At 56.7% G+C, this 57,671-nt stretch carries 47 protein-coding genes (1 of these 47 running past the window's edge); 29 read left to right on the plus strand and 18 right to left on the minus strand.

Annotation, left to right across the window (positions count from 1 at the left end; genetic code table 11):
- Positions 1-252: 252 nt before the first annotated feature.
- The 3 genes from U5A58_RS34100 to U5A58_RS34105 form a co-directional block, all read right to left on the minus strand.
- On the minus strand, positions 253-1,683 hold the full coding sequence (locus tag U5A58_RS34100) for an APC family permease (RefSeq protein ID WP_321915925.1): 1,431 nt from the start codon (positions 1,681-1,683) through the stop codon (positions 253-255).
- Between the two features lie 63 nt (positions 1,684-1,746).
- Positions 1,747-2,412, minus strand: coding sequence for a TetR/AcrR family transcriptional regulator (locus U5A58_RS40900; RefSeq protein ID WP_408602553.1), 666 nt, complete (start codon positions 2,410-2,412; stop codon positions 1,747-1,749).
- Between the two features lie 65 nt (positions 2,413-2,477).
- Positions 2,478-3,836, minus strand: coding sequence for an aspartate aminotransferase family protein (locus U5A58_RS34105; RefSeq protein WP_321915926.1), 1,359 nt, complete (start codon positions 3,834-3,836; stop codon positions 2,478-2,480).
- Positions 3,837-4,485: 649 nt separating this feature from the next.
- Here U5A58_RS34105 and U5A58_RS34110 point away from each other — a divergent pair.
- On the plus strand, positions 4,486-4,719 hold the full coding sequence (locus U5A58_RS34110) for a helix-turn-helix domain-containing protein (protein WP_321915927.1): 234 nt from the start codon (positions 4,486-4,488) through the stop codon (positions 4,717-4,719).
- A gap of 124 nt (positions 4,720-4,843) precedes the next feature.
- Here U5A58_RS34110 and U5A58_RS34115 read toward each other — a convergent pair whose 3' ends face one another.
- The 5 genes from U5A58_RS34115 to U5A58_RS34135 form a co-directional block, all read right to left on the minus strand.
- Positions 4,844-5,611: an OmpW/AlkL family protein gene (locus tag U5A58_RS34115; RefSeq protein WP_321847144.1), complete on the minus strand. Its 768-nt coding sequence runs from the start codon at positions 5,609-5,611 to the stop codon at positions 4,844-4,846.
- A 526-nt stretch (positions 5,612-6,137) separates the two neighbouring features.
- On the minus strand, positions 6,138-7,169 hold the full coding sequence (locus U5A58_RS34120; protein WP_321915928.1) for a helix-turn-helix domain-containing protein: 1,032 nt from the start codon (positions 7,167-7,169) through the stop codon (positions 6,138-6,140).
- Positions 7,170-7,375: 206 nt separating this feature from the next.
- Positions 7,376-7,786, minus strand: a complete 411-nt coding sequence (locus U5A58_RS34125) for an ester cyclase (protein WP_321847146.1) — start codon at positions 7,784-7,786, stop codon at positions 7,376-7,378.
- Between the two features lie 43 nt (positions 7,787-7,829).
- A complete protein-coding gene (locus U5A58_RS34130) occupies positions 7,830-8,600 on the minus strand; it encodes an MBL fold metallo-hydrolase (protein WP_321847147.1) in 771 nt (256 codons plus the stop codon).
- A gap of 88 nt (positions 8,601-8,688) precedes the next feature.
- Positions 8,689-9,267 carry a TetR/AcrR family transcriptional regulator gene (locus U5A58_RS34135; protein WP_321915929.1) on the minus strand — a complete coding sequence of 193 codons (579 nt, stop codon included), beginning with the start codon at positions 9,265-9,267 and terminating at the stop codon, positions 8,689-8,691.
- Positions 9,268-10,159: 892 nt separating this feature from the next.
- Here U5A58_RS34135 and U5A58_RS34140 point away from each other — a divergent pair.
- The 13 genes from U5A58_RS34140 to U5A58_RS34200 all read left to right on the plus strand — a co-directional run bounded on the left by U5A58_RS34140 (position 10,160) and on the right by U5A58_RS34200 (position 26,021).
- The gene (locus U5A58_RS34140; RefSeq protein WP_321915930.1) at positions 10,160-11,092 is read left to right on the plus strand and encodes a cupin domain-containing protein; all 933 of its coding nucleotides are present in this window, start codon (positions 10,160-10,162) and stop codon (positions 11,090-11,092) included.
- 50 nt (positions 11,093-11,142) lie between these two features.
- Positions 11,143-12,723, plus strand: coding sequence for a sigma-54 interaction domain-containing protein (locus tag U5A58_RS34145; RefSeq protein WP_321915931.1), 1,581 nt, complete (start codon positions 11,143-11,145; stop codon positions 12,721-12,723).
- Between the two features lie 215 nt (positions 12,724-12,938).
- Entirely contained in the window at positions 12,939-13,478 is a 540-nt protein-coding gene (locus U5A58_RS34150; protein ID WP_321915932.1) for an OsmC family protein, read from the plus strand.
- Positions 13,479-13,522: 44 nt separating this feature from the next.
- Positions 13,523-14,662, plus strand: a complete 1,140-nt coding sequence (locus tag U5A58_RS34155) for an acyl-CoA dehydrogenase family protein (protein ID WP_321915933.1) — start codon at positions 13,523-13,525, stop codon at positions 14,660-14,662.
- Positions 14,659-16,014: an FAD-dependent oxidoreductase gene (locus U5A58_RS34160; RefSeq protein ID WP_321915934.1), complete on the plus strand. Its 1,356-nt coding sequence runs from the start codon at positions 14,659-14,661 to the stop codon at positions 16,012-16,014. Before U5A58_RS34155 ends, U5A58_RS34160 begins: the two co-directional genes overlap by 4 nt.
- 59 nt (positions 16,015-16,073) lie before the next feature.
- Positions 16,074-17,468 carry a CmpA/NrtA family ABC transporter substrate-binding protein gene (locus U5A58_RS34165; protein ID WP_321915935.1) on the plus strand — a complete coding sequence of 465 codons (1,395 nt, stop codon included), beginning with the start codon at positions 16,074-16,076 and terminating at the stop codon, positions 17,466-17,468.
- Positions 17,469-17,483: 15 nt separating this feature from the next.
- Positions 17,484-18,353 (plus strand): nitrate ABC transporter permease, encoded by an 870-nt coding sequence (gene ntrB, locus U5A58_RS34170; RefSeq protein ID WP_321915936.1) that lies wholly within the window; start codon positions 17,484-17,486, stop codon positions 18,351-18,353.
- Positions 18,343-19,272 carry an ABC transporter ATP-binding protein gene (locus tag U5A58_RS34175; protein WP_321915937.1) on the plus strand — a complete coding sequence of 310 codons (930 nt, stop codon included), beginning with the start codon at positions 18,343-18,345 and terminating at the stop codon, positions 19,270-19,272. The genes ntrB and U5A58_RS34175 overlap by 11 nt, the downstream gene beginning before the upstream one ends.
- Positions 19,273-19,307: 35 nt before the next feature.
- Positions 19,308-19,757: a cyanase gene (cynS, locus tag U5A58_RS34180; RefSeq protein WP_321890082.1), complete on the plus strand. Its 450-nt coding sequence runs from the start codon at positions 19,308-19,310 to the stop codon at positions 19,755-19,757.
- 19 nt (positions 19,758-19,776) lie between these two features.
- A complete protein-coding gene (locus tag U5A58_RS34185) occupies positions 19,777-20,574 on the plus strand; it encodes a sulfite exporter TauE/SafE family protein (protein WP_321915938.1) in 798 nt (265 codons plus the stop codon).
- Positions 20,575-20,586: 12 nt separating this feature from the next.
- On the plus strand, positions 20,587-21,450 hold the full coding sequence (locus U5A58_RS34190; protein WP_321915939.1) for an MBL fold metallo-hydrolase: 864 nt from the start codon (positions 20,587-20,589) through the stop codon (positions 21,448-21,450).
- Positions 21,451-21,507: 57 nt separating this feature from the next.
- A complete protein-coding gene (locus U5A58_RS34195; protein WP_321890079.1) occupies positions 21,508-23,064 on the plus strand; it encodes a methyl-accepting chemotaxis protein in 1,557 nt (518 codons plus the stop codon).
- 998 nt (positions 23,065-24,062) lie between these two features.
- On the plus strand, positions 24,063-26,021 hold the full coding sequence (locus U5A58_RS34200; RefSeq protein ID WP_321915940.1) for a sigma-54-dependent Fis family transcriptional regulator: 1,959 nt from the start codon (positions 24,063-24,065) through the stop codon (positions 26,019-26,021).
- A gap of 536 nt (positions 26,022-26,557) precedes the next feature.
- Here the strand turns inward: U5A58_RS34200 and U5A58_RS34205 are convergent.
- The 7 genes from U5A58_RS34205 to U5A58_RS34235 all read right to left on the minus strand — a co-directional run bounded on the left by U5A58_RS34205 (position 26,558) and on the right by U5A58_RS34235 (position 35,515).
- Entirely contained in the window at positions 26,558-27,706 is a 1,149-nt protein-coding gene (locus U5A58_RS34205; RefSeq protein ID WP_321915941.1) for a methyl-accepting chemotaxis protein, read from the minus strand.
- Between the two features lie 256 nt (positions 27,707-27,962).
- Positions 27,963-29,267 (minus strand): OpgC domain-containing protein, encoded by a 1,305-nt coding sequence (locus U5A58_RS34210; protein ID WP_321915942.1) that lies wholly within the window; start codon positions 29,265-29,267, stop codon positions 27,963-27,965.
- 361 nt (positions 29,268-29,628) lie between these two features.
- A complete protein-coding gene (locus U5A58_RS34215) occupies positions 29,629-30,774 on the minus strand; it encodes a porin (RefSeq protein WP_321916001.1) in 1,146 nt (381 codons plus the stop codon).
- Between the two features lie 313 nt (positions 30,775-31,087).
- The gene (locus U5A58_RS34220; RefSeq protein ID WP_321915943.1) at positions 31,088-32,404 is read right to left on the minus strand and encodes an NAD(P)/FAD-dependent oxidoreductase; all 1,317 of its coding nucleotides are present in this window, start codon (positions 32,402-32,404) and stop codon (positions 31,088-31,090) included.
- Positions 32,401-33,108, minus strand: a complete 708-nt coding sequence (locus tag U5A58_RS34225) for a S8 family serine peptidase (protein WP_321915944.1) — start codon at positions 33,106-33,108, stop codon at positions 32,401-32,403. The genes U5A58_RS34220 and U5A58_RS34225 overlap by 4 nt, the downstream gene beginning before the upstream one ends.
- Positions 33,098-34,828: an ABC transporter ATP-binding protein gene (locus tag U5A58_RS34230; RefSeq protein ID WP_321915945.1), complete on the minus strand. Its 1,731-nt coding sequence runs from the start codon at positions 34,826-34,828 to the stop codon at positions 33,098-33,100. The genes U5A58_RS34225 and U5A58_RS34230 overlap by 11 nt, the downstream gene beginning before the upstream one ends.
- 375 nt (positions 34,829-35,203) lie before the next feature.
- Positions 35,204-35,515, minus strand: coding sequence for a high-potential iron-sulfur protein (locus tag U5A58_RS34235; RefSeq protein ID WP_321916002.1), 312 nt, complete (start codon positions 35,513-35,515; stop codon positions 35,204-35,206).
- A gap of 706 nt (positions 35,516-36,221) precedes the next feature.
- Between U5A58_RS34235 and peaA the strand changes: the two genes are divergently transcribed.
- The 15 genes from peaA to U5A58_RS34310 all read left to right on the plus strand — a co-directional run bounded on the left by peaA (position 36,222) and on the right by U5A58_RS34310 (position 54,380).
- Positions 36,222-37,820, plus strand: coding sequence for a quinohemoprotein amine dehydrogenase subunit alpha (gene peaA / locus U5A58_RS34240; protein WP_321915946.1), 1,599 nt, complete (start codon positions 36,222-36,224; stop codon positions 37,818-37,820).
- A gap of 99 nt (positions 37,821-37,919) precedes the next feature.
- A complete protein-coding gene (gene peaB, locus U5A58_RS34245) occupies positions 37,920-39,347 on the plus strand; it encodes a quinohemoprotein amine dehydrogenase maturation protein (RefSeq protein ID WP_321915947.1) in 1,428 nt (475 codons plus the stop codon).
- 1 nt (position 39,348) lies between these two features.
- A complete protein-coding gene (qhpC, locus tag U5A58_RS34250; RefSeq protein WP_321889423.1) occupies positions 39,349-39,672 on the plus strand; it encodes a quinohemoprotein amine dehydrogenase subunit gamma in 324 nt (107 codons plus the stop codon).
- Between the two features lie 27 nt (positions 39,673-39,699).
- The gene (gene peaD / locus U5A58_RS34255; RefSeq protein ID WP_321915948.1) at positions 39,700-40,818 is read left to right on the plus strand and encodes a quinohemoprotein amine dehydrogenase subunit beta; all 1,119 of its coding nucleotides are present in this window, start codon (positions 39,700-39,702) and stop codon (positions 40,816-40,818) included.
- Positions 40,819-41,301: 483 nt separating this feature from the next.
- Positions 41,302-42,495, plus strand: a complete 1,194-nt coding sequence (gene ccsB / locus U5A58_RS34260; protein WP_321915949.1) for a c-type cytochrome biogenesis protein CcsB — start codon at positions 41,302-41,304, stop codon at positions 42,493-42,495.
- Positions 42,496-43,085: 590 nt separating this feature from the next.
- Positions 43,086-44,492, plus strand: coding sequence for a cytochrome ubiquinol oxidase subunit I (locus tag U5A58_RS34265; protein ID WP_321915950.1), 1,407 nt, complete (start codon positions 43,086-43,088; stop codon positions 44,490-44,492).
- 4 nt (positions 44,493-44,496) lie between these two features.
- Positions 44,497-45,717 carry a hypothetical protein gene (locus tag U5A58_RS34270; RefSeq protein WP_321949244.1) on the plus strand — a complete coding sequence of 407 codons (1,221 nt, stop codon included), beginning with the start codon at positions 44,497-44,499 and terminating at the stop codon, positions 45,715-45,717.
- 30 nt (positions 45,718-45,747) lie between these two features.
- Positions 45,748-46,080, plus strand: a complete 333-nt coding sequence (locus tag U5A58_RS34275; protein ID WP_321915952.1) for a cytochrome c — start codon at positions 45,748-45,750, stop codon at positions 46,078-46,080.
- Between the two features lie 324 nt (positions 46,081-46,404).
- Complete coding sequence (gene catA / locus U5A58_RS34280; RefSeq protein WP_321915953.1) at positions 46,405-47,340, plus strand: catechol 1,2-dioxygenase; 936 nt, start codon at positions 46,405-46,407, stop codon at positions 47,338-47,340.
- A gap of 116 nt (positions 47,341-47,456) precedes the next feature.
- Positions 47,457-48,815 carry a Rieske 2Fe-2S domain-containing protein gene (locus U5A58_RS34285; RefSeq protein ID WP_321915954.1) on the plus strand — a complete coding sequence of 453 codons (1,359 nt, stop codon included), beginning with the start codon at positions 47,457-47,459 and terminating at the stop codon, positions 48,813-48,815.
- Positions 48,812-49,300, plus strand: a complete 489-nt coding sequence (gene benB, locus U5A58_RS34290) for a benzoate 1,2-dioxygenase small subunit (RefSeq protein WP_321915955.1) — start codon at positions 48,812-48,814, stop codon at positions 49,298-49,300. Before U5A58_RS34285 ends, benB begins: the two co-directional genes overlap by 4 nt.
- 63 nt (positions 49,301-49,363) lie before the next feature.
- Entirely contained in the window at positions 49,364-50,386 is a 1,023-nt protein-coding gene (gene benC, locus U5A58_RS34295; RefSeq protein WP_321915956.1) for a benzoate 1,2-dioxygenase electron transfer component BenC, read from the plus strand.
- Positions 50,383-51,159, plus strand: coding sequence for a benzoate diol dehydrogenase BenD (gene benD / locus U5A58_RS34300; protein WP_321915957.1), 777 nt, complete (start codon positions 50,383-50,385; stop codon positions 51,157-51,159). The genes benC and benD overlap by 4 nt, the downstream gene beginning before the upstream one ends.
- 693 nt (positions 51,160-51,852) lie before the next feature.
- Positions 51,853-53,301, plus strand: a complete 1,449-nt coding sequence (locus tag U5A58_RS34305; protein WP_321930687.1) for a sugar porter family MFS transporter — start codon at positions 51,853-51,855, stop codon at positions 53,299-53,301.
- Positions 53,298-54,380 (plus strand): LacI family DNA-binding transcriptional regulator, encoded by a 1,083-nt coding sequence (locus U5A58_RS34310; RefSeq protein ID WP_321915959.1) that lies wholly within the window; start codon positions 53,298-53,300, stop codon positions 54,378-54,380. Before U5A58_RS34305 ends, U5A58_RS34310 begins: the two co-directional genes overlap by 4 nt.
- A 52-nt stretch (positions 54,381-54,432) precedes the next feature.
- On the opposite strand, the gene iolB is transcribed toward U5A58_RS34310, so the two are convergent.
- The 3 genes in view from iolB to U5A58_RS34325 are tightly spaced (at most 55 nt apart) and all read right to left on the minus strand, a layout consistent with a single transcriptional unit that may run on beyond the window.
- Positions 54,433-55,230 (minus strand): 5-deoxy-glucuronate isomerase, encoded by a 798-nt coding sequence (gene iolB / locus U5A58_RS34315; protein ID WP_321915960.1) that lies wholly within the window; start codon positions 55,228-55,230, stop codon positions 54,433-54,435.
- Entirely contained in the window at positions 55,227-57,191 is a 1,965-nt protein-coding gene (locus tag U5A58_RS34320) for a bifunctional 5-dehydro-2-deoxygluconokinase/5-dehydro-2-deoxyphosphogluconate aldolase (protein ID WP_321915961.1), read from the minus strand. Before U5A58_RS34320 ends, iolB begins: the two co-directional genes overlap by 4 nt.
- A gap of 55 nt (positions 57,192-57,246) precedes the next feature.
- A protein-coding gene (locus U5A58_RS34325) for a sugar phosphate isomerase/epimerase family protein (RefSeq protein WP_321915962.1) crosses the window boundary here: on the minus strand, positions 57,247-57,671 show its 3' end. It continues 439 nt past the right edge of the window; the window shows 425 of its 864 coding nt (coding positions 440-864); its start codon lies off the right edge, out of view; the stop codon is at positions 57,247-57,249.

A 57,671-nucleotide genomic window follows, 5' to 3' on the forward strand; every position in this document is an offset into this window, starting at 1 on the left:
CAGTGCAGAGAGTGGAAGTGCAGCGATGAGTCTAATTTTCATCGAAATCTCCAATGCTAATTCGTAGTGCTAATATTTATTATAGAAAGCTCGAAAAAAGCGATACAAAATAGTATTACTGCGTCAGTGAACCAAATGATGTGGTGCAGTGTTGTGGACAAATCGCTCCTTGCGCATCAGATCGAACTTGTGAGCAAGGAGCAGGGTGTCCTCGTGACGAAGTGAGCGTTACCCAAATTCTGCGCATATCACTTATGAGGCGTTCTTTTCGGATCTACCTCTTCCTGTGATGCACCCGTACGCAAAAATCAGGATGAATACGAGTGGCATGGAGTTGATAATGGTCGAGCTGGATCCGGAGAGTACGTCGTAGTTGGAAAGGGTCAGGAAGAATGCTGAGCAGATTCCGATGAAGCCGATGAGGGGCAAGATAAAGGTAGTAAAGATGCGAGGATCTTTGCGTCGACGGAAGTAGAAGACCGTAGCGAAAGCCACGATACCTTGCAGGACGATGATGCCCGTTGTGCCCAGCGCAATGGTTGGCGCGAACGCGGTTACATAGTCAACGCGTGAGATGATTAACGCCAGCGTTACTACTGCTACAAACACACTGACCGCGATGCTTGCAGTTGCGGGTGACCCGGCCTTGGCGCTTGCGACACCGAAGCGGCGAGGCAAGATGCGCGCGTCTCCCAGCGTAAAGACGTAGCGCGTTGCAGCATTGTGGAGACTCAGAAAGGCGGCGAACGAGCTAGTCGCGATCATTAAGGAGATGATTTTTTCGGCAATCGGTCCAAGATTTTTTCCGAAGCTGTCAAGGAAAAGGCTCTGCTGAATATTGACGTCCGTCAGGCCTTTCTGTGCGATTGCAGCGACATGGTCAATCCCAATGTCACCGATGAACGCCCAGAAGGTAATGAAATAGAAGAGACCAACGAGGCCCACTGCGATGATAGTTGCTCGCGGGATCGCAGTCTTTGGATTCTTCGCCTCTGCGGAGTAAAGTGCTGCGGATTCGACACCGACAAACGCACTAAGCGCAAACATCACAGAAATTCCAAAACCAGGGGAAAATACCGTGGACGGCGAAACTGCTTCAACCGGAAAGGAATTTATTCCTTTATGAGCAACGATTGCAATAATCAATATTGAAAGAGCGCCAAATTCACAAATAATAAGAGGAACTACTACCTTGGCCGCGACATCAATATTCCTGATACCAAAGGCGGCAACTGCGATCATGGACATAATTATCCACGCCTGAGCGCCAATATGTATGCCGAATGACTGGGCGGAAAGGTCCACAAAATACCCGGTTAAAGTCGCGAGCGCCGCAGTCATCATTAGATATGATGCTAGGGACACGCAGGCGGTTCCCATGCCGACTCGATGCCCGAAGACAACGGTGGTGTAGCGATAAAATGCTCCATTGCCAGGTATCTCTGCCGCAAGAGCAGAATATCCCACTGCGAAGCAGAAGAGAAACAGTCCAGTTAGCAAAAAGGCGCCTGGAAGACCCGCCCCATTGCCGAAAATCACCGCGACGGGACCAACCGCTACAGTTGCACCAAGCGGGGCGGCCGCCGAGATTGTGAGTAGTGCCACCGCGCCAGTACCTAGCGTTCCGAACAGAGATGAGTCCTCGGGTGAACTTGTACCCGAAAGTGCCGACAGCTCTTCCATATTAGTACTCCAAATTGAATCGTCGCAGGAATGTGATTGATTTGTTGAGGCAAACGGCGTGTGCTACCTGCGTGGCATCATGTCAGGTAGGATGTTTTTTAAGTATGCGTTTCTTGCGTCTGAAGCTCGTTGTCTGGCCAGCTCAGATATTTCTCCATGACGATGAAGATGTAGGGTCCATATAGAATCGCTAATGGATATCGACTCCGATACTCTGTCGCAAAGATCGCTTACCTCAGGAACTACGAAATGACTTCTTAGTGCCTCGAGAAGGTAGTTTGCAGCGATTCGATTGTTGTCTATGTCTAGCCTGCGTATCTCAGGCGTGTAACCTAAGCCAAGAAGAACTTTCCGCATGGCCGGTCTCGTTCGGTAGAGCATCAAGACGCGATCAAAATAGGCGTCAAGCAATGTCTCCCATCGAACGAAAATCGTTGCACTTCCCACTGCGCAAACTTCCGTGATTTGCTGAAGGTACCGTTCCGCCAAGGCCACGAACACCAATGAAACGTCGGGAAAGAAGTGGTACACGCTGGGCGGTGCGGTGTTCAGGCTGTAGGCGATATCGTAGATACTTATGTCGCCAGGTTCGCGGAACTCCAGGAAGCTCTCCGTTACTTGGAGTATCTGTTCGAACTTCTTGCGTCCGCGCTCTTGAACAGGCCGCCGGATCGCCGAGCCTTGACGTCGCCAATCGGTATGTCGGGATGTAAGTTTCGGGGTGTCCATGGTCAAGAGCGGCTGAGACTGATGGGGCTGCCTAACCGAACGGTGCCAGCAGCCACGGCAAGTGCTTACACTTTTGCCTCTGCTACGGTGAGAGCGTATGTAGCGTCCAAGGACGACTCCAGAATCGCCATGCACGCGTTGAGCTCGTCAACCGTCGTAATAAGAGGGAAGATCATTCCCAGGACCGGGCCGATCGCCCTTGCAATGAAGCCTCGATTGCGTGCTTCTTGACTCACTGCCTCGCAGAAGGCAGTTTGTTCCTCTTCGGTGTGGCCAAGCGAGAAATCGAGAGCCGCAATGACACCGACCGAACGTGCTTCGCCTACGGCAGGATGACGAGAGAACTTCTGCATCCATGAGTTCAGTGCGGGATGGAGGTCCTTTGTCACATGTTCGAGCAGCTTCTGCTTCTCGATGACATCAATGTTCGCCAGAGCAACAGCGGCTCCCACGGGGTGGCCGCTATTTGTGAAGCCATGAACAAACATCTCATCTGCGGCTGTCAGAACATCGGCGACCTTGGCGCCGAGCCCGACTGCGGAAAGCGGGAAGTACGCCGATGTAATGCCTTTTGCCACGACCAGGATATCGGGCTGGAACCCGTAATGCTGGTAGGCGAACATCGAGCCGGTTTTCCCGAAGCCAGTGATTACCTCGTCAGAAACGAGGAGAATGTCGTGGCGTTTGCAGATCTCGGCAACCTGCTTCAGATAACTTGCGGTCGGCATGATGATACCGCCGGCTCCCTGGATAGGTTCAACGAAAAATGCGGCAACATTTTCAGCACCGAGTTCAAGGATCTTGCGCTCAAGCGACGCCGCAGCTTCGGCCCCTTGTTCTTCCGCCGTTTTGCCATTTCCGTAGCGATACCAGTACGGGGCATCAACGTGGTGAACAACACCGCTGATGGGCAAATCAAATTGCTCGTGATAGTGGTGAATGCCAGAGAGAACAGTTGTCAGGACGGTGTTGCCGTGATATGCATAGTTTCGAGCCAGCAGGATCTTACGCGTCGGCTGGTTGCGCAGCTTCCAGTAGTAGTAGATGATCTTGATGGCAGATTCGTTTGCGTCGGATCCTGTCGATGCAAAGAAGAAGGTGTCGAAGTCTCCATTGGTAAGCTCGGAGAGCTTCTTGGAGAGGAGGGCTGCGTCAGGATTCCCTTGACCCCAGAAGCTATGGCAGAATGAAAGACGCTTCATCGCCGAGTAGGCCGCAGCGGCAACTTCTTCGTTTCCGTAGCCGATAGCTGCGCAACCAAGCCCAGCGAAACCGTCGAAGAGCTCGCGCCCATCAATCGTCAAGCGAATACCCTCGCCCTTTGTCACGAGCGAAGGCCCGTCGCGTCTCAGCTCCGTCGGGCTGGTAACGGGATGGTAGTGATGTTGAATGTCCGCCGTGCGGGCATTGTTGCTCGAATCCATGTCGTGTCCTGTTGGTCTGGTAGTGTGCAACCCAGCACGTCCTCGTGCTGTGCGTGGAAGTTGATAGGCAGTTAGATATCGCTAAGTCAACGTCTCCGTGTTTAACTAGTCTGATATGGGGGCAATCTGACGATTTGAATTGTTAGCGTCCGACTCAGCCATGACCCACTAACCCTGATAGCTTGGAACTTGTTATATTTACCAATGCAACCGGCAACGAGATTTCTCTCACGCGCGGTATATGTTCTTGGTAGACACTCGCGCGCGCTTCTGTGGTGTGCGGCCTTGACGTCTCCCAAGGAAAATTCAATTTCGAAGTCGTTAGGATTCGAGAAGAATATATATTTGTACAAATAGTAGTTGCACCTATCTTCACGAAAAACCCACGCCAATAAATGATCGTTATAGATGGATTGAATAACACCGCGAACGCCTCATCAGCCGGGCATCGGACGCGAATCTAGGTGTTTTCCAGTACGCTGCACTCCTAGCCAGCAGCCCCCGGGGGAGCCCTGGCTGGCAACTTCCGCAAAAAGGCCTCATGCTCGCCCGCAACCGCTTTCGATATCATCTTCCGCGAGAAGTAGTGCGCTCAAGGCGTGCTTTTTTGAGGTTTTCGCGACCTCTCGCAAGTTCCGTCGGATTGAGGTTGGCGAAAGACTTCGTCATTGGGCGGGTGCGCAGTTCGTCTGATATACCCGTTGAACATTCCGGTGATAGCTGCGATGAGCAGAGCGCACTCCAGTACCTGCATCAGCGGCGGCTGCTCGAGGCGAAGCGGAATCTCGTATATACGATGACGACAGTGGCACAGATTTTTGACCTGCTTGGCTTTTCCGAAATCGCGTACTTTTCGCGTTTTTTCCCCCTCTGGAAGGTGTGAACTCCAGGGAGTTCCGCCGACAGCAAGCAGATTGTCAATGAGGCACTTATTGAAGTGCGCCGCGGTATCCGCGGCGCATCCTCGCGAGTTATTGGCACTCACTGAAAGCATTTCCATTCCGGCCTCAGAAGCGATAGCCAATCCCGACGAAAACTGCGATAGGGTCACCTGTGATCTTGCTTGAGTTTGTCAGGGTTGTTTGACCGGACTGAGATACAGCATTAAAGTGTGCATGCGTTACAAGCGGAAGATAGGTCGCGGACGCAGTCATATACCAGCGATCGGAGATCTGATATGACGCACCAAGGGAGAAAACTGGATTCCACGAATTGCTCAGCGACCCTTCGGCATGCCCACCCGGGCCGCCAAACTGGGTCAGCACGCCAGCAATGTTCGGGTTCAACTGGACTGCGGAAAACCAGGTGTAGTTCACGCCTGCACCGATGAAGGGGCGAAACCGGTTGTTAGCGGCACCGAAGAAATACTTGGCAAGAAGAATCGGTGCCCATGCTCGGGCCGTTGCGAAAGGGTGTAGGTCACCCATTTGAAGTGCCGGACCGCCCGAACCCAAAGGAGTTACGTTGCCTTGCGCGTATAAATTCAGTTTTGGCGGCACGCCCAGAATCGCTTCGAGGGCGATGTTATCCGTCACGAAATAGGAAAGCGTTAGCTCGGGGGTGACGACATTGTGTACTTGCGCATCTGTTCCTGCTGACGTGAAGGTTCCAAACGGCGACTGACTTTGAAGTTCCGTAGCACGTGATCTTCCGAAGTCAATCCACGCCGGACCTAGCGACGCGACAAAGCTCCCCACGCTTTGCGAGAATGCCATCGGCGAGGCCGACATTGCGAGCACCATTGCCGGGATGCTCATATTGAAACGCTTTAGCATACTTGTCTCCGATACCCATCGATTGATTCAAACTATTTGGCAGTTGTGGGTCTTTTGATTCTTCTGTCTACATTGTCGAATGCCCCAGATATTTCGAAAAGCGCAGCCAATATTCGAGAGAGCATGTGGACGTGACTATGATTTTCGTCACACCGAATGCAGTGTCGACGACCAATTTCGTGCTGTCTTGTCTGGAAGGGACCAGATTGTTGATGTTTCGTGCCATGCTGGCGGCTAAATCTGGTCTGCTCACTTGCGGAAAGAGAGTGCTCAGTGGCACTCAATTGAAGCGTTCGATATCTTGGCGGCTTATCGTAAATCGCTTGCTCGGTGACGCAACTCAAATTCACTACGGCTCTTCAAGCGACTTTTGCGTAATAGTAGAATCGAGGCGGGCGCATCGCGCGTTGTCCGCAGCATGCCCATATCACAGTGCAAGACCGCGAACCAGTCAACCGATCTTTAGCAATCAAGATCGCGAGCTGAAACGCGCCGCCCAAAGTCCGGCGGCTAGCCTTTCGAGTGTTCACCCTAGTTCGCGCGATTGAATGTTGATCTTATTTGCTATTGACTCTGCGCATGTAATTGAGTTGTCGCCAGTATTCAATCCTAACGTCCGGTACTCGCGTGCCGACATTCCGAAGTGATGTCGAAAGAGTCTGCTGAAGTGAGCAGCGTTGTTGAAACCCCAACTCATGGCGATGTCGGTGATTGATCGATGATGCCAAGCTGGTTGGGCAAGCCAATTCGCACAGCCATCGAGACGCTTATGGAGGATAAAATCGCTGATAGATTTGTCGCTATTAGCAAATATGCGATACAAATAGCGTTGCGATATACCGAGCGCGGCTGCGACTTGGGATGGGCGCAGAGCCGGGTCGCGAAGATTCTCGGAGATGAAGACGTGAGCGCGGCGCAAATGCATTTCCCGAACGTCCGACACGAGTACTGGAGACGTGTTGAAATATTCGGACAGTGCTGCCGAAATGAGATCAGCGGTAGTGCCGCAAAGGTGTTCGATAACTGTTGGGGAGCGTCGAATGTGGCCGAACTCACGATAGATGGTACTGACGTGTTCGACTGCGATGCGCCCGAGACCGCTCTGTGCAGGCACCCGAATGGCAGTATGTCTGCGATCGCAAGGCCCGCGAGACGACAAAAGTGCGCGACGGAAGCGCACTGTGTATTGCTGGCCGGAGAAGTTCCATATGAACGGACGGGAGGCGTCATATATCACCATGTCATTCGGACCGAGCTGGGCAGTGCGGCCATCTTGGAGAATCGTACTGATTCCGCTCAATTGCACGGACAAGAGAACGTGCTCCCCATCCTTGCCTTCCGAAAGACCTTGGCGATGATTTGCTACATGGTCGGTCGCCTGGAGGTGTGAAATGCAGAACGGACCATCATCTATCATGTCAACCCGTGCTTCAAAATGCTGCCGTTGCACATTCTCAGCTGACATTGACATTGGTGCGCAATAGTCCGTGATCCACCTTTCCCATGCGGCAAGACGATCACTGGGCGCGAACTCGGATGTCGTAAATGAACGCCTCATGGTTTGTGTGCCTCATTCGTCGGATTTCGTAGCTATCCGTATTCTTGAAGAGATTTCTGGCATGGCCCACTCGGTTGCGTCTTGAATACCACCCGGGCGGGAAGTGGTGCGCGAGCACCCCTCCCGACGCAGGCTTATCCTGCGCCTGACTGCCCCCCGGAGACAAGTCAGGGGGCACTACACTCGGCTATCTTTAACGACGTGGATTAGACCTGTGCGCCCAGTTGTCGACGAATGTCGAATCGATCAAAGTGTGCCCGTTTCTCGATGATTTTGCCGTCGGCAACTTTCAGGAGCATCATCAGCGAGAAGTGCACCGTCTTGCCAGTAGGTTCCACACCTTCGATCGGTCCGGATTGTTTGCCCTCGAACGTCAAATAGGCGGCGACTTGGTCACCTTCGGCAAGCAACGCCTCAATCGGAAACCGGAAACCCTTGAAGGCGTCGAAGTTCTTCTTCTCCGACTGGACGAAGCCGTCCGTACCGTAGATTGGCGTATCAACCTGCGTGTAGAACACAAAGTTCGGATGACAGAGTTCAGCGGCGGCGACATAGTCTTCCCGCTGGAGTGCGGCGTAGAATTTACGGACAAGGTCCTTGTTCGCTTCAACAGACATGATATTGATCCTTCTAAATAATTTGAGGAGTTTTGTCCGCGGTTTAGAGGACGCAAACCTCGCCGTCTTCCGGGACGAGCAGGTAGTTGACCATGCCTTTCTCTGCCGAGAATTCGCGCAGTTCCTTGCGTGTCAACAGAGCATGGTTGACTGCTTCCATGTGAGTCGCAATCAGAGTGGCGTGCGGCGCTGCCTGATGGACCTTATAGACATCCTCCTTACCCATGATGATCGAACCGAGACCGGGGACTTGGGCATCGCCGCTATTTAGGATGATGGCATCGGGCTGATAGGTTTCTACGCAGCTTTCGACATATTTATTCCACACCGTGTCGCCGGCCAGATACAGCGTTTTTTCTGACGGATGCTTGAAAACGACGCCACTCACCTGACCCAGTAGATCACCAATGGCGTGAATTGCTTCGTCCGACCCGTGTTGACCGGGAGTCTTGATGAGCGTCAGCCCGTTGAATGACGAGTCTTCCGTCAGCAAGCGAACATCTGAAAACCCTGATGCTTTCACAATCTCAGCATCTTCTTCATGCTGGACGAAGATCGGCATGTTCTTCGGGATCAAGGATTTGGCGCCGTCGTCCCAGTGATCCAGATGCGTGTGGGTAACGATGATGGCGTCCACGTCGAGAATCTGCTCGACGGAGATGGGCAACTCCACCGTTGGCCAAAAGAGATGGCTGTTCGCAGTGCCTTCGAATCCGGGGTAAGTGCCTTTCGGGGAGAGTACGGGATCGACCAGGAACCGCGTGTTGGCGAATTCCACGATGACGGTTGCATTGCGGATTTGCTGGATCTTCATGAGGACCTCCTTGTGCGTGGAGAAATTGTTACGGAACGATCGTTACATAACAAAGGAAAAAAATGCATGCATAAAAGCATGCACATCTTCAATCGAGATTCGAGAACAACAGCCTTAAAGCATCGTTCAGCCGCTCGTTATCGTAACCAGCGCGGACCATTACCTGAAGCCCTGGGAATGCCACGACGAGCAGCTGAGCAATGTCTCGCGCGGGCTTTGAGGACCTCACCGAGCCATCTCTTTTACCGCGCTCTATCGCACGTCTCAGCGCGTGCTCAATATGCTGAAAATCGTCCTGCACGCGCTGCCGGACCTCAGGGTCGTGCGGAGCCATCTCAACCGCTTGATTGATGCTCATGCATCCATTCGAAAACTGCGGCGAGTGGGCGTCCGTGACGATCATGCGAAAAAACGTCTCGATGGAGTGGCGTGCCGGTCCATGCTCAAGAATGTTGCGCATGTCGCGAACGCGGTCGTTTCGGTACGCATCGAATGCCGCCAGAAAGAGCTCGTGTTTTCCGCCAAATGCTCCATAGAGGCTGCTTTTTCCGAGGCCGGTCGCCTCTACCAAATCAACGACTGAAGTGCTCTCATAGCCCTTATGCCAGAAAACCCCCATCGCTTTGTGCAAAACTTCTGCGGCATCGAACTCCCGTGGCCGCGCCATAAACTACCCTCGCTTCAATTGCGGTTACGTCTCGCAGTAGGTGCTATTATGGAACATCCGTTACGGAATGTCAATCAGACTGACCGGAGTCCTCGTCGGGAGAGTTTGTGCTGTTCTGACGCCAAACGGGCTGGCGTTCGGGGGTCTTTAACGTCCCTCGTTGGGAACACACGGGGGTGTGCCGTTTCGCGTTTGCGGCAGGTATGGGCGCCCTGCCATCGTGAGCCGCCCCGAATGAAAGGCCGGTCGCATATCCGCCGCAGATGCGAATGTGGTACAGGATCAGTTGCGCTTGGGAGGACGGTGCTGGAAGGCGTGTGTGGGAGGAGGTCGAAGCGGACCGGTGTCGAAGCATCGACTGAGCGCTCACTGGTGCGACCGTCCACTCGTGGGCCTTCAGGACTCAAAGAGTCAGGAAGTGGGAGGAAGACCGGTAGCGCGTCGCTCCCGAGTTGAGCGTTGCTCCACTCAAAAGGTTGCAACCTGCACCCATGCCGACGCAATCCTGAAGTGTGCTTGTTGCGTCACGCCGTTCTATTCAGGAAGCGTACTGGAATTCGCGAGGTGATGCATGTTGGGGGGGGTCTCAGATCTTCCCCCTGGCTACAAACATCGCCGACATCATTTCCATGGAGCGGTCAGCCAGACCGCCTGCATTCTCGCAGCGAGCGAGTCTGTGGGCCGCCTACACGGCCGGGTGAAATACGACACCATTTGCTGTGGGGGGGGGCACGCATGTTCAGACTGCCAATGGCCTAAAGCACGTTGTCTGGTCTGTCAGATAGATGCTGTGCTGGCATACAAATTGCTTAATCTTGCCCGATCGCGCGCCGCAGGTGCTGCAGTGCGCTGCGCGGGGAGTCTAGCCCTAAATACTGGACATGTCGGCCGGGTGTCCCAAAGCTTTGGTGATCAAATGAGATTTTTAGCTCATCTCTTGGATGTGATGCATGTGCGCGGTGTGTGCGAATTGCGTCGTTCAATCACGAAATCCGCACAGATCGAAGTCAATGAATACTGCAATGTGCCGGAGCTCAGTTGGCATTATGTCGTCCAGGGGGGCGTGCGTGTCGTTGACGCGGCAGGACGTCGTCGTTCAATGGTCGCTGGCGACATTGCGGTGATGGTCGATGCCTGCGGGCACCGATTGGAGCCATTAAATGCCCGGGATGCTCTTGAACGGAGCTCAGCGGTTGAATCTCGGCCGACGGAGGTACTTAGCGGCAGGTTCTTCGTATCGTCGCTTTATCTCGTACTTCTGCGTCGCTGCCTGCCCTCAATCGTGGTCTTTAGCGTGCAGGGGCAAAGTACACCGCAATTGCGCCTTTCTCGCCTCATTGCACTTATCTTGGACGAAGCCTGCGATCCAGAGACGGGTGGTTCCTATTTCGCAAGCAATCTCGCATCAGCGCTCTTTTTCATGACGTTGCGTTGTGAGCTGGCGAACCAGCATTCCGGAGGTGGTCGGGCGTGCGAGGAGGGGTATCTCGAGCCGGCGTTCGATCACATGTTCTCCAACCCGTCGCATGATTGGACGGCTCACGAACTTGCCCTTGTCTGTCAAATCCACGAGAGTGCCTTCCTCGAATTATTCATGTCCTTCACTGGAGAATCTGTATCTGATTTTCTGGGCGGGATACGCATCGTGTCGGCGATGAAAATGTTATTGGAATCCGATGATGTAGGGAAGGTGGCGTCGAGGGTGGGTTGCAATGATGTTGAGTTTTTTGAAAAACTACTTGTCAATAAATCAGGTTTCGACGTATCGAGCTGGAAAATATGGGGTGGTAATAGGTTGAAGAATTCGTCCGGCGAATATGTTTGATGTACGAGTAGATATCAATGAAGGAACGTGTTTTGAGAAAGGGTAGATAGATGAATTCCCTGCACAGTGAAAGCGATTCGCCCGGATTTTGGAGGGAGCAGGAGATGCTCCTTCTCCAGCAAATCATGAGTCTTGTGGGGAAAAGTCTTTCGACGGACATAGTCCTACGTGAAACGCTCCATCTTATGTCTGAGCTCCTTGGGCTGAACAGAGGGCGTATTGTGCTCATGGATGAAGCGACTGACAGTTGCAGAATCCGCTATGCGTATGGCCTCAAGCCCGACGAAATAGAACGGGGGTGCTACAAGATTGGTGAAGGAATAACGGGGCATGTGCTGCGCCACGGTCAGTTAGTCATCATACAGGATATCGATCGGGACGACGTTTTCCTCGCGCGAGCTGTTCCACGGGATCGCCTTCCGCCGGGCCCCGTTTCATTTATTGCTCTGCCGATCCGGATAGAGGATCGCAGTGTAGGCGTTCTTGCGTGCCATCGAATTCGCGCCCGGAATCGCGCTCTATCGAGCGACGTTTCTATTTTGCGGATCCTGGCGATACTGGCCGGACATCTTCTCCATCTTGATTCGATGATGAGGGCGAGAACGCGGGCGCTTGAGGAGCAGAACGAAATGTTGATGCACGCGCTCGAGCACGAGAGTGCAAAGTACGGAATCGTGGGCACCTCGCCTGCACTGTTGAGGGCCATCTCGGAGTTGGAGCGGGTCTCGGATGCTTCAGCGAGCGTCTTGCTGCTTGGTGAATCTGGAACGGGCAAGGAGTTATTCGCCAGAGCTCTGCACCTGTCCGGCCAACGGAGTGACAAGCCGTTCATAAAGGTGAACTGTGCGGCAATTCCCGACTCGCTTTTCGAGTCCGAATTGTTTGGCTACGAACGTGGTGCGTTTACGGGGGCCACGGGTGTGCGAGAGGGACTTTTCGAACAGGCGACTTCGGGCACTATATTCCTTGACGAAATTGGTGAACTGCCGCTCGCGTTGCAAGGAAAGCTGCTTCGCACATTGCAGGAAGGCACAATAACTAGGCTTGGGGGAAAGCGGGAAATCAAGGTGGACGTCAGGCTTGTTGCCGCGACCAACAGAAGCCTGGAGATAGATGTTGCCAACGGCATGTTTCGACAGGATCTCTATTACAGACTCAACGTTATTCCTATTCGTCTGCCGTCGTTAGCAGAGCGCAAAGGCGACATTCGACCTTTGGCTTTGCACTTTCTTAGCCGTACAAACCAGGCAAACCAACGCAACGTCAATCTTGCGCCTGACGCGCTTGCCAGGCTTGAGGATCATCAATGGCCAGGCAATATCCGGGAGCTTTCGAATTTCATCGAGCGCGTCGTGCTGCTCGCCGACAAGCCAATACTTCACTCGGAAGATGTCGAACGGTTTATGCCCGCAGCTGAATTGGTGCCAGCGCTGGAGACCTCAAGGTCGACGCAGCAGGCGAGAATTCAAGTCCCGGAAGGAGTGCGCCAGTACATGGCGAACGACTCGCATTCTGCTGACGAACTTCGACAAGCGTTGCGGACGGCTGGCGGTAACAAGTCGCGCGCAGCGCAACTGCTAGGTTTGACGACACGCCAGTTTTCGTATCGCTGGCAGAAAATCTGCAGTTAGGGTGAGATGACAATGTTCGACAAAATGTCGACATTGTAAACAATCTGGTATTTGACCGAACTGGCTGGTCGGGCGGGTGGTGACGAAAAACACAACCAATACAAAGCAGTAAAGGGGTTTTTGTGTCTTGGCACGGTCGTTGCTTAGTCTGATGTGCGATCACGCAGATCGTTTTATCCGGCTTTTATGGCACGTCTGTTACCAGGAGAAATACCTTGAGTACCGAAACCGTCACCACCTACCTGCGCCCCATCGACCGCGAAGGCCTTCTGAAATTTGCCGCCGCTGGCCGTGAGAACCCCGAGCGTAAGGGCAGCAACAAGGTCCACACGGTAATGCAGGGGCAGTTCCGCTCGTGGAGCTATGTGGGCACGCACAACCCGGTCGTCGTGGATGAGCCGGTCCACCTTTTCGGCGAAAACACAGTCCCCGCTCCGGGTGAGATCGCATTGTCCGCACTGGGTGGTTGCCTGAGTGTCGGCATCACAGCCGTTGCAACCTACCGCGAAGTCAAACTTTCGCGCCTAGAAATCTTCCTCGAAGCCGATATTGGCAATACCGCCGCGTGGGGCGCCGGCGGCGCCGAACGTCAGCCTGCGCAAATGGGCTTCCAGGCGATTCGCGTAAAGGTCCTCATCGAAGGCGATGCCACGCGTGAGGAACTGGACGATATCGTCAAGCACGCAAACTACTTTTCGCCCGTCGCCAACACGATGCGCAATCCCGTCCCGTTCAGCATCGCGCTCGCTGACTAAGCCGCAGCACGCTCCATCACTCTGATAAACGGGAGTATCGCATCATGATAGCGGTTGATTTTCCTGGCGACCGGATCGATTCGACGTGGACCGATTCGCAGGTCATGTCAAACGTGACGGCCGTCGCCGATGGCCCGCTTGCCGAAGCCGCGCATCGCATTGACGAGGGACATTACCCTCTCGAGATCATGGGGTCGCTCGGCGCCGCAGGCGCATTCGGTGCGCACCTCGAGCGAGGTGGTCGTCGGGTTGGCTTGGCACTGGATGCCATGCGCGCTGTGAGTCGCCGTTGTGGGTCGACCGGGTTTCTCACGTGGGCGCATGACGTCTGTGGGCTTTACATGGAGCAATCCGATAATCCCGCACTGACAGGCGAACTGCTCAATGATCACGCGATGGGGCGTACTTTTGGGGGCACGGCGCTTTCAAATCCGATGAAAGCGCTGGCAGGTATAGAAAAGATGTTGTTGCGCGCAGTGAGGGTGGCCGGGGGGTATCGCGTTAGTGGCGCACTGCCGTGGGTGAGTCATATCGCCCCCGGACAGTACTGCGGTGCCATGGCGGGGGTGTTCCGCGACGATGGCTCACTGTCGCACGAGATCATGTTCCTGTTGAAGTTCGCGCCCGAGGTCGTACTGCGCCAATGCCCCGAATTTTCGGGCATGGAAGGAACGAGCACTTGGGGCATACGCTTGGACAACTACTTTGTTGGAGAGGACGCGATGATTGCAGATCCTGCGCGCCCTCTCATTGCAAAGATACGAGCGGTATTTGTGCTACTGCAAGCTGGAATGGCGATCGGGATTGCACAGGGGAGTATCGACTCCATCCGCGAAGTCGAGCCTGTGCTTGGTCACGTCAACCAATTCCTTGAGGATGGCGCCGCGGAGCTTCAGGCGGAGTACGACGAACTGGGGGGGCGAGTTGCTCGGCTTGCGGAGACGCCTTATGACGGCAGTAAAGACTATCTGCTCCATGTGCTTGACGCACGTGTGCAAGGCGCGCAACTGGCGCTGCGCGCTGCAAATTCTGCGCTTATGCATCAGGGAGCTCGCGGCTACCTCATGAGCGCCGCTCCGCAGCGCCGTGTGCGCGAGGCCCAGTTCGTAGCGATCGTCACCCCCGCCATCAAGCACCTGCGTTGGGAGATGGCTCGTCTGTCGAAAGAGGAGGTCCCCGAATGAACACGCCGACCACGTTGCCGTGGAGGCAATTCCTCTGCCGGGCCTGTGGCTTGATTTATGACGAAGAACTGGGCGATCCAGATAGCGGGCTCGCGCCAGGGACGCGATTTGACGATATTCCGGAGGACTGGGCTTGTCCGCTCTGTGGAGTCGTGAAGGCGGATTTCGAGCCTTATGAGCCGCTTGAGCGAACGGCACTGCAGACTGACGCTGCTGCCGTTGCTCCTTCGCGTGAGCTCGGGGTCGTCATCGTGGGCGGCGGAATCGCAGGGTGGAGCGCGGCTGAAGCGTTGCGAGCGCTCGATCCCGCAGTACCTATCACCCTCGTGACCGCATGCAACGGCGACAGATATCTGAAGCCCGAACTGTCCGTAGCGCTCGGGCGCTGCTTGAAACCTGCAGATCTGGTTCGTGAGTCTGCCGTAAATGCAGCCCGGCGCCTCAACGTGCGGCTGATGACTGAAACGTTCGTCGTCGGTATTTCCCCGTCGCTCAATCAGGTTCGGACGACGCGAGGGGCGATTCGCTATACGAAGCTCGTAGTCGCACAGGGGGCGCGTCCGGCACTGCCAGAGCAGATGCCAGCTTCACTCTGCTGGCGTGTCAATGATTTGGCGGGGTGGTCAGGGCTTCAGGCACGATTGGATGGCGCGAAAAAACACGTCGCGATTGTCGGTGCCGGAATGATTGGATGCGAACTCGCAGAGGACTTTGCGCGCGCAGGTCACGCGGTGTCACTTATCGATGTGAACCCCGGTCCGTTGGCCAGCCTGGTTCCGGCAATAGTTTCTGAAAAGCTCTTGACGAGCTTGCAGGATGGGGGTGTCAGATTTTTGGGGGGGCGTCACATCGAGAAGATCGAGAAAGCGGAAAACGACCAAAAAGACATTCTGCTGCAAGGCACTGAGCAAATTCGCGTTGACGAAGTCGTTGCCGCAACAGGACTCGTTACCGAAACGCGGCTCGCGAAAATGGCAGGACTTGCGTTTGACCGAGGCATTGTTGTCGATCCGTTGTCGATGCAGACAAGCGTCGAAGACATTTACGCGATCGGCGACTGCATCAGTGTCGCCGGGGTGCCGTGCCGTTTCATCGAGCCGATCGTGCGCCAGGCGGGTGTTCTTTCGCATCACGCGCTCAATCGGGAACATGCCGGCTATGTCCACAGCACGCCTATGATCCGCCTGAAAACGAAGGCATTTCCCGTCGTTCTCCACGGGGTCCCACGCTCAGATGGCACGTGGAGCGCTCCGGAGGATCGAGATGGGCAGATTTGCATGGAGCAGAGCCTTGATGGTCGAGTGATTGCACGTATCGAAGCAGGCGTCACTAAGCAGCGGCTTGTTGCTTGAACGTCCTGCCGCCCGTAGGGCGGCTAACCCAAGTCCGGATTGAAGCAGGTGCGTCGAACATGAAAGATGAGAATCCGTATCGTCCGTATAGCCCGGACCACTCGCTGGAGCGCTGTTCATGTGGCATGCACGGCAGCCAGGACGAACACACTGCACGCAGCGGCGCTGCGTCGCGCCCCCAGGGGCAGGGTGACGAAACTCAGTCGCGTCATTTCATCGAAATGGCAGCCGTCCGGGCGCTGTTCCCCCACGATGCGCTGCGCCGCCGATTCCTGCGAGCAGTCGGCGTCAACGCTGCGCGTGCCGCTATCGCAAGTGTGCTTCCCTTAGCTGACCTTCAGGCGATGGCTGAGGAAAAGCGCCCACTGGAGAAGAAAGACCTGAAGATCGGCTTCATCCCGATTAATTGCGCCACGCCGCTGATTACAGCGGAACCAATGGGGTTCTATCGGGAGCAGGGCCTCAACGTCACACTTAGCAAGACCGCTGGGTGGGCCCTGGTTCGCGATCAGATGCTGAATCATCAGCTCGACGCATCGCATTTCCTGGCGCCGATGCCGCTCGCCATTTCGATGGGGCTTGCGTCTGCTGCCCAGCCGATGCGAGTTGCCGCCATTCAGAACGTCAATGGCCAGGCGATTACGCTAGCTCTGAAGCATAAGGACAACCGCGATCCGAAGAACTGGAGGGGCTTCAAGTTCGCCATTCCGTTCGAGTACTCGATGCACAACTTCTTGCTCCGCTACTACCTCGCAGAGCACGGACTTGACCCCGACCGCGATGTTCAGCTGCGAGTGACTCCGCCCGCGGAGATGATTGCCAATTTGCGGGCAGGAAACATTGACGGATTCCTAGGGCCGGATCCCTTCAATCAGCGTGCTGTGTATGACCAGGTGGGCTTCATTCATATCCTGTCGCGCGACATTTGGGATGGGCACCCTTGTTGTGCGTTCGGTGTGGCGCAGGACTTCATCGACAAGAATCCAAACACGTTTGTGGCGTTATATCGTTCTCTGCTGAAGGCCTCCGCGAATGCCCACAAGCTGGAGAATCGTCCTGCGATTGCGCGTGCTATCTCGACGCCGAATTATCTGAACCAGCCGGAAACAGTCATTTTGCAGGCACTCAACGGTCACTACGCCGATGGTCTTGGGCATGTGCGCGATCAGCCAGACCGAACGGATTTTCAGCCGCTGCCGTGGTATTCGATGGCCACCTGGATGCTCACACAAATGCAACGGTGGGGCTACATCAAGAAGCCGATTTCCTACGATGACCTTGCAAAAAAAGTGTTCTTGCTTACGGACGCGCGCGTGCAAATGAAGGCGCTGGGGCAAGAAGCCGACCAGGATGCGATAGCTACGGGGATGCGGAAATTCTCAGTGATGGGCCGTGAGTACGATCCCGCGGACCCTGCCACGTACCTCGCACATTTTGCAATCAAGCGGACCTGACTCAAAGGATATGAGATGAAGTCTTCAATTCGGTTGCAGGCTGCATTTGTGTCACTTGCCATGGTGGCCATCCTGCTTGTTTGCTGGCAGTTCGCAACAACTGCGGGCACGCAAGTTCAGCAGGCACCTACGACACCAGAGCAAAAGGAGTATGCCCGGTTGATGGGGCAGGCTCCGGGCGATCAATCGGCTGAGCCAACAAGTGATGGTTTCCCCACGCCAGCGCAGTTCTTGTCCGTCGCAGCGAAAAACCTCGCGCACCCCTTCTACGATCATGGTCCGAATGACAAAGGGATCGGCATCCAGTTGGGACATTCCCTTTTGCGTGTCGCTGGCGGATATCTGCTGGCTGTCGTCGTGTCGATACCGCTGGGTTTCCTGATTGGCATGTCACCGCTTCTATATCGCGCTTTTGATCCGTTCATTCAACTACTGAAGCCGATCTCTCCGCTCGCGTGGATGCCAATCGCGCTGTACACGATCAAGGATGCTTCTGTTTCCGCAATTTTTGTGATTTTCATCTGCTCCCTATGGCCGATGCTGATCAATACGGCATTTGGCGTCGCAAACGTAAGGCGGGAGTGGTTGAACGTTGCTCGCACCCTCGAAGTTTCGCCGTTGCGCAAAGCGCTCCAGATTGTCTTGCCTGCCGCTGCACCCACAATTATCACGGGAATGCGGATCTCGATGGGGATTGCATGGCTTGTGATCGTGGCTGCTGAAATGCTGGTCGGCGGGACGGGCGTTGGCTATTTCCTCTGGAATCAGTGGAACAATCTTTCTCTGACAAATGTCCTGTTCGCGGTAGTCATCATCGGAGTTGTGGGAATGCTCCTCGACCAGCTTTTCGCGCGCCTGCAAAAGAAGGTGACCTATGCAGAGTAACGACAGTCGCAGCACAATCGGCGGAGCATTCATTGAGATTGACAACCTCTCGAAACGTTACCGCGCCGACCTTCCACCGGTCTTCGAGGACGTGACTTTCAAGATCGACCGTGGAGAGTTCATTTGCGTAATTGGTCATTCTGGCTGTGGAAAAAGCACGATTCTGAACGTGCTTGGTGGGCTTGAGCAGGCAAGTGGTGGCAGTGCCGTCATGGGCGGACGGGAGATAGCTGGCCCAAGCCTTGATCGCGGCGTAGTGTTCCAGGGGCATGCGCTGTTGCCTTGGCTCACAGCGAAACAGAATGTCGAATTTGCCGTCCGGTCACGGAATCCAGACTGGACACGGCAACAGATTCAAGACTGCGCGATGCGCTTTCTCGATATGGTTGGGCTCACGCGAGCGATCGACAAAAAGCCATCGGAGCTATCGGGTGGTATGCGCCAGCGCGTCGGGATTGCCCGCGCGTTTTCCGTCGCGCCTAAGATGCTTTTGATGGATGAACCTTTCGGGGCACTCGATGCGTTGACGCGTGGTGTTATTCAGGATGAGCTTTTGCGCATCTGTCTGGCTACGCATCAGACCGTTTTCATGATCACACATGACGTGGACGAAGCAATCTTGCTTGCTGACCGAATTTTTTTGATGAGTAATGGTCCGCGTGCTCGCCTTGCAGAGATCGTTGTGAACACGATGCCCCGGGAGAGGACACGAGAATCGCTGATTCACGATCCTCAGTTCTATCGGATCCGAAACTATCTCATCGATTTTCTCGTCCGACGGTCCGCAACGATCCAGCAGGATATCGAACAAGGGCGCGACATGCATCAAATGACGCAGATTGTTCGTCCCGGTCTGTGCCAAGACAACGTTACGGAGCTTGAACAGGGTCGCGTGCTCCGTACCGGAAATATGGCTTAATTTTTCTAGTGGTAGATTTTTTTAAGGATAGTCACATGATTTCGAGTCGCACGCAGGTTACCGAGATGATCGTTTCGGCGAAGGTTCGCAAGGGCCTCAAGTGGGCAGATGTCGCTGAAAAAGTAGGCATGGCGAAGGAGTGGACTACCGCCGCATGCCTCGGTCAGATGCAGCTGAGCAAAGAGCAGGCCGCCATCGTTGGTGAAATCTTCGAGTTGTCCGATGAAGCCATCGCGTGGTTGCAGATTGTTCCATACAAAGGTTCACTGCCGACGGCTGTTCCGACGGATCCGCTGATCTATCGCTGGTACGAAATGGTGAACGTGTACGGCACGACCATCAAAGAGTTGATCCACGAAGAGTTCGGTGACGGGATCATGAGTGCAATCGACTTTTCGATGGACATCCAGCGCCAAGCGGATGCGAAAGGTGACCGCGTAAGTGTGGTGCTCTCCGGCAAATTCTTGCCGTACAAGTCCTACTGACCGTAAAAGGGAAGGACCTATGATGTTCACCGGGGCCGTCTACGGCTTGGCAATCGGCGCCGTCCTTGGACTGACTGGAGCTGGCGGCGTTATGGCCGTGCCGGCACTGATGCTGGGTCTAGGGTTGACGCTGCATGATGCAGCGCCAATCTCCCTGATTGCAGTCTCATCTGCGGCCGCAATTGGCGCGGTAACGGCTTTAAGGCGTGGTCATGTGCGCTATAGGGCGGCCATTGCAATGTCCCTTGCGGGAGCAGTCGGCGCGCCAATTGGAGCGCATTTAGCACACGAGATGCCACAGCGATGGCTAACGTTCATATTTTGCGGAGTGATGCTGTTCGTAGCGGTCCGGATGATTGCTCAGGTGCTAGGAAACGCTAACCAGCGCGAACAGTCCAGCAAAAATCTGCTCTGTCGGGTGAATCCTGAAACCGGGCGATTTCATTGGACAGCAGGCTGTGCCGCGTCGATGGCAAGTATTGGTGCCTCGGCTGGGCTGTTCACTGGCATGCTTGGTGTAGGGGGCGGCTTCGTCATTGTCCCGGCATTGCGGCAGTTTAGCGATTTGCCGATGGTTGGTGTTACTGCGACGTCACTGGCAGTCGTAGCGCTCGTAAGTTCCTTTACCGTAGTCGGGTCACTATTAGGCGGCGCTCACATTGCGTCTGTTGGCTGGGTCTTTACCGGGGCGATGGTCGTCGGACTTGCGGGCGGCCGTATAGCGACGCATCGGTTGCCATGGCAGTGGGTCCAGTCGGTGTTCGCTTTGCTCGTCCTCAGCGTCGCTGTGCTGTGGCTAAAGCAGACATTCGCCTGAGGGTCAGAGAAGATGGAAGTTAGAATTGAGCCGTTCTTCGACCCGGCGACGTCGACATTCAGTTACGTCGTGAACGCGAAGGGCTACCGCGAATGTGCAATTGTGGATTCTGTTCTCGGCTTTGAACTGAGGGCTTTGAGAGTCTCGACGGAAGCTGCTGACAAGATCGCAAGTTACATTAGAGAGCACGACCTGCTGGTTCAATGGCATCTCGAGACGCACGTACATGCTGATCACTTGTCCGGCGCAGACTATCTGAAACAAGAACTTGGCGGTCAGATCGGCATTGGCTCGGGCATAGTCGAAGTGCAACGAGTATTCCGGGAAATATTCGATTTTGGGTCCGAGTTTGAGCCCAACGGAAGTGACTTTGACCATCTCTTCGAATGTGGCGAGAAGTTCAACGTCGGCCCTTTGGTCGTTACGGTGATGCACGTGCCGGGCCATACTCCCGCTGATGTGGCATTTCTATTCGGGGAATCTGTGGCATTTGTTGGTGACACGATATTCATGCCAGACGTTGGCTCTGCTCGTTGCGATTTTCCTGGAGGAAGCGCCGAGAACCTGTACAAATCAGCTCGCCGGATCCTCAAACTCGGGGAAGAAACGCGTCTCTTTTTGTGTCACGACTATCCTCCTGACGGACGCGAGCCGATTTGCATGACCAATGTTCGACACCAGAGGCACGCAAACATCCATGTTCGCGACGGAATCAATCTGGCGACGTTCAGAGACATGCGCAACAGGCGAGACCAGAGCCTGTCCTTACCGGGGCTATTCTTCCCTTCCATCCAGGTTAATTTGCGCGCAGGGAAGCTTCCAGTGCAGAACTCGCGTGGGAGGAGATTTATGCAGTTTCCCATCGACTCGATCTGATTGTGTGCGGCTGAATCGCGATTACGACATCTATAAAAATCGATTAAAGGCAAGCCATTGAGAACGATCATCAACAATATGAGAATCGGAGCCCGTCTCGGAGCTGGCTTTTTCGTCGTTCTCTTTCTTTTGGTTGTCATTGTTGTTGTCGGTGCGTACAAGCTCGTCAGCATTGACCGAGATACGCAGTTGCTGGTTGACAGTGACTTTCGCAGCGCAACTGCGGCGCATGCTATAGACAAGCGAACGCAAATGAACGCGCGATACTCGCTGCAACTAATTCTGGCCCGAGACGATGCATCGGTGAATGCTCTTCTGGACAAGATTCACACGAATCAGAAGGAGAACGCGACTTTCCTCGACACGATTCAAAGATCTGACACATCTGATCGGGCAAGAGAACTGCTTGCCACTCTGCGTGAGCGTCGCGATACACTAATGTCGGCGCTCTCGAGCGTTAGCATCGCACTTGAACAGCATAATCAGGATGCCGCAGTCAAAATTACGACGGATAGAACAATCCCTGCCTTGACCGCGTTGAGTGAGACAACTGACCAGCTTGTTGCACTGGAAAAAGCACACGCAGATGTTCGAAGTGCGACCGTTGTCGACAAAATTCGTTCCTCCCTTCACTTCATGTTGGCACTCGGCGCAATTACATTGGTGTTTGGAGCTGCCTTTTCACTCCTGCTAACACGAACAATCACTCGCCCAATCATCCAGGCTGTGGACGTGGCGAGCACGGTTGCATCGGGTGATTTGTCTTTGCACGTTACCGCTCAATCGCTCGACGAGACTGGGCAACTTCTTCGCTCGCTTGATGGCATGAGCAGGAGTTTGGGGGGCATAGTGGCACAGGTGCGTGTGGGTACGAACGCCATCGCTACGGCCGCAACACAGCTGGCCTCTGGAAATACAGACTTGTCATCTCGTACAGAGGAGCAGGCTGCGTCTCTGGAGCAGACCGCTGGGGCAATGGAGGAGTTCACCGCCACCGTAGGCCGCAATTCAGATAGTGCAGAACGTGCGAATAGTCTCGCGCGTAAAGCTGCGGAGGAGGCCAGACGCGGAGGAGATGCCGTCGAGCGAGTGACGTCGACAATGCGTGGGATTTCTAGCAGTTCGCAGACTGTCGAGAGCATCGTTGAAGTTATCGAGGGAATTGCGTTCCAGACGAATATCCTTGCCCTCAATGCTGCAGTAGAGGCTGCGCGGGCCGGAGAACAGGGTAGAGGATTTGCAGTGGTGGCAGGAGAGGTGCGCGCCTTGGCTCAACGCAGTGCGAGTTCAGCGAGAGAAATCAAAGCGCTGATTTCAGAGTCCTCCGCGCGTGTCAGAGAAGGGGCGAAGCTGGTCGAAGATGCCGGTCAGATCATAAGCAGTATTGTACTGTCGGTTGGAGACGTCGCGACGATCACGGAGGAGATCTCGATTGCATCTGCTGAGCAACTGACCGGAATCCAGGAAATGAGTCAGGCGGTCTCCCAGATGGACCACGTTACGCAACAGAATGCCGCATTGGTTGAACAATCGGCGGCCGCGACGCATGCGCTCGCGTCACAGGCTCGCTCGCTCCTGGATGCGGTTGGATTCTTCCGTTTGTCAGAGCTTTGAGCGCTTTTGTGCATCCCTCGGTTATTCCTGCATGGAGGCACCGCTCGCACTACGGATGGGACACGACAAGGAGAAGAAGTGACACCTTGCATTCTGGTCGAGCAACGCCCTGATAACTGAGGTGGGGACTACACCCACGCGACGCAGATATCGTTAAGCGCAGGCACGTCGGTTAAACACGGCGATCAAACACCTGACAAGCGAACCAGTTCTACGCGCTTGAGTGGCCGCATTTCCGTCAGTCCAAACGCTGTGGAGCGGGGCATATGGGAGCGCTGCCGGGCAACACACAACGTCGCGATCGACTGTAGTCGACCGAAGACGCTTACGCGAACGTGCCGAGATGTGCGTCCGGTAGGCGCGACATACGCTAATTCATACGGGGTTGCATGACGCCCTGGAGTGCCTGCTGAAATAATGGTGCAGCAAGTCGGTGACATTGCCATCCGGTGCGCGCGTTGTGGCAATTCGGACAACACACGCACGAGGTATGCGTAGGTCTCGGCAATGCAGGTCAGACAACACGTAAGCATCTGGCTGTAGATGATCGCACTCGCTTTCGCTGCGGCGATTGTGTCACTGACTACCCTTGCTTCAATTGCGGCGGCACTACGCCGTGTGTGCTATTATGGAACATTTGGTACGGAATTTCAACCTAGCCTGCCGGGGAGTCCTTCGGGCGATATTTGCTTTCTGGGGGGCAGTGGGGAGAGGCTTGCGTGCTTCAAGCGGCACTACGGTGGCGTAGGGCCGCGCGTCGTCTCGCGGGCACGTCGAGTTCAGGGAACTGCCTTGTAGGCCGTGAGGTTTGTGTTGAAGGGCGGCTCTCTAAAGAGCCATCGCGGGTGTGAACCGAAGTCACCGAATTATTGAACAAGTTCGTGTCACTAAGAAGAATTCGGCAAGCTTGTCCTTGAGGCTGAAGGGGGGGTTGCCCTAGTTGTGTGGCTCTGGCGATCATGACAGATTTCGTTCAATAAGCGATAGTGGGATTTCAATTGGCTGCTCAGCTCCTTAGAGCCGTGGTAGGAGTTCACGGCACCACTCATGTCGAGGCATCAGTCGCGTACCAGTTGCAAATTGCGAATTTGGTGCGGGATCAGTTGCGCTCGGACGGGGTGTTGCCGGAGGGCGTATTGCGGGAAGATATCGAAGCGTCTTGGCGTCGAAGCATCGACCAAGGTGTCCGTTGGTACGACCGTTCGTTATTGAACCTCCCGGACGCAAAGAGCCAGGAAGAGATGCGCGAGGTGAACAGCGCGTTACTTGATGCGGCGACTCCGGAACTTCGATTTCTAGCTGAACGTTGCTCGTCTCAAGAGATCGTGATCTTGACTGATGCCGACGCGGCTATCCTGAAGATTGACGGTCATGTAACGCCGTTCAAAGATCACATTGGAATTCGGGACATACGCCCTGGTGCATGTTGGAGCGAGTCCGTGCGTGGAACCAACGCTCTTGGTATGGCGCTCGTCGAAGGCCGGTCTGTACTCGTAAATAGTGGTGAGCACTTCCTTGACAGTTTGAACCGTGTTTCCTGCAGATCGATGCCCATTGCGGATCCGTACGGCAAGATTCTGGGAGTGCTTGACGTCACTCGCGACGGACCTCTGCCGCTACAAGACACTATGTTCATGCTGATGAATACTGTGGCGCGACATATTGAACGCCGCTTGTTCGCTGCCACGTTTCCCGAGCATGTTCTTGTTGCCATACATTCATACGAACAATATATTGATTCAATTTGGGCCGGGCTACTGGCCATTACGGACGAAGGCATAGTCGCTGGCGCAAGTTTCCAGGCGTGTGAACTGTTGAATCTCACGAGAGAGCAAGTTGTTGGCCTCCAGTGCGGTAATGTGCTGCAAATGCGTGGCGCGCCGTTTATGACTGTTCTTGAACAAGCTCACGGACTCAAGGTCGCCGGCCTGCAGCAGGAATACCGGTTTAAGGTTCTCGCGTTGCCGCGGAATCCGGTGGGGGGAAATATTCTCAGTGCCGCACAGGCAACGGAGGCGGTAGCCGATTCTCATTCCCCTTTGGGCGCACTTGCCTGCGGAGACCGCCAGTTGTTGCGTGCATTGCAGCAGGCATGCCAGGGTTTGAACAAGGGCGTGCCAGTCTTGCTCCAAGGAGAGACGGGCACGGGTAAGGAGGTGATCGCGAAGGGCCTTCACGATGCCAGCGCGCGTTCCGGGAAGCCATTCATTGCAGTGAACTGTGCAGCCATTCCCGAGGGATTGATCGAGTCTGAACTGTTCGGCTATCGCGAGGGCGCTTTCACCGGCGCTCGAAAAGGGGGAGTCGTTGGGCGCGTGATGCAAGCGCACGGCGGTACTCTCTTCCTGGATGAAATCGGAGATATGCCGGCCCCTTTGCAAGCGCGCCTTCTGCGTGTCCTGCAGGAGCGCAAAGTCGCTCCCTTGGGTGCTGGCAGTGAACACGATATCGACGTGGCTGTGATTTGTGCGACCCATCGCGACCTGAGTGTACTGATACGCGACAAGACGTTTCGGGAAGATCTCTACTACCGAATCAAAGGCTTCTCGATAAATCTTCCGGCGTTGCGTGAGAGGCCGGATATCGATCTGCTTGTCGTGACGATTCTGAAGAAGCTTGGAGCCCCTGAGGTGCGCATCAGCAAGGAGCTGGCGGACGTTTTTCGCCGACATCCATGGCCGGGAAATATACGCCAACTCGAAATGGTGTTACGCACGGCATTGGCTGTTCGGGGTGATGGCGAGACCGAGCTAGGGTTGGACCATATGTGCGCTGGGTTTGTTGGCGCTGATACCTGTGTGAATTCAGCTCGGCCTGTTGGCTTGATTCGCGAGCAGGAAGCCCAGTTGATTCGCAATGCGCTCGAAAAGCACAACGGAAACGTGGGCGAGGCTGCGAAGATGCTGGGAATTGGGCGATCTACGCTTTATCGGCGGATCAAAGAGTTGGATGAGTGACCGCGGATGGCGTGACCGGTCCACGCTATCACCGTATGTTGAGGCGGAGAAAGTATCCTCGGCAACCGAGGCTTCGTATGAATCGGGAAAGGCGCAGAGCGGTTGGTGAGATGGAAGAACGATAGTCGAATCATGGTGGCTTCTGATCAATTCTGGAGTTCCGGAGGCATGACTGCTTTGACGCGTGGGTGACGTGGCAGACTTCTGCATCGGCGCATTGTGGGGCGCTGCGAGGAGCGAATGCGCCTCCACGTTGAAGTGTGTATCTGCAAAGTCATGGCTGAACTTGGCTGCAATGAAAAGAGAAAAATAAGCCATCATTCGACTGGCTGCCCCCACCAAGATCGCAAGGGGCTTACAAAAATCTTTCTCGACATCGTAGCGATAGTCTCGCTATGAAACTTCGGTGGCCACGAAAGCGAGTTCGGGTTTCCTGACTTATCGAGCAATCCGAAGATCGAACGTTCCACGGCCAATCGGTTGGAGTCAATTCTTGGTCGTTGCGAGCACATTGGCGACCGAGCAATGAAGTGACTTCAGTGGTCGCCTACCGCCGTATCGGCCAGCGTAAACGCCGAAACGGCTTCCTGCAATTTCATCGCATGCGTCTCAAGAGAATGCGCAGCAGTAGCTGCTTGCTCTACCAGCGCTGCATTCTGCTGCGTAACTTGATCCATCTGAACTACCGCCGTGTTTATTTGCTCGATTCCACGGCTTTGCTCTTCTGAGGCAACGGCGATCTCATCAACAATCCCTGCAACACGCCGTGCATTCGACTGCATCTTATCCATTGCCGAACTTACTTCCAGCGCGTGTCGCGTACTCTCATGGACCGTTGAGACCGAGGACGCGATCACTTCGTTGATCTCCCTTGCTGCCAGCGTACTCCGCTGGGCGAGTACGCGCACTTCTGCTGCTACAACCGAAAATCCTCTGCCTTGTTCGCCCGCGCGAGCTGCTTCCACTGCCGCGTTGAGTGCAAGAATATTCGTCTGAAATGCAATCGATTCGATAACACTCGTGATTTCGGATACCTTCTTTGAAGTGCTATCGATACGTTCGATTGCGTCCAGCATGACTCTAACAACCTGACCAGCCGCGTCGGCCATGACGTGCGCGTCTGATGCAAGGCCATTTGCTGTTCGTGCGCTGTCTGTGTTACGTTTTACCGTCTCTGTCAATTGAAGCATGCTCGCGGCAGTTTCCTGTAGTGAAGCAGCTTGTTGCTCAGTACGTGCGGATAGATCGAGATTACCGAAGGCTATTTCTTTAGCGGCCGTAGATACGGAATTCGACGAGACATGAACAACGGCCATCGCCTCTTCAACCCGCCGCATTAGCTTGTCGAAGGCAATCGCTGCGCGACCGAATTCGTCGGCTCGTGGACTAGCTGAACGTCTGGACAAATCCAGCGTTGTCGCGACTTCCTCAAATTTATGAGCCATGCGTAGCAGGCCACCGCAGACCACGCGATGGAGATGAACCGAGAAGTACACCGCAATCACTGCTCCTGTCGATGCGACCGCGATTATAATGCCCAGCCAAAGTTGGGGGGGCGACTGTGAGCCGGCATCAAGCTTCTGAGCCGCCAGTGCCGCGAGAACCGCACAAATTGCTAGTATCGCTGCCAAGAGGCCGAACGTAAGAAGCAGTTTGAATTTGATTGTCACAATTTTCTTTTTCATCAGTGCTCTCTCATTATTATCTCGTGAACTAACAGACTTATAGCGGGTGAAAAAAGTAGTTTCGATTAGGTGCGATCGCAATTAATAATATTTCATGTCGGCTCGCTAGCGATCACTGATAAATAGTCTCGCGCACGTTCCACGTGCGCGACTGCCATCCTATATGTAGTGGTGAGCGCTAGACTTTGTTCGCTTCGAGGGTTTCATCGATAATTGGTTTGTCCGCGGATTCAATCGATGTCTGCAGCGCAGATTTCTATCGTTCGTCGGATGCATGTATGAAACCCAAGACATTTTGTTTGATGGAGTGATATTCACGAGATCGTTCGATGCGAGTCGCGACGGTACCGATTAATAACAGCGCCGCGATCTCTATGCAGTCACCAGCGAGCCGAATCGGCCAATCCGTCGCCAAGTGCAATGTTCGAGTGACGAGTTGAAGACCGACGTCTGCAAATATTGAGACAATGGTGCCACCGACAAAACAAGCTAGGCCCTGACGCCCCACTATAACGACAGGCCATAGTCTTTCCGCGAGCAGGCGAATCCATCCGAGTCGCACCGCTTGCGCGCAGAGCCACGCGATCGACAGAAAGCTCACAATCCGCACGCTCGCGAGATTCTGCTTCATGTACCCGGGAGAAGCGTGCGCATCTATGCACAGCTTGATAAACGCGATGACTAGCGCAACGCCAATCGCGATCTTCGTCACTTGTCTGCCCCGAAACGATGCGTGGAATTCCTGAGAAACGGGGTGTAGGCGGGACAGTTTGCCTAAAGTGAACATTAGTTGCCACGCGAAGGGATTGAACGGCCAACCTTCGCCGGTCGAGCTGGGCAATCCGGTACCGAGCCACGGGGCGGCGAGCCAAACTGCGAGGCTGGCAAAAAGAGCAACTGAGGGTGACCGCCGGAATAATGGTACTGTGAACGGTACGCCGAACGCGAACAGCACGTACATTGGAAGCACGGCAGACAGGAAAGGTTGCTGACGAAAAAGTGCGAAGTCGAGCAACGTCCGTACCGGATGTGCGGCAAACATCGGCCACGTCTGATGGATTGCGGCTAACGGCACATTGACGAATCTCAGAGCCGCGCTGCAAGCGAGCATCAGTGCTGCCGTGATCAGGTAGGCGCGGTAGATGTCGCAGGCGCGCTTTAGGAAGCGTCGACGCGCAACAAGTTTGCCTCGGCGTGTGGCAACACCGACGTATGCAGCCGCCGAGGCATAACCACCCAGAAAGACGAAAACCTCAGCTGCGTCGCAATACGCGTAGGTATGCAACGTGACATGTCGAAGGACGCCGCTCGTGTTGTGATCGAGGGCAATAACGAGTAAAGCGACACCTCTAAAAAAATCTACCTCGACAGAACGTTCCGTGGACGAACCCATGCCCTCACCTTTTTTTGAGGAGGTGCTGTCGCTCGAGATGCGGGCTAATTTCTTGCCGCAGCAACGGTGAAAGGTGAGCCCATCGACATGGGCCAACGCATCCTGAATTCCGCAGGACACCCGCCCTTCAAGGTCGGGTTGCCTGGATGGAACCTGTGTCTCGATCACATTGGTGCACTTACTCGTCCGGTTCTTCGAGCTTCGTGTTAGAGAGGCCTGACGAGAAAACCGGTGTCACGATCGGAAACCGCTCGGTCAGGTATGCAGTGATTGCCAAGACAGCCAGGGCGACAACGAGACGTTTCATAGGAGGGTCGAAGCTCACTGTGGCGCTGTCGTAGGCCGGCGTTCTCACCTGCGGGCGACTTGTGGCATAACAGGAACGGTGAGCGCTCTCTGTGCTGGTTCTGGCTTTGATTGACCGGCGAGCGTCTTGTCTTAGTCGTGAGACTATCGTTCCATCCGTGGAACGGCCAGAAGTGCTCCTCCGGCCGCCGTCGTCTCCATAAGACGCGTCGTACTCGGTGCCTTAGAACGAGTGATTTATGCCAATTCGAGCGACAACCTGATGCCCGTTGGACGAGGGACCGGACAAACCAGGGATGTATGCTACGTCTAGCGGTGTACCGGTTGTGCCGCCCGAAACATTTTGATAGACGACTTGGCTGTAGACCGACGTTCGCTTCGAAAGTAAGTACTGAGCCAATGCGCCGACCTGGTTCCAATGAAGGGTCTGCTTGGCACCGCCCTGACTCAATCCGCCACGAGTGTAGGTGTACATACCGCCAAGGATGAACGCCGGTGTGAGACTGTATCTTGCGTTTACTTCGATATTGTCGAACGTGAGATGTGCGTTATCTAGTCCAAGATTGCCAACATATATTGATGAGTCGGGTTGGCCCACATTGACATGTGTATAAACTGAACCGAGCGTGACCTGCCCGATGCCGTAGTTCACGCCGATACCATAGATCTTTTGGTTCGCTGCGGAGAAGCCAATATCATCGGTAGCTATGGCGCCTCCAGGCGTCGATCCTGGGCTGGAGAGGTCTTCGTAGACAGCAGCAACGGAAAGTGACTGGTACGAATAGTTCAGCCCGACGCCGTACATGCGGTTTCGGGCGAACGCGCCTGCCATATTCCCAAACCCATACATGGCAGTTGCTGAGAGACCAGCGTAAGACGGGCTTATGTATTTGACAGAGTTGCTGACATGGAACGTGGCGTCCGTGTTGTCGTTGTCCAGCGGATGCGAGAACAGAAATCCAGCCCAGCTGCCATTGGCAGTCAATGGCCCAATCGTATCGGCAACAGTGTCAAACTGACGGCCCGCAGTCAGGGTGCCGAGACTGTCAGATTGCAGGCCAACGGAGGACTGAAAGCCAAACAGACGGCCGCCGTACAGGAGCTGACCGTTTTCCAGTGCAAAACCACTTTCGAGGTCGAAGACTGCGTGCAGCCCACCGCCCAGATCTTCGGTGCCCTTGATGCCCCAACGCGTTGTCGACAACAGGCCACCGGCAACTTGCCACGCTGAATGTCCGCCGACATTGTTCGTGTAGTTGATGCCTTCGTCGAGGATCCCGAACAAGGTGACTGAACTTTGCGCATGTGCATGCATGGAGAACATCAGGAGTGCTGCGGAGAGGACGTGGGGTTTATGTCTCTTAATCATAGTCATTGTTGAGGTGCGTTGCAGTCAGGGGCCGTTGGACCATCTCTGGCATCTTCGAGATGCGTCTAGTACTAAGCAGATGTCGTGCCATACGTGCCGAGAACCGTCGGACATAGCCAAGGAGGCCGTCTGCCGGTCGTTCCTTGAGTGCGGAAATCACAGGAGGTGGGATAAGTGCGCGTGATTCCCGTCCCATATCGCGACAGGAATCCCACTTTGGGACGAGGACTGCGAGGTGTTTGGACTGCCCGCTAGCGCGAGGCTAGTGAACCGAAACTAAGATCCGCTCAATTGATGACGAGAAATAGCAGAACTAAGCTAGACCGCTGGAAGGGTATCCCTGACTTTCGAGCCATTGCTGAACTCGCACAGCATCCTCCGACGGGAGTGTCGAGAGGACCTGATGAGCGCTTTTATAGCGAAGAGCATTGACAATTGGTGCAAGCGGAACACCATGCAGATGCCAAATGCCAAGAGGCTGGTCGGGGCAGGTGACTACTTCCGCTTCGGATATCAAGTGGCCGTCTAGTACCGGCGCCTTTTGTATCTTTAGCTTGCTGAAGTCACGCGGATGGTGAGCGGGCTGGTTATCGGGCCACACGCTTCGTGTGCGCCAGAATTGTCGGTCTGGCCACTGCTGCTCGAGCGCATAAAAATCTCGTCCAACTCGTGCGAATCGTCCGAACAACTCAGCAATACGGCGCTGATGAAACCGCAATGCGAGTGCCGCGCGATCGGGATGAGCGAGCAGCGTATTGATGACGGCTGGCGCCTGTAGGGCGGACGACAGCGATTGGAAGATGCCGTTTCCAGAGAGAGGGTCCACAGCCATCGCCGCGTCGCCGACACGTAACCATGTTTCCCCGCCGGTTTCGTCGCTCAAGACAGCGCTGCTACTTCTGGCGTATACGCGCACTTCGCTGTCGTGTCTGTCAAAAAATCTTCGGGCAAGATCGGTCTCCCGCATGGAGGTGCACCAAGCTGCCAGCGCGTCTCGCGCCGGGAGCGTTGTGCTCGCGATGTCGAGGGTGACTTGCCAGTAACAGCGGCCGTCCGGTAGTTTGGCCATCCACGCCCAACCATCCGGGAGGCTTTCAATTGCCGATGCCGGATTCCCAGGCCGGCCTTGCCAGATGTTCAACAGACTTAGTGATTGCGGGCCGCGCGAAGCGTTTCGAGAAATTGGTGCACGACGGCCGCGTGCTTCCACCAAAAATGTTGCATCAAGTGTTTCGATACCCGCCGGTGTGTTGATGCAGATGGAATATCTCTCCCCGACTTGACGCACTTCGCGGACTGTTGCCTCATGAATCTCGATTCCGGCCGCTGTCATATCATCGCGCAACGCATCGTCAAAGCGGCGTCGGTCAATCAAATATTCGTGATTCAGTTCGCGCTCTTCGCCGTTCCAGCATGTCGTGCGACCACACGGCGGTAGCGCACATGCCGCCGCTCGTCGAAGACCGGCGTGTTGCAGTCCTTGCAGCACGCGAGCGGATACGCCCTCAACGGCATCGAAGCGACGTCTTTCTCCTACGACCGCCACGCTGTAGCCTAGCTGGGCTAGTCCAATGGCGACTGTAGCCCCTGCCGGGCCGGCGCCGAGCACGACAATACGCGGTACGGTCATGATGAGAGTGCTCTCCGCTCCCTGCCGATGAACGAGGCATTCGCGCGGAGATAGGCGAGCAGATCGGCGCGATCCGCATCTCGATGTTGTCCGAGCCACCGCGCGGCGTGTCCGCTAAGAGCAGCACACGCTATGCTGGCGCCGGCGGGCGATCCAGCCGCCTCGATCGAGACGATTGCACCGAAGTCTGCCTGCTCGCTGTCGAGCGACGACCACTGACATGGCGAGCAGCGCGCATCACCGGTGACTCTTATGACCTCGGGGTAGCTGGCTGGAAACACGGGATTTCCTCTCGCCGGACTGGCTGCAAATATGATGATCCCTTGAGCGATTGCGCTGGCACAGGCTTCGCGCAGCGCTGTCCGATCTGTGCGCACACCGAGACTCAGGTTAATGATGCGCACGCGTTGAACCACGAGCCACTGGATCGCATGAGCTATCTGCGGCGCGCTTGTCACACTGCGCGAATGAAAGACTTGCGCGATGTGCAGACGTGCGTTTGGTGCGGCTGCGGCGATAGCAGCACATATGGCGGTGCCGTGTCCAATGCGATCCCGCTCCGCGGGGCCGTAGCGCAGCCTATCCTCGGTTTCGAACCAGAAGCGCAGTGCAGCATCAACCTGCGGTGCCAAAGCATCGGAGCAGCCACTATCGACGACTCCGACGCTAACATTATTCGCGAAGCCGGGTGCGCTAGCACTCATTGCTTGGACTCCGGGAAGTACGACTCATGATGCGACCGTTGGATAGCTCGAAATGCAGGTCTGCACCAGCGAGCGTCGATGCACGATGACTGATGAGGATTCGAGTACGGTCACCGAAAAGTACGTCGATCTGCGCGATGATTTGCCGTTCCGTCATTTCGTCGACAGCGGAAGTTGCTTCGTCGAGCACTAGGACCGCTGGGTCCTGTAAAAGTGCACGGGCTATGGCAATCCGTTGCTTCTGACCGCCGGATAGCTGCTGACCGCGTTCACCCACTGGCGCGTAGAGTCCGCCCGGTAGCGAACTGATTAGTTCGTCAAGCTGTGCCGCACGCGCCGCGCGCACGATCTCTTCGTGTCCCGCCATCGGAAAGGCATAGCGTATGTTATCTGCGAGGCTTCCACGAAAGAGGACGATATCCTGACTTACAACGGCGATGCGTCGTCGCAAGGCGTCAATGCTGACGAGGCGTAAGTCGACCCCGTCGAAATGAATGCTGCCTTGCTGGGGATCATAGAAGCGTTGGAGGAGATCAATCAGTGTCGATTTCCCACTTCCCGACACGCCGGACAACGCAACTTTGGCGCCGCGCGGGACGCGCATGGTGGCACCTTGAAGAATCGGCCCCTCTCGTGCATCGTGCGCGAACCAGACATTGTTGAATTCGACGTCGCCACGCGTGGGAATACTGCGGGTCACGATTGCCTGTTGTACGGAAACGGGCGCGTGTTGCAACTCGGTGACGCGTCCGAGGCTTACCGTCATTCGCTGCAGGGCAACGTACAGACCCAGAAGGCTCCGTACAGGACCAATGGCCATACCTAGATAGCTCGAAAACGCTATTAGTGAGCCTAGTTGCCAAGTTCCCTGAATTACCCAATAACCGCCAAGAACAAACGCGCCGGCGCGGGTGATCGAGGTGAGCGTTGCGGGAACCGACTGAGTGACAAATTCGGTCACCTGAAGCTTGAGCAGCTTCCCCAAGTAGTGCTCGCCAAGCTCGTCGAGACGGCGTACTTCCAGAGACTCTTGCCCCGCGGATTGAATGAACTTCATTGCGGGGAGTGTCTCGACGAGGAACGCCGATACATCTGCGGCGCTCTCGCGCACTGTGCGCGCACCTGCCTCAACCTTTCGTCGCATCATACGAAGCCACACAACTTCGAGAGGGATCAGGACTAGCGCGACCAGCGAAAGCTTCCAGGACAGCGTAACCAGAAGTGTAAGTGTGCCGACGAGACCGATTACGTTGGAGACCGCCGAAAACAGTCCGTCAAGGGCAAAACGCTGAATCTCGGCGACGTCGCCATCGAGGCGCGATAGCAAATCGCCGATCCGCCGCTCTGCATAGAACGATGGTGACAGGCGCTGGAGGTGTGCATAGACCGCGGTGCGCAACGAGAAAAGAACGCGACCGGATAACCGTGTATAGACGTATCGATTAAATCCGCCTAGTAGCGTGCCGACGAGTCCGACTCCAACCATTGCGAGCGAAAAGCCAATGAGCGCGGAAGTATTCCTGCTCACCAGACCGCGGTCGATGAGCTCCTTGGTTAGCCACGGCTGCGCGATGGCCAGCAGTGATGCGCACGCGGATAGCGCTAGCAACCCCGCTATCGCGAGCCGGTGTGGCCGCACGAAGCTGTAAAGCCAGGCTAATGAGCGTGCTAACTGTGCCCGGTCGTCAGTTTGCACGAAGCGCAGAATGAAACTCAACATGGACCTAGCTACGTTGGCGCCGAAGAGCGTTGCCGCAATTCGAAGTGTTGGGAGGAATTTAGGTAAGAATAGACCAGAGCAAAGAACAAGTCATTCAGGCCCAGACGTTGACCTGATCTGTGAACTCTTGTATTTACGCGGCCGAAGCGCGACGTCTGACTTTCGGTCTTGTCAGACTTGCTCAGGGCGCAAGGTATATCCATCTAGTGAAACATGCTCTGAAATAAGTGCTTCGCAGCGGTTCTCAGTATCTTTTTCGATACCAGCCGAGGAGTCGACGGGAGAATCTCCCGCCGGGTACGGAGGTTGTCGGCGTTGCAGCCGAATCAACCTATTGGGTATCGCGACTGGCGCGCTGGAACATCGCGTGGATGATCAAGCACGTTTGTTGTAAGCGCTGCACCAGCCTTTCCCAGACACTCGCTTGACGGCGAAGAGGGGGCAAGCAGCTGCTGGGTCTGTGGGCTTTCCTTGATAGAAGCTGCAGTTCCCGCAGTCTTGCCCGGCCTCGTATCGGGGGTATTTTGCTTTTTCAACGTTCGCAGCGTTAATGCGATATCCCAGTCCCTTTGCAGCGGGGTCGTTCTCATCCAGCATCGGCGCCTCTGCCTGCGCAGTGCGGGCAAGGGCTAGTGCCGATACAGTGCCGGCAACTGCGATGACAAAGCTGCGTCGGGAGCGATTCAGTTGATGCTTCATGGGGATTGCTAGTCTCAAAGTATTGATGAATGAATCAGGTCGCGCTGTCTGTCCGATCGGTGGGAATTGCATAGGCCGTTCCGACGATCTTCGCCCGACCACCAACCCCACCCGATGCAGGATCGGACACTTGAGCCACTCTCAGTGGCGCCGCTTGACCAAGCGCACGACATGCGTGCGAGACGCGCCGCCCGCACATCGGTTAAACGCCTGCAGAAGCCACCGGCAGAGCAGCCAGGAGGGTACCCGCGGCGTATAGACCGTACGAGCAGAGCGCGCATGGTCCGTCAATACATAAGCACATCGCATGCCAGCTCAAGGCTTTTTGTCCCTTTGAGTTCTGCGAGGTTTCCCATCCTTTTGCCTGCGAGCCTTCCGACGCATTATCAGGCAATGTCGTTGACGCTCAAGGTCGACCCTCAGTCCCATATTGGGAATTCTCGCGGGACGGGAATGGGACGCGAGAACAAGAGCCCGTGTCAGCTCTCAGGGATGCGGCGTTGATGCGGTTTCAAGCAAAAAATTGAATAGGGATTTCCCCGGAATATTTGAGGCGCAGGCCCGCGTTTTAGCGCGATTTTTGAATGCGCGCGGGGCTCTCTCCAGTTGGCATGGAACCTGCTTATTGCGATGGTCCCACGCCAGTTCCCCTCGATCCTCGGCGAATTAAGACCCCTCTCAAAGGAGCAGCGCTTTGTTAAAAACGTTCATTCGACGCAGCAGGTTGATGGGCATCATGGCGGCGGCCATGCCGGTCGCGCTGGTTGCGGGTGTGGCTCATGCCCAAGCGCAACCGCCCCGCGACGCGCGAGCGATTCTGAGTCAGACCTGTGCGGCGTGTCACGCCGCAGAATCAAAGGACTCGTGGAGTCGTATCAGCCATCAGCGCAAGACCCCGGAGGGTTGGTTGCTGACAATCGGGCGAATGCAGACGATGCACGGCCTAACTATTAGCGACGAAGAGCGGCGAATTCTCGTTAAGTATTTGTCGGATACGCAAGGGCTTGCGCCATCGGAAACAAAAGATCTCCGGTATGCACCCGAGCAACGCCTGAACACCCAGGAGACCGCCGGTTCGGATGAGTTCAAGCAGATGTGCGCGCGTTGTCACTCGGCCGCACGACCATTGCTGCAGCGCCGTCCCGTACAGGAGTGGGAGCGGCTCGTGAACTTCCACGTTGGGCAATTCCCGTCGATTGAATATTCTTCGCTCGGGCGCGATCGCGACTGGTTCAATATCGCGCTGACGGACATCGCGCCGTACCTCGCGAAGAACTTTCCATACGACAGCAAAGCGTGGGACGACTGGAAGAAAAGCCAGCCGCCGGCGACTGCGCTTGCCGGCACGTGGAGCTTCAGTGGGCACATGCCTGGGAAAGGCGATGCATTTGGCTTGATGACCGTGACGGGCGGCGACAAGGATAGCTTCAAGGTGGAATTGAAGGGGCGCTTTGCAGACGGCAGTCCGTTAGTCGGTACTGGAACCGCTACCCTTTACACTGGCTACGAATGGCGCGCGAACGTTAATGTTGCGGGCGTGCCGATGCACCAGGTACTCATGGCCGGGAATGGCGAATTGAGCGGCCGCATGTATGAAGACGAGCACGACGAGCGAGGCATGGATTTTAGCGCGGCAAAGCAGGGCAACGCGCGTGTCCTCGCCGTTCAACCAGCTTATGTGAAGGCTGGCGGTGAGGCGACGGTGACAATTGTCGGTCCGAATCTTGAGGGAACTCCGGCTTTTGGCTCAGGTGTAACGGTTACATCTGTGCTCGAGCGCACGCCTGAGTATCTGCGAGTGCGAGTCAAATCCAGCAGCGATAGCGTCGCGGGACCGCGACAGGTCTCAGTCGGTACGGCACATTCCGATGGATTCGCAGTTTATCGTGAGATCAAAGAAGTCAAAGTTTTGCCCGACTACGCAGTTGCTCGGATCGGAGGCAACGGCGGTCCAATGCCGAAGGTGCAAGGGCGATTTGATGCGGAGGCTTGGGGCGTGGATTCGGCCGGCAAGCCGTTCCGGATCGGCTATATGCCGGCGCTATGGTCAGTTGCACCGTTCGACGACCAGGCGAAGAACGATAACGACGTCAAATACGCAGGCGTGATGCAGAGCGCGACTGGCATTTTCACACCGGCAAACGCTGGGCCGAACCCTGAGCGCCGCAGGTCCAACAACAATACAGGCAACCTGAAAGTCATTGCATCGGTCGCTGACGGCAGTCGTACTGTCACTGGCACTGGGCAGATGATCGTTTCAGTTCAGCGCTGGAACAATCCGCCGCTGCCGTGATTTGTGATGTCTCTTTGCCGTCGGGCCGCGTCAGCGGCCCTGGCGGCATGCTCCAGGGCTTCGGTCCGATCCAAACTTAGAGATTGCTAGGAGATTCCCATGGGCGCGCTGTTGAATGTAGTCGAGCGCAATGTGCATGAAGTACGTGTCGAAGACGAGCGTCTGATGTTCCACGTGCCGAGCAGCTCACTCTTTGCTGCCGACGAGCTCACGGCGGCCATCATCGATTCATTGCGCGCTAATACTTGCACCGCTGAAGAACTATTTGATCGGCTAGGTGCATCCCCGCGTGGTGCCGTATCCGAAACGCTTAGCGAGCTGATGGCACTTGAAGTGGTTAGTGATGGTTCCCCGTTGACACCGGAGTTTGCCACCAAGCGCATCGAGCGCACCGCGATCAATACCGTCGTGCTCAACGTCAACACCGGTTGCAATCTGAGTTGTACGTACTGCTACAAGGAGGATCTCGATACGCCGTCTGCCGGACGTCGAATGGATGTCGAGACTGCGAAGGCATCGGTCGAGATGTTGCTCAAAGAGTCGCCGGATGAACCGCGATACACAGTTGTTTTCTTCGGCGGCGAGCCACTCAGTAACCGCAAGCTGATCGAGCACGTGGTCGAATATTGCGAGCTTCGTTTCCGAGCGCTCGGAAAGCAGGTCGATTTCGTAATGACGACCAACGCCACGCTTTTGACCGAGGAGATCATTGATTGGCTCGACTCTCATCGCTTCGGTCTGTCAATCAGCATTGATGGACCGCGGAAGATCCATGATTTGAATCGCCGAACTGTTGGTGGTTCGGGTACGTATGACGTCGTGCGCCGCAAGGTCGAAATGCTGCTGAAGCGCTACCGCAGCCGCCCTGTCGGCGCGCGTGTGACGTTAACAAGCGGGGTGACGGATATCGAGGGGATCTGGGATCACCTGTTTAACGAGCTCGGCTTCGCGGAAGTCGGCTTTGCACCCGTCACCTCGGGTCAGCTCGACACGTTCAATTTGGGACCCAACGAGCTCGCGGACGTCTTTGCGAATATGAAGGCGCTCGGTCGGCGCTATCTGACGGAGGCGCTCGAGAACCGCAACATCGGATTCTCGAACTTGCACCAACTGATCACGGATCTGCACGAAGGGCACAAGAAGTCGCTTCCGTGCGGCGCGGGGCTCAAGATGCTCGCAGTGGACCACAAGGGCGATCTGAACTTGTGCCATCGTTTCACAGGCTCAACATTGCCGACGTTCGGCAATGTGCGCGATGGTGTCGCACAGGAGCAACTCAATGACTTCCTGTCGCAACGCCTCGACCGCAGCGGCACAGGCTGCGATAGTTGCCGGATCCGCAACCTGTGCTCGGGCGGCTGCTATCACGAAAGCTATGCACGCTACGGCGACCCAGCGCACCCGACCTATCACTACTGCGAGCTAATGCGTGATTGGATCGATTTCGGCATCGAAGTCTATAGTCGCATCATCGCAGGCAACCCGGCATTCATCGATAACCACATTACTCCGCGGAAGGCGCACTGACATGAAACATCTAAAGCCGCTCAACAACAAGGCAAAGCAACTTGAGCAAGCCGCGCAGGAAGACCGGCTCGAAGAAGTCGTCGCGATGACGTCTGTTGCAGGGTGTACTGCTACAACCGACCCCGGCTGGGAGACAGATGCATTCGGTGGCATTGCTTCGTTGTGCCAGCCAATGGAGGCGGATCTTTACGGTTGCTCCGATCCGTGTTGGTGGCCCGCGCAGGTGCCGGACACGATGATAACTTACCCGAACTGGAACAAATCCGACTCCGTAGCCAGCGCCGACTGGCGCAAGCTCGGTAGCGTGTTTCCGAAGGGTAAGTAATCGACGCCGCACACACTGGGGAAAAATATGTCAATTAAGAAGTGTTTTGGTATCACTCTGCTATCGGCAATTCTGTCGACTGGCTCGTTGGTGAGTGTAGCTGCGGCCAGTAGCGCGTTGCAAAGAGGGCACGAGTACCTCGCAATTGTTGGCTATCCGAATACGCTGACTGTCGTGGACGCATTCACCGATGAGATTTTTAAGACGTGCTCGATGCCAGACGCGTTTAATCCAGGGACGGTAACGATTAGTCCAGATAAGTCACACGCATATGTTCTGAACAATCGATACGGCGATCTCTACGGCGTCGAGCTTGATACATGCAAGGTCGTGTTCCATGCGGATCTCTCGGACCGACCCGGTGAACGCGTCAAATCGATGTTCTCCATAGCTGTGAGCCCTGACGGAAAAGAGGTATACAGCGTCGTCAACCCGACCAAGCTCAATCGCGACACCTATGAAGTTCAGACTCCGCGTCTACAGGTGTATTCGACCAGTGGTGGCATGGATGCGAAGCCGATCCGAACGTTCCCGGTACCGCGCCAACTCGGGGTTATGTTCGCAGCGGATGACGGCTCTTTGTATATTGCAGGTGCCGACATCTACCGCATGGACGTGAAATCTGGGAAGCTCGACGTCGCTGTTGCGGTCCGGAACTGGAAAAGACCACTTTATGGGCAACCAGACGTATTGAACGTGTGGCCGCAGCAACTACCACAACATTCGTTCGATTCTATATACACTGCTGATCGCTTCAAAGATGAGAAGAAGGCTCCAGGGACGAATGAGACGATGTATGGCTACATTGACGTCGATCTTGCGACCGGCAAGGCGTCGCTGAAGGACTTTGCCCCCGTCACGGAAGTGTTTTTCAGCGGTGTACGTTCTCCGACAAATCCGGATATTGTGTATGTTGTCGGAAATCGTCTCGCGAAATTCGATTCAAAGACAGAGAAGCTTGTGGGGGAAGCGCCGCTTGATCACACCTACTACGTGTTGACGCTAAATAAGTCTGGCAACAAGGTATATGTAGCAGGAGCGGCCAATTCAATTAGCGTATTCGACGCAGCGACCATGAAGAAAATCAAGGAAATCCGACTGAGCGGAGATACCGCTCAAGCTACTCCGCAAATTTTTGTCCGATAGATTGATGGAGTAGGCTCGTACTGCGATCGCTTGTATGGCAATCGATGGTCTGGCCGCGCGGGCGGTGCGATCTCACTTGCACTATGCCCGTGCGAGCAGTGTTCGACGAACGGAAGCGCATGGGCATCGGGGGTATTTCGTCACCTTGCGCAGGGGTCACCGGAAGCGTATTCCGCGCACCGCTTCTTTGCTGGTGAGAGTGCCCTCGATGGCTTGCGCGAGCCAATCTGCGATGCCCGTGTGTCATGTCGACTTCGCACCAATGTGTTGATGAGCTGCTAGCGGTGCGGCGCGGCGGTCTGTTGCCGGCCGAAAGCCACAGGCGCTCGCATCGGAGTGATGGTGTCGTCGCCAATGCGCGCCTGCAGGAAGTTCAATCTCGAGAAGTAGATCGCGCAGACGCGCGATCTACATGGCAGCGCATCAGTATCCAGAGACGCAGTCCTTTACGCGATAGGCACGAAGAGTTCACACGTTAATATCATGGAACAGAACCAGGTTTATTTGCCGCCGGCGGCAGCGTGCGCCGCAGACACGGCGGCCGTGCCGCACTTTGACGACCGTGCATTTTTTCTGCGTCTCTCAATCGTAGACTGGCTGTTCGCACTTGCGCTTGTCGGTGGCGTGGGTTTCGCACTTGTGCACTACTACGCGCACATGGACGTTTACGATCGCATGGTGATGATTGGTACATTGCTCGCACTCGTCGCCGTTGGCTGGTATTGGAAGCCTGCGCGACTGCTGACGGCTGGCGTCGCGGTGCTGTCGTTGCTGTCAATCCATTTGTACGACGGTGATCTAAGCCGTGCGGATTCGACGTTCATCCTGCGTTATCTCCTGTCGAGTCAGTCCGCGATCCTGTGGATGAGCACATTGTTCGTTTTAGCGACCATTTTCTACTGGGTCGGCATGCTGAGCCGTTCGGAGGCGGGCGGCGCAATCGGCCAGAAAATGACCTGGGCTGCGGTGCTGATGGGTTTTACCGGGATGATGGCGCGCTGGTACGAGTCGTATCTGATTGGTCCGGACGTTGGCCACATTCCAGTATCAAACCTATACGAAGTCTTTGTGCTGTTCAGCCTAATCACCGCTTTGCTATATCTGTACTACGAAGGGTATTACGGTACCCGATTGCTCGGCGCGTTCGTGCTACTGGTAATCAGTGCGGCTGTCGGATTCCTCACGTGGTACTCGGTGACGCGCGACGCACAGCAGATTCAGCCATTGGTGCCAGCGCTGCAGAGCTGGTGGATGAAAATCCACGTGCCAGCGAATTTTATCGGTTATGGAAGTTTCGCTTTGTCGGCGATGGTCAGCGTGGCGTATTTGCTGAAGTCACGCGGCGTGCTGGCCGACAGGTTGCCTGCGCTCGACGTGCTCGACGACGTAACGTATAAGTCGATCGCGGTTGGATTCATGTTCTTCACAATTGCGACGATACTCGGCGCGTTGTGGGCTGCGCAGGCGTGGGGTGGATACTGGAGCTGGGACCCGAAGGAAACCTGGGCGCTAATCGTCTGGCTCAACTATGCGGCATGGCTGCACATGCGCTTGATGAAGGGGATACGCGGGACTATCGCCGCTTGGTGGGCGCTGACAGGGCTCTTGGTCACGACGTTCGCGTTCCTCGGGGTGAACATGTTCCTGTCGGGGTTGCATAGCTACGGCAAGCTTTGATTATCCGTGAAGATTGCTGCGCTTTGCTTTCAAAATGGCCTGCGCCCTGTAAACGGCGGAGCGGGCGGCCAACCGTTCCGGCGCCAGACGTTGCGAATTGGGTAGAAGCGGGGCGCATGCATCGAAGAGCGCTTGAAGATAGCTAATTGTTTCGCTGAAGCTATGTGCCCCCGCTTTGTGAGATCTTGTGTGAAGCGACGAGTCTGGACGTGCGCAGCGCCGTGAGGGCGGAAAAGTCCGATGACGCAGGCGATTTTCTACGCACATCAATCCAACGATATGGCCACAAGTCGCCCAAAATGTGGCAGCGGTTCAATCGACAAGCGCAAGGCCTGACACTCACGTCGCGCGCGGCCACGCAATCACGTGTACATCAAACAGTTCTTAAAGCCGGCTGATAGAACGAAGCCGCGGAGCGGGTTGCGCCATAAGGCACGCGCAAGCTCATTCGAATTTGAACGCTGTGATCGATCGAGGTCGGTTTCGGGAGCGGGATATTGAGACGCGGGAAGCGGACGCATGATGCGACGCTGAGAAACTGTCGGTCGATTGGCTTTATTGGTTATTTATTTAGGAAGAGGAATATTTGTATGGCGGTACTCGGCATGTACCCGACTTTCTACGTTCCAGGCATCGGCACAGCTTGGGTAATGGGCATCATTGGTGTGATTCACGTCGTTGCGTCCCATACGTCGGTCGGTGCATCGTTTCTGTTCGCGCTGCTCGAGACACGTGCTTATCGCAAAAACGAGCCGCGACTGATGGAATTCATCAAGAAGTACGGGATGTTTCTGCTTGTGTTCTCGTACATTATCGGCTCGATCACAGGCCCCGGTATTTGGTACGCGATTACAGTTGCGAGCCCGCGCGGTGTTAGTGGTCTGATCCACAACTTCGTCTGGGTTTGGGCGACCGAGTGGGTCTACTTTACGGTGGAGGTGATCGGTGTATACGCGCTCGTCTACCTGATCGGCAAGGTCGACCCGAAGACCCACCTGAAGCTGACTTGGTCGTTCGCGCTCGCGTCGTGGGCGACGATGCTCCTGATTGTCGGGATCTTGTCGTTCATGATGTGGCCTGGCAGCGATCGTTGGTATCAGACCGGCTCGACGAGCGATGCATTCTTTAACGTCAACTTCTTCGCTCAACTCGGCACGCGGACCGGCGCTATGTTCGTGATGGCGTCTGTTGTCGGCCTGCTAGTAGCGAGCCGAGTGAGTGACCGCGAGCTACGCCGCGGCGTCGTACGCCTGATTGCCCCTGTCGGGCTTGTCGGTGGATTCGTTGCCGTGCTGATGTTCCTGTATTACCTGCGCACACTGCCGAATAACGCCATCGTGATGCTCAACGCGAATCTGCTGCCAGTCTATGGCAAGGAGATGATCTGCGTGTTCGTCGTCGCTACGCTGTGGCTGTTGTTCGCGTGGTGGCGCCCGCAGAAGGTCTATACGTCACTTGCGGTGACGATGTTCCTGTTTATCGCGGTGTTTGGCGTCTGGCCCGAGGAGCGCATGCGCGAATCGATGCGCAAGCCGTACGTGGTCGGTCAGTATATCTACGGGAACCAGGTGATCGCGCGTGATGTGCCGGCGAAGGGGATCAAGTCGGAGGTCGACGCGATCGCCGCGCACGGCTTGTTGAAGCTTAACCCGTTCGTGCCGGACGGCCTGCGCGCGGTGACCGAAGCGAACGAACTTGAGGTAGGCCGTCTGTTGACAAAGATGGCCTGTGCGAATTGTCACTCGCTAGAGCCTGGCGGCCCGCTGCGAAATCTACCCGGCAAGCTTCAGTACTCGCACGATGCGGACATGATCGCTGCCTTCATGCAAGGCCCGCTGAAACACGGCACACAGCCATACATGCCGCGCATCGATCTGCCCGATGACGAGATCCGCGCGATCGCAAGCTACCTCGCGGCGGTGAATGCCGGCAAGAACGTGAACCAACTGATTGAACAGCAACGAATGTCGATCGTACTAGCATCGACAAGGAAGTAAGGCCATGGATATCGGAGTTGTAATGAATGCGATGCGCGATCCTGCCGGGCTTCCCGCGCAGCCGGTCGTGTTTCAGGTGCTGATGGTGACTACGTGGGTGCTGCATATCGCATTCGTGCATCTCGCGCTCGGCAGCGCGGGGCTCGCTATTATCGCGTTTCACCGCCGCGGCGCCGGCCCGTATTGGGAGCGATTGTCGTTCGGGTTGACCAAGGTTGCGAAGGTCGCAGTGTCGCTACTGATCGTGCTCGGGGTCGGGCCGCTGCTGTTTACGCAAGTGATCTACGACCCGCAGTGGTATACGTCGAACGTGCTGTCCGGGCGTTGGGCGATTGCATTCATCTTTACCCTCATCGTCGGGTACTGTTGCTGGTTCGCGTTCTACCAAGTCAATCACGCGGGTGCGAAGAAGCGCATCGGCCTTTACGCATGGGTTGCGCTTGCGCTGTTCTTTCTTGACGGCCTCATCATGCACGCACTGTCCTATCAGGAACTGCTGCCGCAGCAATGGACTCAGTGGTACGCGCCGGTTGGGGATGTGGATACGCGTGGAGCTTCGCTACACGCGATCGAATGGGCGCGCTACATGTTCATCATGGGCCTGTCGGTGCCGGGCGTCGGCGTTTTCCTGCTCGTCTACGCGCAATACTTCGCCGGTCGTACTGATCGTGAAGCGGCATATCTTGCATTCGCACGTGGACTCGGCCAACGTATAGCTCAATGGGGATTCGCGCTGTCGGTCCCGACGCTGCTTGCATGGCAAGCTGACCTGCCGCACGCGAGTGGGCTCGCACTAAATCCGGTTGGATGGCTCCTCGTCGCTGGTCTAGTTGCGATGGCGTGGTGGATGCATCGCCTCAACCCAGCAACGCATGGTTACCTGCCGGCCGTCGCGAGCATTGCGTTGCTCGGATTGCTCTCGCTCTGGCGCGAAATCATCCGCACTGCCTATCTTCGGCCATTTGGCTATGACGTATACACCTACCCCGTGCACTTCGACTGGCCGTCGACTTTTCTATTCTTCATAACGCTCACGGGCATCGGTGGGTTCGTTGGCGGCTTCTATCTGTTGCTGCTGTACCGTTCGGGCCGGGTCCAAAATTGCTACACGGCCGAGCGCCCGGTCGCGCGCCTTGGCACCGGAGCGCTCGCGGCGCTCGGACTCTGGATCGCCGTGTTCCTCGCCTACGGTATTGCGATCTCGTATCGCGACGGCTTCATCTGATTCGCGGTAAATGCTGCAGAAATTACTCTCATGAAATCGACTCTTCTTGCTGGTCTCACGCTGCTGCTTACTCACCACGCCGTACACGCGCAGGCTGTCGACCCGGCGCCAGATGTCAATGCCGGTGCGCGGCGCGCGGCCGTCTGCTTCGCCTGCCACAACGCAAACGGAATTGCGAGGTTGCCGGGCGTGCCGAACCTCGCGGGTCAGCACTCCGACTATCTGGAAATTGCATTGCACGCGTACCGGGATGGGCAAACGCGACAGAGCCCAACGATGAATGCGATGGCAAAGCCACTGTCGGACCGAGACATCGTCAACATCGCCGCGTATTTCGGTCGCTTGCCGCGCGACGCTGAATGAGTTGCACCATAAGGGCTTGGATCAACTTATCTCTCACCTAAATCTGCTGCTGGCGGCTCGGTCTGTGCGATATCCCGTTGCCAACCCGCATGCAATACCCGAGTGATATGGAAATCTGTTATCCAAAGTATTGGACGCTGTTACCGGACGAGGCGTATAAAGCAACTCAACGAACTTCACCATTGCGGTTTGCGTCACGGCTCGAGTGGCGATTGAACGCGTAGGAACTTTCCTTCTCGATTCGCTAACAATTCCCCCGTGCGTGATTCCGGGACAGTGGGCGTAACCCCAGTCATTTTCGATTACGAAGTGGAGACTGTAACTATGAATGTCAAAGTATTCAGAACAAAGGAAGTACAGGATCTTTTGAAGGCCGCAGTCAATATCGACGATTTGAGCGGAAATCCCCGGCTCAAGGAGATTCTTAATCGTTTGCTGGGCGATCTCTTCAAAGCCATTGATGATCTCGATATCACGCCTGATGAGGTCTGGGTCGGAGTCAACTATCTGAACAAGCTCGGCCAGGATGGAGAAGCGGCTCTTCTTGCCGCCGGCTTGGGTCTGGAGAAGTATCTCGACATCCGCATGGACGCCGAGGACAGGGAGATAGGTATCGATGGCTGCACGCCGCGGACCATTGAGGGACCGCTCTATGTGGCTGGCGCGCCCTTGCGCGATGGCGTATCGAAGATTGACATCAATACTGACACAGACGCGGGCCCGCTTGTCATCCACGGTACTGTCACGGGACCAAGCGGTGAGCCAGTTGCAGGGGCAGTCGTCGAATGTTGGCACGCCAATTCGAAGGGTTTCTACTCGCATTTCGACCCGACGGGTGCCCAGAGCGAGTTCAACCTGCGCGGCGCAGTTAGAACCGGTGCCGACGGCAAGTACGAATTCCGCACGCTTATGCCGGTGGGTTACGGCTGCCCGCCGCACGGCGCTACGCAGCAGTTGTTGAACGAGCTTGCCCGCCATGGAAATCGTCCGGCGCACGTGCACTTTTTCGTCACGAGTGCGCATCACCGCAAGCTGACGACGCAATTCAACATCGAAGGTGATCCACTAATCTGGGACGACTTCGCGTACGCCACCCGTGAGGAGCTAATTCCGCAGGTGATCGAGAAGACTGGAGGTGCGGCGTTGGGCCTGAAGGACGAAACGTACAAGGACATCGAGTTCAACTTTGTTCTAACGCCGCTGGTGCAGGGAAAGGATAACCAGCTCGTCCATCGCCTTCGGGCTTCCGCCGCGGCGTAACAGCCCGATCTGGCGGCGGTGGGTAAGCACCTCCGCCTGGCGAGAGCCCATAAGAATCATTCGACGCCAATGCGCGAACTCCGTGCAGGATCTTGAACGCGCTTAGGAGAGGAAACATGTCAAACATTTTCGGCAAAGCCAAAGAACTGGATCAGCTACTTGTCACTGCAGTCCAGGATGACAAGGAGGCAGGCATATTCCGTTGCCGGCGCGATATCTTCACCAACGCCGATCTGTTCGATCTGGAGATGAAGCACATCTTCGAGGGTAACTGGGTGTACCTAGCTCACGAGAGCCAGGTTTCCAGCAACAACGACTACTACACCACGTGGATTGGTCGTCAACCGGTGGTCGTCACGCGCGATAAGACCGGAGAATTGCACGCGGTCATCAATGCCTGTGCGCACAAGGGGGCGATGCTCTGCCGGCGCAAGCACGGCAACAAGGGCAGCTTTACGTGCCCTTTCCACGGCTGGACCTTTTCCAATGCCGGAAAGCTGCTGAAGGTGAAGGATGAGAAAACGACCGAATATCCCGTGCAATTCAATACGGACGGCTCTCATGACCTGAAAAAAGTCGCGCGCTTCCAGAACTACCGTGGGTTCCTCTTTGGCAGTCTCAATGCGGACGTTCTTCCGCTGGAGGACTACCTCGGCGAAGCGAAAGTCATCATCGACCAGATCGTTGATCAGTCGCCGAACGGGCTTGAGGTGGTGCGCGGTAATTCTTCGTACGTATACGAAGGCAATTGGAAGATGCAGATGGAGAACGGTTGCGATGGCTATCACGTGAGCACTGTTCACTGGAATTATGCCGCGACGATGGGACGGCGAAAGGAAGAGGGCACGCAGGCTGTGGATGCCAACAGCTGGAGCAAGTCGGTGGCGGGCGTGTATGGCTTCGACTACGGCCACATCCTGCTGTGGACCAACACGATGAATCCAGAAGTGCGTCCGGTCTATCGACAGCGCGACGAAATCAAGGCGCGTGTCGGCGAAGTGAAGGCGGATTTCATTGTCAAGCAGACGAGAAATCTGTGCCTGTACCCGAACGTGTTCCTGATGGACCAGTTCAGCACGCAGATCCGCGTGGTGCGCCCGATCAGCGTGGACAAGACGGAAGTCTCGATCTTCTGTTTCGCGCCCAAGGGTGAGAGCCAGGCTGACCGCGCTACGCGAATTCGTCAGTACGAGGACTTCTTCAACGTGTCCGGCATGGGTACCGCAGACGATCTGGAAGAGTTTCGCGCCTGCCAGAATGGGTACGCCGGCACCACAGCGCTTTGGAACGACCTGTCGCGAGGCGCGCCGTTGTGGGTCGATGGCCCGGACGAAAACGCAAAGAAGATGGGACTTAAGCCGCTGATTTCGGGCGAGCGTAGCGAAGATGAAGGCCTGTTCGTGTGCCAACACGAATATTGGGTGCGCGTGATGCGCGACGCGCTCAAGAAGGAACAGGAAGGAGCACAGGCATGAGTTTCGACTACCAGAAAATCTGCGCCGTGCTGTACCGCGAAGCGCGCCTGCTCGACGATAGGCAGTGGGAAGCGTGGCTCGACTGCTATGCCGAAGACGTCACGTACTGGATGCCCGCGTGGGACGACGACGACCAGCTCACCGACGACCACCAGTCGCAGATCTCGCTGATGTATTACCCGAATCGCGGCGGCCTCGAAGACCGCGTGTTCCGCATCAAGACCGAACGCAGCGGGGCCTCGATGCCGGAGCCGCGCACGAACCACAACGTCACGAACGTGGAAGTGCTGGCGGGTCGAGGCGACGAAGTGGATGTGCGCTACAACTTCCACACGCTCAGTCATCGCTACAAAACCACGGATAGCTTCTTCGGCACGATGTTCGTCACCTTGCGCAAGAGCGGCGGCGAGTTCCTCATTGCCTCTAAAAAGATCGTGCTGAAGAACGACTACATCCGTCAGGTGCTCGACGTTTATCACGTTTGAAGGCGCGCCTAATTGTCGTTTGAAAGCGAGACCCGGTTTCAACATGGAAAAGAAGGGGACACCATGTCCAGCTACAAGATTGCACTGAATTTCGAGGACGGTGTTACCCGTTTCATCGATTGTAAAGCGGGCGAGAAGGTCCTCGATGCGGCCTTCCGCGCGAGGATCAACCTGCCGATGGATTGCTCCGACGGAGTGTGCGGCACCTGCAAGTGCCGTGCAGAAAGTGGCAGCTACGACCTCGGCGAAGACTATATCGAAGACGCGCTGACCGAGGACGAAAAGGACAGAGGCCTCGTGCTCACCTGCCAGATGGTGCCGGAAAGCGATTGCGTGATTGCGGTACCGGCGTCTTCCATCGTATGCAAAACGGGGCAGAGCAAGTTTGCCGCTACGGTGACAAAAGTCGAGCAGCACAACGACGCTGCAATTGTGCTCGAACTCGATGTGGATACAGCTGGGCCGATGTTCCTGCCGGGCCAGTACGCCAATATCAACGTGCCGGGCAGTGACCAACACCGTTCGTATTCGTTCTCCTCTGCGCCGGGCGAATCGAAGATCAGCTTCCTGATCAAGAAGATTCCTGGCGGCGTGATGAGCACGTGGCTCGAAGCCGCACAACCGGGCACGAAGCTCGATTTGACGGGGCCGCTCGGCAGCTTCTATTTGCGCGACGTACAGCGGCCGCTGCTGTTTCTCGCAGGCGGCACGGGTCTGGCGCCGTTCCTCTCGATGCTGGAAGTGCTCGCGCGCACCAACGCGCAGCAGAAGGTGCACCTCATTTACGGCGTGACGCGTGACCTCGATCTTGTGCTGGTCGAAGCCATCGACGCCTACGCAGCGAAGCTGCCGAACTTCAGCTTCGCTACCGTCATCGCCGACGTGGATTCGAATCATCCGCGCAAGGGCTGGGTCACGCAGCACATTTCCGCCGACGCCTTGAACGATGGCGACGTCGATGTGTACCTGTGCGGCCCGCCGCCGATGGTGGACGCCGTACGCAAGTATTTTGATGACGAAGGTGTGAAGCCCAACAGCTTCCACTACGAGAAGTTCACCCCGAACGTCGGTCCGAAGGCGGCATGAACATGCAACGATTCGCAGGCAAGGTCGTCGTCGTCACCGGTGCGGCGCAGGGAATTGGGCGCGGCGTCGCGCTGCGTGCGGCGGTCGAAGGCGGCAAGGTCGTGTTCGTCGATCGCGCGGATTTCGTGGCTGAAGTCGCGGCCGAGGCGAAGGGCGCTGAAACGGCGGGATTCGTCGCCGACCTCGAAACGTATGACGGCGCGAAAGCGGCCATGGATTTCGCCGCGCAACGATTTGGCGGAATCGACATTCTCATCAACGGTGTGGGCGGCGCTATCCGCATGCGTCCGTATGCGGAATTCGAGCCGGCACAGATCGATGCGGAAATCCGCCGCTCGCTCATGCCCACGCTGTACACGTGTCACGCCGTGTTGCCGCATCTGCTCGAGCGCGGGCGCGGCACCATCGTCAACGTTTCTTCGAACGCCACGTGCGGCATTCGCCGGTTGCCGTATTCGGCAGCGAAGGGCGGCGTGAATGCGATCACGCAATCGCTGGCTATGGAATACGCGGAGGACAATATCCGCGTGGTTGCCACGGCGCCCGGTGGCACCGTGGCACCGTCGCGCCGCATCCCGCGCAATGCCGCTGGTGACAGCGAGCAGGAAAAGGTCTGGATGAGCGAGGCGGTAGCGCAGGTTACCGAATCGACCTTCTTCAAGCGCTACGGCAGTCTCGACGAGCAGGTGGCCCCGATCATGTTTCTCGCGTCGGACGAAGCGAGCTACATCACGGGCTCCGTATTGCCGGTTGCCGGCGGCGATCAGGGCTGACTCGCAAATGCCAGGCGCGGGTTGGTTAGAGATCGCTCGCTAATCCGAGTCCCGTTGCCTGGATTCGCGCGAGTCAAGAAGCCCAGGTTTTCCCTCAGACGTTCGTAATCAAGCTGCACAGGACGTTATTTCCATTGTGAACCGCGTCCACGGCCTTCAGACGGCACTCCCCTGATGCTGTTCATTCTTTCGTCCGCAACGGAAATATGACGGCCAACTGCTTGTTTACAAAATGTTTACGCCTGTCAGTTGATCCGCGGAAATCCTGTTTTCCCGTGCGCAACGCAAGATTAAGTTGACCAAAAATGGTCAAAATTTGCGTTGTCGCTGGGGTAAAGTTTCACTACTTTCCTCCATACAGACTTGCGCGAAGCGCGGCATGGGCCACGGACGGCTCCCGCGCGGGATCGTGGTCGATAACGTCGGAGACACCGTCCATGCAATCCTGCTTCTCACGAGACGACTCGTCCCGTGTTCGCCCGGAACCCGGGCTCCGTCCCTGAACGATCCATTTGCATAATCGCGGTTGCGCGAGCGACCGTGCATGGTGAGCGGTGCAAAAGCAGGATCGATGCGTTCCATCGTCGAATGCGCCGGATCAGGAACAGCGAACTGGTGGTTGCGAATCTTTGCCATTGCGGCAAGGATCCGCATTGCAAGAAAGCGCTGTCGAGAAAGAATACGGAGACAAAGATGCGAAACGCTTACGAAGCGCCCATTCCCGGCGACTTTGACCAATCCGATACGAGCGAAGCTACGCGCATTGCCCGCTTCGTCCGGCTCGTCACCATCGTCGCCACGTTTGGCGGCCTGCTGTTTGGATACGACACAGGCGTCATCAACGGCGCACTCGGCTACATGAAGCGTGATTTCGGGCTCACTCCCCTAACTGAGGGGATGGTCACGAGCTTCCTGCTGCTTGGCGCCGCAATGGGCGCTGTGATTGGCGGCCACCTTGCCGATCGATATGGTCGCCGCACGAGCATCATGACGCTGGCGGTCACTTTTCTCGTTGGTACGCTCGCCTGCACATTCGCGCCCACCGTGACGGCCATGGTGATCGCGCGCTTCGTGCTGGGTCTTGCGGTTGGCGGCGCATCGGTGGCGGTTCCGACCTATCTGGCCGAGATGGCGCCCGCGGACAGACGCGGCCAGATCGTGACGCAGAACGAATTGATGATCGTCTCCGGGCAGATGCTCGCGTTCATTCTCAACGCCGTGATCGGCAACCAGTGGGGCGCGACGCACGGCATCTGGCGCTGGATGCTGGTGATCGCGACGTTGCCGGCGGTCGCGTTGTGGATCGGTATGCTGGCGATGCCCGAAAGCCCGCGCTGGCTCGCGTCCAAGGGGCGCATTGGCGATGCGCTCCGCGTGCTCAAGCGTGTTCGGGAACAGCAAAACGTCGCGGCTGAACTCGCCGAGATCCGTCATGCGGGCGCGCAACATCGCCAGACGGGCCGCCGTGTGATTGCCGAATTGTCGACGCCCTGGATACGTCGTGTGTTCTTCATCGGTCTGGGCGTTGCCGTGGTGATGCAGGCAACCGGCGTCAACTCGATCATGTACTACGGCACGCAGATCCTCACGAGTTCCGGTTTCGGCCGGGAAACCGCGCTGATCGCCAATATCGCCAACGGTGTGATCTCCGTGCTGGCGACGTGCGTGGGTATCTACGCGCTGGGCAAGATCGGGCGGCGGCCAATGTTTATCCTCGGTCTTTCAGGGACCACACTGTCCCTGTTGATGATCGGTCTGTTCTCGGATTGGTTGCCCGTTTCCCACTTGCGCGCGGGCTTGATCCTCTCGGCGATGGTGTGCTTCCTGAGTTTCATGCAGGCGCTGATCGCTCCGGTCAGCTGGGTGCTGCTGTCCGAACTGTTCCCGCTGAGGATCCGAGGGTTTGCGGCAGGTGTCGCGGGCTGCACACTCTGGCTCGTCAACTTCGTCATTGGCCTGTGCTTTCCATCTCTCGTGGCGCATGTCGGAATTTCCAATACCTTCTTCCTGTTCGCCGCGTTGGGGCTCGTCTCGATCACCTTCATCACGCGTTGTTTGCCGGAAACGAGGGGCCGGAGCCTCGAAGCCATCGAGGCCTGGTTCCAGGCCGGACACGACCGGTCGTCGCGGGCGGCTAGATGAGCGACTCCGCAACAGGGCAACGCGCTGGGACGGGCGCGCGTCGCAAACGCGACGCGCGCTTTGTCGAGATCGCGCTGGAAGCGGGTGTCAGTGAGTCGACGGTCAACCGCGTGCTCAACGAGCGCGGCAGCGTGTCCGAATCCGCGCGCGAGCGGGTGATTGCAGCGGCACGTCGACTGGGCGTGCGGCGCGTGTTGCCCGATGTGCGGCATGGGCTCATCCACATCGACGTGTTGCTGTCGCACGGCGATACGCCTTTCTTCCGGCGTCTGCTCGCAGCGTGGCAACGTTCGGCGCAAATCATTGACAAGCGCATCGTCCTGCACCGGACGATTCTCCCGGAGTCGGACGCCGCGGTGGTCGAGGCCATCGCGCGCTCGCGCTACAAGCGCGCAGGGCTCGTCCTGACTGCCCGGGACACCGTGCCTGTGCGCGAGGCGCTTGCGGCCGCCATTGAGCGAGGCGAATCAGTCGTGACGCTGATGACGGATATCACCGGCGTGCCGCGCGTGCATTACGCGGGCATCGACAATGTGCGCGCGGGCCGCACGGCCGGCTATTTCATCGGGCGACTGGCGCGGGCTCCGGGCCGCGTGCTGAAGCTGTGCGGCGGCTTGAGCTTCGGCGCGCACCGCGACCGCATGGCCGGTTTCCGCGAGGGTATGGCTGCCGCGCACGCGGACCTCGTCTATCAGGGCGCGGAAATCGAAACGCAGGACAACGCCGACGCCTGTTACCGCGCCGTGTCTCGCGCACTGAAGCAAGGCGATCTGGCGGGCATCTATAACAGCGGCTATGGTTCGCCCGGAATCGCTGCGGCCCTCAGGGAGTTCGGTGCAGCGGGCAAAGTCGTATGGATCGGCCACGAGATGCTCGACGAGCATCGGACCTTCATCGAAGAGGGGACGATGGATCTCGTGATCGATCAGAACCCCGACGCGCAGGTCATATCGGCACTGCAACACCTGCTGCATGCCTGTGGTGTGCTCGCCGATTCTCCTCCGGTTGGCCCGGTCGAATTCGGTGTGTTTTGCCTCGCGAACGTGCGCGAGGCGCCTTATCTTCCAGCGACGCTCTGAACGCGGACGGCGGGACGGCATGCACCGTCCACGCCGCCGCGTTCAGACGCACCTATTTCGCCAGCATCCATTCGTGCGCGGGATCGTTCCTGAAGTGCCAGACGCGCTTCGGACCCGCCATCACGTTGAGGTAATAGCTGTTGTAGCCGTGTGGCGCGACGACCGGGTGGTATCCGCGCGGCACCATCACGACGTCGTGATTCTCGACCGCATACGCCACGTCGATGTCGCGCGAGTCGGTGTACACGCGCTGGAACGCGAACCCTTGCGGCGGATCGATGCGGTGATAATAGGTTTCCTCGAGAAAGCTCTCTTCGGGAATGGCATCGACGTCGTGCTTGTGCGGCGGATAGCTGGACGAATGCCCGGCAGGTGTCACGACTTCGACGACCAGCAGCGACTCCGCCGGTTCGCTTTGAGGAAGAATGTCGCATACGTAGCGCGTATTCGTGCCCGCGCCGCGAACCGATCGCGCGATGGTCGCCGGCTCGATCAGGCGCGCTTCGAAGCGGCCGGTCGCCGGCGCGGTGCAAAGCGCAATCTCGACGTCATCGTGCGATTCGATCGACACGCTTTGGCGCGGCGGAACGTACACCGCATACGGAGACTGAGCCTCGAACACGCTGCGCCGCCCGCCGATCTCGCGCCAGCAATGTTGGGGCGTCGACACCGTGACGACGCCGGTCAGCACGACGACACACAATTCCACGGCGCCCGTATTGAACACGATACTTTCGCCCCTGCCCAAGCGCTTCGCGGTAAATCCCACGTGGCGCCAGCCCGCGCTTTCGGGTGTCACTGTCACGATGCCACGACCCGTTTGCTGCCCCTTGACGATCAGGTTGCTCATGCGGCCTCCTTCTGCGTGCGAGACTGTCTCCAGAGGCGGATCAGCACCTCGAAGTTCGCGCGCACCTGAGCGACCAGGGTCTGGTCGTCGATTTCACCCGCGAGCCATGCGCGGCTCGGCTCGTAGAAAATCGTTCGGCCGACGGTGAATCCGCGGCAGGTTCGGCTCGCGCTGGCTTCGACGAAGCCGTCTGCGAGTCTTTCGATGGGGGCGTTCAAGCCGAGCAGCACCACGCCCCTGCAATACGGATCACGCTTTTCGATCAGCGCGTCGATGTCGCGCCACTCGGTCGCGCGCGGCGACTCGAGTTTCCACCAGTCCGGCTGGATGCCGAGGTCGTACAGTCTCTCCAGCGCGCGAACGATCAACGACGGTGGATTCGGTCTGTTTTTCGGAGGAATGACTTCGAGCAGCAGTTCATGACCGCTCGCCTGCACGGCGTCGTAAAGCGAGCGCAGTTGCTGCTCCTGTTCGATCCGGTGCTCGGCTTCGTCGTCGGGGTGATATTGCACGAGGCACTTCACGATGTGCTCGCGCGGCCACAAGGCGAGCGCGGTGCCAATCGAGCGGCCATGCTCGAACTGCAGCGGATTGGAGCCCGGAAGTTCGACCGGCCGGCCGATCCACCAGCCGCGGCCTGTCGCGGCGTTGAGCGCATCCTGGCCATAGCGATCGTCGATCAGCACGGCGATCTTGCCTTGCACGCCGATCTGCGCCTCGGTTTCCGCCACGGCCGCCACGAACAGTTGCTTGAGCGTCGAAATGCGCGCTTCGTCCACGCCTGCCTGCTGCGCGAGTGCGAAGAGCTGCTCACGATGATCGAACGCGAAGCCGAGCACTTCGTCCCATTTACGTCGCGCCGGGGTCACGCGATGAAGATGCGTGAGCGTGGCATCGCGATCGGGCCGCTTCATTTGCGCGGCGTTGGCGAGGAAGTAATCGAGCTCGGCCGGCGTGGGCATGGCGGGTGCGCACGCATGCCGCGAAACGACCAGCGCGCCGCAGGCATTGGCGAAGGCGCAGCAGGTCGTCTCGTCGGCGCCCGTGAGCCAGCCTTTGAGGAAACCCGAGATGAACGCGTCGCCGGCGCCAAGCACGTTGAGCACTTCGACCTGAACGCCGCGATAGTTGCGCGCGTCGTCGAGCGCAGCCGGAATCGGTCCGTCGATGATCGCGCATCCGAGCGGCCCGCGCTTGACCACGAGCGTGGCGGCCGTCAAGGCGCGCACCGCGCGCAGGGCGTCGAGCAGATCGTCGCAACCGCCTGCAATGCGGAATTCTTCTTCCGTGCCGACGATGAGGTCGAACATCGGCACAATGCCGCGCAGATGCTCGCTCACGCTGCCGTTGGCGATGAAGCGGGTTTCGCCATCGGCCTTGCCGGTAAGTCCCCACAGGACAGGACGATAGTCGATATCGAGCACGGTGCGCACGTCATTGCGACGCGCATATTCCAGCGCCTTCATGCTCGCGCGATGCACCTGCGGCGTAGAGAAGTGCGTGCCGGTGATGAGCAGCGCGCGGCTCGAGGCGATGAACGACTCGTCGAAGTCGGCTTCATCCAGCGCCATGTCGGCACAGTTCTCGCGGTAGAACACAAGCGGGAACGTTTCGCGATCCTTAAGACCAAGTAGCACGAGAGCGGTCAGGCGTTGCGGGTCGGTGACGACATGGCTCACGTCGCAGCCCTCGCGCGTGAGCGCGTTCACGAGGAATCGCCCCATGTGATCGTTGCCGACACGCGAGAGCATGGCCGACTTCAGACCGAGCCGTGCGCAGCCGAAGGCGATGTTGGCCGAGGAACCGCCAAGATAGCGTGCGAAGCTTGAGACGTCTTCGAGCGGGGCACCGATCTGTTGCGCGTAGAGATCGACCGCGAGCCGGCCGAGGCAGATCACGTCGATTTTTCGGTCGGGCGCGAGCGTTGGATTTTGCGCGGCGTTTTGCACCGGGTTTTGCACGATGGGTGCTCCTGTTGCGTTGTGTAGTGTCAGGCGAAAAGCATGGACTGGCGGGTCACTTCAGGCCGAGGCCGCGCTGGACGGCGTCGAGCATCATCCGGGACGACTCGTCCGCGCGTTCCTCCCAGGCGAAGACCGCGACGGTCGCGATGCCGTCGAATCCGATGTCGCGCACGGAGCGGAAGAACGTGTCCCAGGGAATCTCGCCCTGCCCGATGTCGAGATGCTGATGTACCGTCGCGGTGACGCCTGGAGGATTCACGATGTAGCGCAGATTCGACGATGCACGGTGGTTGTACGTGTCGGCGATGATCAGGTGAGTGAGCTTCGGCTTCGCGTAGTCGAGCATGGCCGCGATGTCGCCTTTGCCGTCATCGTAGAAGTACGTGTGCGGGACGGCGTAGAGGTAGTTGAGCCACGGTTTGTCGAGGCCGCGGATGATGTCTACGGACTCGTTGTTGCGCTCGCAGAAGTCGTAAG

This window comes from Paraburkholderia sp. J7, assembly GCF_905220155.1.
Lineage (GTDB): Bacteria > Pseudomonadota > Gammaproteobacteria > Burkholderiales > Burkholderiaceae > Paraburkholderia.

What these genes read in the sequence shown, in the direction of transcription:
- ccsB (WP_321915949.1), top strand. Translation starts at nt 41,302, where the DNA reads ATGGAACAGAACCAGGTTTATTTGCCGCCGGCGGCAGCGTGCGCCGCA.
- U5A58_RS34185 (WP_321915938.1), top strand. Translation starts at nt 19,777, where the DNA reads ATGATGTTCACCGGGGCCGTCTACGGCTTGGCAATCGGCGCCGTCCTT.
- U5A58_RS34125 (WP_321847146.1), bottom strand. Translation starts at nt 7,786, where the DNA reads ATGTCTGTTGAAGCGAACAAGGACCTTGTCCGTAAATTCTACGCCGCA.
- U5A58_RS34285 (WP_321915954.1), top strand. Translation starts at nt 47,457, where the DNA reads ATGTCAAACATTTTCGGCAAAGCCAAAGAACTGGATCAGCTACTTGTC.
- U5A58_RS34215 (WP_321916001.1), bottom strand. Translation starts at nt 30,774, where the DNA reads ATGATTAAGAGACATAAACCCCACGTCCTCTCCGCAGCACTCCTGATG.
- qhpC (WP_321889423.1), top strand. Translation starts at nt 39,349, where the DNA reads ATGAAACATCTAAAGCCGCTCAACAACAAGGCAAAGCAACTTGAGCAA.
- U5A58_RS34265 (WP_321915950.1), top strand. Translation starts at nt 43,086, where the DNA reads ATGGCGGTACTCGGCATGTACCCGACTTTCTACGTTCCAGGCATCGGC.
- peaB (WP_321915947.1), top strand. Translation starts at nt 37,920, where the DNA reads ATGGGCGCGCTGTTGAATGTAGTCGAGCGCAATGTGCATGAAGTACGT.
- U5A58_RS34270 (WP_321949244.1), top strand. Translation starts at nt 44,497, where the DNA reads ATGGATATCGGAGTTGTAATGAATGCGATGCGCGATCCTGCCGGGCTT.
- U5A58_RS34145 (WP_321915931.1), top strand. Translation starts at nt 11,143, where the DNA reads ATGAATTCCCTGCACAGTGAAAGCGATTCGCCCGGATTTTGGAGGGAG.
- catA (WP_321915953.1), top strand. Translation starts at nt 46,405, where the DNA reads ATGAATGTCAAAGTATTCAGAACAAAGGAAGTACAGGATCTTTTGAAG.
- ntrB (WP_321915936.1), top strand. Translation starts at nt 17,484, where the DNA reads ATGAAGTCTTCAATTCGGTTGCAGGCTGCATTTGTGTCACTTGCCATG.
- U5A58_RS34310 (WP_321915959.1), top strand. Translation starts at nt 53,298, where the DNA reads ATGAGCGACTCCGCAACAGGGCAACGCGCTGGGACGGGCGCGCGTCGC.
- benD (WP_321915957.1), top strand. Translation starts at nt 50,383, where the DNA reads ATGAACATGCAACGATTCGCAGGCAAGGTCGTCGTCGTCACCGGTGCG.
- cynS (WP_321890082.1), top strand. Translation starts at nt 19,308, where the DNA reads ATGATTTCGAGTCGCACGCAGGTTACCGAGATGATCGTTTCGGCGAAG.
- benB (WP_321915955.1), top strand. Translation starts at nt 48,812, where the DNA reads ATGAGTTTCGACTACCAGAAAATCTGCGCCGTGCTGTACCGCGAAGCG.
- U5A58_RS34275 (WP_321915952.1), top strand. Translation starts at nt 45,748, where the DNA reads ATGAAATCGACTCTTCTTGCTGGTCTCACGCTGCTGCTTACTCACCAC.
- U5A58_RS34175 (WP_321915937.1), top strand. Translation starts at nt 18,343, where the DNA reads ATGCAGAGTAACGACAGTCGCAGCACAATCGGCGGAGCATTCATTGAG.
- U5A58_RS34305 (WP_321930687.1), top strand. Translation starts at nt 51,853, where the DNA reads ATGCGAAACGCTTACGAAGCGCCCATTCCCGGCGACTTTGACCAATCC.
- U5A58_RS34225 (WP_321915944.1), bottom strand. Translation starts at nt 33,108, where the DNA reads ATGAGTGCTAGCGCACCCGGCTTCGCGAATAATGTTAGCGTCGGAGTC.
- U5A58_RS34130 (WP_321847147.1), bottom strand. Translation starts at nt 8,600, where the DNA reads ATGAAGATCCAGCAAATCCGCAATGCAACCGTCATCGTGGAATTCGCC.
- U5A58_RS34160 (WP_321915934.1), top strand. Translation starts at nt 14,659, where the DNA reads ATGAACACGCCGACCACGTTGCCGTGGAGGCAATTCCTCTGCCGGGCC.
- iolB (WP_321915960.1), bottom strand. Translation starts at nt 55,230, where the DNA reads ATGAGCAACCTGATCGTCAAGGGGCAGCAAACGGGTCGTGGCATCGTG.
- U5A58_RS34100 (WP_321915925.1), bottom strand. Translation starts at nt 1,683, where the DNA reads ATGGAAGAGCTGTCGGCACTTTCGGGTACAAGTTCACCCGAGGACTCA.
- U5A58_RS34190 (WP_321915939.1), top strand. Translation starts at nt 20,587, where the DNA reads ATGGAAGTTAGAATTGAGCCGTTCTTCGACCCGGCGACGTCGACATTC.
- U5A58_RS34155 (WP_321915933.1), top strand. Translation starts at nt 13,523, where the DNA reads ATGATAGCGGTTGATTTTCCTGGCGACCGGATCGATTCGACGTGGACC.
- U5A58_RS34115 (WP_321847144.1), bottom strand. Translation starts at nt 5,611, where the DNA reads ATGCTAAAGCGTTTCAATATGAGCATCCCGGCAATGGTGCTCGCAATG.
- benC (WP_321915956.1), top strand. Translation starts at nt 49,364, where the DNA reads ATGTCCAGCTACAAGATTGCACTGAATTTCGAGGACGGTGTTACCCGT.
- peaD (WP_321915948.1), top strand. Translation starts at nt 39,700, where the DNA reads ATGTCAATTAAGAAGTGTTTTGGTATCACTCTGCTATCGGCAATTCTG.
- U5A58_RS40900 (WP_408602553.1), bottom strand. Translation starts at nt 2,412, where the DNA reads ATGGACACCCCGAAACTTACATCCCGACATACCGATTGGCGACGTCAA.
- U5A58_RS34105 (WP_321915926.1), bottom strand. Translation starts at nt 3,836, where the DNA reads ATGGATTCGAGCAACAATGCCCGCACGGCGGACATTCAACATCACTAC.
- U5A58_RS34135 (WP_321915929.1), bottom strand. Translation starts at nt 9,267, where the DNA reads ATGGCGCGGCCACGGGAGTTCGATGCCGCAGAAGTTTTGCACAAAGCG.
- U5A58_RS34220 (WP_321915943.1), bottom strand. Translation starts at nt 32,404, where the DNA reads ATGACCGTACCGCGTATTGTCGTGCTCGGCGCCGGCCCGGCAGGGGCT.
- U5A58_RS34120 (WP_321915928.1), bottom strand. Translation starts at nt 7,169, where the DNA reads ATGAGGCGTTCATTTACGACATCCGAGTTCGCGCCCAGTGATCGTCTT.
- U5A58_RS34205 (WP_321915941.1), bottom strand. Translation starts at nt 27,706, where the DNA reads ATGAAAAAGAAAATTGTGACAATCAAATTCAAACTGCTTCTTACGTTC.
- U5A58_RS34165 (WP_321915935.1), top strand. Translation starts at nt 16,074, where the DNA reads ATGAAAGATGAGAATCCGTATCGTCCGTATAGCCCGGACCACTCGCTG.
- U5A58_RS34230 (WP_321915945.1), bottom strand. Translation starts at nt 34,828, where the DNA reads ATGTTGAGTTTCATTCTGCGCTTCGTGCAAACTGACGACCGGGCACAG.